Here is a 57,671-nt window from a genome sequence, read left to right on the forward strand (position 1 = left end):
GGGACACATGTATGTCAATCCTGGTCTAACAGAGCCAAAAATAATTTAGGCACAAAAATAGCTGCTACCGTTAACCGATGAATAGTTGCCGTTCGCAACTATTTTCTTGTACCGAACATGCCCCGGCGCAACAATAATCTCGGCAAAAAGCAAAGCCGTGCGACACACGGCAGGTCGAGAGGAGACCGCATGCGGTATCTGGTAATGGTCAGTCACGGAACGCTCGCTCCCGGACTGCACAGTGTCCTCAAGATGCTCGGCAATGACGCCCCGAACATCTTGTCGACGAGTCTCGTGGACGGCATGGGCGCTGACGAGTATGTCGAGAACGTCAAGGCGATGCTCGCTCCTGTTACCGCCGATGACGAGGTTGTCCTGCTTGGTGACATCCTGGGCGGATCGCCGCTCACCAATGCCATGAACACGCTGGCCGAGAAGGGCTTGCTCGCCCACACCATTGCCTTCGGCGGTATGAATCTGCCCATGGCTATGACCGCCATGATGGGGCTTGCCACCATGGACCTGGATTCCCTCAAGCAGATGATGCTGCAGGAGGGCAAGAACGGTATGTCCGAGCTCGTTGTCCCGACCGATGACGCCGACGACGAGGACGACGACATCTAGGCCGCACCAAGGTTTCATCTAGCTGCAAACGTTAGGAAGAAGAGGCCGCGACCGCAGGCCTCATGAAGGAAAGGGGAGAACGTATGATTTCGTTCATCCGTATTGACGACCGTATGATCCATGGACAGACCGTTACCCGTTGGGCCCTCGAGTATCCCTGCGACGGTCTTATCGCCGTCAACGACGCCGCGGCGTCCAACCCCGTGCTCAAGGAGGCCTACAAGAGTGCCTCGGGCAAGAAGACGTTCGTGTGGACCAAGGAGCACTTCAAGGAGGTCTCCGAGAAGGTTCTCAAGTCCAACACCAAGTACTTCCTGATCACCAAGAACCCGCTCGACATGAAGGAACTTCTCGTCGATTTTGGCTTTAAGACCGGCATGGACCGCATCATCGTCGGTCCCTGCAACGATCGTCCCGGCGCCACCAAGCTCGGCAACAACCAGTCGATCACGCAGGAAGAGGCCCAGGCGCTCGAGGATCTCACCAACGCCGGCTACACGGTCGAGTTCGCCCTTATCAAGGAGAAATCCATTGGTGAGTGGCCAAAGTTCCGCGGTCAGTTTGGCTTCTAGTTAGGCGCCAGCCGCATTTTGGTACCTACAGCCCTGGGGGAAAGGGGCTGAGGAATAAAGAAAGGGGAAAGCATGGCAATCAATGCATTCCAAGCCGCGCTGTTCGGCCTGTTCGCCTGCCTGGCATCACTGCCTGGCATGGGTGGCACGACGATCGGCAACTACACTCTGGGTCGTCCTCTGGTCGCCGGCCTCATCGTCGGCATCATCATGGGCGATATGCAGACGGGCATCCTCGTCGGCGCTGCTATCCAGGTTGTCTACATCGCTCTCGTGACCCCCGGCGGAACCGTCTCCGCCGACGTCCGCGCCGTGTCCTATATCGGCATCCCGCTGGCGATCCTCGCCATCAAGAACTCGGGCATCGATCCCGCCTCCGCTGAGGCTGCCGGCATGGCCGCATCCCTCGGTGCCGCCGTCGGCACGCTCGGCACTGTGCTCTTCTATGGCACCGCCACCATTAACCTGGTGTGGCAGGGCATGGGCTGGAAGTGGCTCGAGAAGGGCGACCTCCACAAGCTCTACCTGGTCAACAACGTTCTGCCTTGGATCGGTCACATCGTCTGCTCGTTCCTCCCGACGTTCATCATCACCATGGGCGGCACCGCCATGGTCGACCTCATGAAGACCTACATGCCCATGGACGGCATCGCGATGAAGACGCTGTTCACCGTCGGCTCGCTGCTGCCTACCGTCGGTATCGCCATCCTGCTCAAGCAGGTCATCTCCAAGCCGACGGACTTCCTCACGTTCTTCTTCGGCTTCACCCTGTCCGCTGTCATGGGATGCAACCTGATTGCCGCCGCCGGCATCGGCTGCTTCTTCGCCCTGATCAACTATGAGATCGCTTCGCTCAAGATCGACCTCGCAAACGCTCCCAAGGCAGCTATCGCCTCGGGCTCCGATGATGAGGAAGAGGAGGACATCTAATGGCAGAGAAGAAAAAGCTCTCTAAGAAAACGCTTGCCAAGTCGTTCCGTAACTGGTCCTATGGCAACCTGACCTGCTTCTCGCAGGAGCACATGCAGACCTTCGGTTACCTGTGCGCCATGCTTCCGATTGTCGAGGAGCTCTACGACACGCCCGAGGAGCAGAAGCAGGCCCTCCAGACCTACTCCGCGTTCTTCAACACCGAGCCGCAGATCGGCACCATGATTGTCGGCGTCACCGCCGGCCTCGAGGAGGCTCGCGCAAACGGCGAGGCCATCGACGACGACGCCATCAACGGCATCCGCGCCGGCCTCATGGGCCCGCTCGCCGGCCTTGGCGACTCGCTGATCGTCGGTACCCTGATCCCGATCCTGCTCGGTATTGCCCTCGGTCTCTCGACCGGCGGCTCCCCGCTCGGCGCCATCTTCTATATTGTCGTGTGGAACCTGCTCATGTTCCTTGGCATGCGCTTTGCCTACAAGCAGGGCTATGAGCTCGGCGGCAAGGCGGTCGAGGCCCTCGTCGGCCCCAAGGCCAAGGCTCTGCGTGATTCCATCGTGATGGTCGGTACCATGGTCATCGGTGCAGTCGGTGCTACCTGGGTCTCCATCACCTGCAGCCCCAACCTGGTGCTGCCCGGTGGCGGTAAGTTCCAGGACACGCTCGATGGCATCTATCCGCACCTGCTGCCGATGATCTTCATCATCTTCTGCTGGTACATGATGACCAAGAAGAAGGTCAACCCCATCGTTATGATGCTGATCCTCGTTGTGATCGCATTTGTGGGCGTTCTCATTGGCTTCTTCGACCCGGCACTGAGCTACTAGTCATCATCCCCTGGCCCCCTGTAAGGCCGTGCGGCCTCAACCGCACGGCCTTCTGATTTTGCGCCGCCCTTCAAGGGCAATATGGCCAGCGACCTCCATCGCCTACACGACACCCGCTATATTGCTCTTGAAAGATGACGTATTCGACAAACGATGCACTTGCGCATGATGCACACTTTGCACGAGGAGGACCATATGCACGAGAAACATGGACACGACCTTTCGCGCGACGACTTGATTCGCGAGGCAAAGATGCAGACCGATGCTATTCAGCGGCTCAATGTTTGGCTGCGCCTGGGCTATTCGCTCGTGGCGATTGGCTTTTTGATGGGGATGTGGGGTATGCAGGGCGGCCCCGGCTGGGGTGTCCCCGTGGGCATCGTGTGCCTGGTGGTGGGCACTCCGCTTTCGATCGTGCTTAAGGTCGGCACGACCAACGCCAAAAAGAATGTCGAGCGCATGCTCGAGGCCGCTGGTGTCGACGTTGAGGAGCTTATGCGACGCAAGAAGGACGAGCAATAGACTTCCGCGTTGGGGTATCATAAATAATTGTTGCGAATGTTAACTAATGTACGGCAAATGACGGTTTTATGGCCCTTCTAGAGTTGCAAAGGACAATATCCCCAGTGGATTACGATGACGTCGCTCGAAAACTGATTGTGTACTCACGTTCCCTTGCCAAGGGATCCTTGAGTGCTGCCGGCGGCGCCAGTGTGGGCGAGGCACCGGTTTTACAGTATCTATCGGGTATTGACGGTGATGTCATTCCCTCCGAGATTGCCAAGAAGCTGAAATTCTCCCGTGCGCGCATGTCGCATATCTTGGATTCACTCGAGAGTAAGGGTTACGTTCAGCGCAGGACTGATCCAAACGATCGTCGGCGTGTGCTGGTGAGCATTACCGAGGAAGGCCGTGATTTCGCGGCGAAAAAAAATGCCGAGAGTGTGGCATCGCTCTCGAAACAACTCTCAGCGCTCGGCGAGCACGATGCCCAGGAGCTCGTGCGCATCCTGAATAAAGCTTACAGCCTTACCTATGATGCCGACGACTACCTGGACAATCTATAAGGATAAAGACAGACATTTAGGTGCATCTTGAAATGCACCCGGGACAGTTGTGCCCATCAGCCACCGTCAACATCTCATTCCAAACCAAATCAGCCAACGTACGTCATGGCAATCCCCGGTAGGTTGCAGGATGGCGGCTGAGCCTTTCCCTCGGGAAACTTCGCGAAGCCCAGTTCCCGAGGGAAAGGTATGGTCTGTGTAATACCAGATAAACAGTACATTTTTGCTAGATTGGTATTTGACTGAAGAACCAATTGGTATGGCTTATTAAGCCCACCTTGCCGTTGACGCTTATTTTGCTGCCGCTGGGAGAATTCCGAACTTGGGTGCGCAAGTGCTCCCATATGTTGATATGACCTAGTAGGTGGCTATCTGGTTACTACCAGTTGGCCCCTTGGTAACGGGTGGCCCCCATTGTGCGGAATGTACCGAACATCTCCGTTTGATACGTTTTCCCATGCTGCCGGGGGGGGGGCGTCCTCGGCACCTCAGCATGTCGGAAGAAAGGAGACCAGATGCGCAGGAATTCCATTTTTACGAAACGGTGGGTGAAGGGAAGCGCGGTCCTCGTTGCCACTGCAGCGACGCTCGTGTTTGCCAATCCCCAGCAGGCGATTGCCACGCCACTCAAGGGCGTCGACTCGGCGACCGTGTCCCAGTCTGCCTCGAATGTCGTCGACATCGATTTCGCTGACGGCATCAAGGGCCGTATTACGTTCCTCGAGGACGGTATTTTCCGTTATAACGTCGACCCCAAGGGTGAGTTTTCCGAGTACGCCACGCCGCGCAGTAAGTCCCACACGGCTAAGATCCAGGCTCAGCCCGATACCTCGGACACCTACAGCAAGCCGAGTGCGACGGTTGCCGACAAGGGCGACACTATCGAGATCACCGGCGGAAAGGCGACCGTGATCCTGGACAAGGCGACTGGCAAGATGAGTATCAAGTCAGGCGACCGTGTCGTGGTTTCCGAGTCCGCGTCCCTCGACCTTGATAAGAAGGGTACCGTCCAGACGCTCGCCAAGGAGAAGTCCGAGAACTTCTTTGGCGGCGGCACCCAGAACGGACGCTTCCTGCACACCAACCAGACCATCGCCATCTCCAACACGAACAACTGGACCGATGGCGGCGTTGCCTCGCCCAACCCGTTTTATTGGACGAGTGACGGCTACGGCGTGCTCCGAAACACGTTTGCAGAGGGTTCCTACGACTTCGGTTCCACGGACTCATCGACGGTCACGACTTTGCACAGCGAGAATGAGTTTGATGCCTACTACTTCGTGGCGACCAACGAGGGAGCTTCGAACGTGGCAACTGAGATGCTGCAGGACTACTACAAGGTGACCGGTAACCCGGTACTGCTGCCCGAGTACGGGTTCTACCTTGGTCATCTTAATGCCTATAACCGTGATGGCTGGTCAACGACCTCGGGTCAAAAGAAGTGGGAGACCAAGGGCAGCAAGTCCTCGAGCGAGAAGGGCGACGTTAAGTACGAGTCTGGCATGTCGACGGGCTACAAGCTCGACGGCACACTTGCGGCCGAGACGCTCAACGGTGAGGGCCCTACGGTTGATACCGAGAACATGAAAGCGACCGATTTCGACCGCCAGTTCTCTGCTCGTCAGGTTATCGATGACTACGAGGACAGCGACATGCCGCTCGGCTGGTTCCTGCCGAACGACGGCTACGGCGCCGGCTATGGCCAGAACGGTTACTACAAGACCGGCGGCGTCAACTCCGACGGAGCGAGCTCGGCCGACCGTCTTAACGCTGTGCGTGCCAACGTCGACAACCTTAAGAAGTTCACCGAGTATGCCAACTCAAAGGGTGTGAGCACGGGCTTGTGGACCCAGTCCAACCTTGAGCCCGACAGCAACCCTGAGACCCCGTGGCATCTGCTTCGCGACTTCGACGCCGAGGTCAAGACGGGAGGCATCACTACCCTTAAGACCGACGTTGCCTGGGTTGGATCTGGCTACTCCTTTGGTCTTAATGGCATCAAGACAGCTTATGACACGGTGACGACCGGCGCTAACAAGCGCCCCAACATCATCACGCTCGATGGTTGGGCCGGCACGCAGCGCTTTGGTGGCATTTGGACCGGCGACCAGTATGGCGGTAACTGGGAGTACATTCGCTTCCATATCCCCACGTATATCGGTCAGAGTCTTTCGGGCAACCCCAACATCGGCTCCGACATGGACGGCATCTTTGGCGGCGACCCCATCATCTCTGCGCGTGACTACCAGTGGAAGACGTTCACGCCCTCTATGCTCGACATGGACGGTTGGGGCACCTACCGTAAATCGCCCATGACGCACGGCGATCCCTACACAGGCATCTCGCGCTTCTATCTCAAGCTCAAGGCGCAGCTCATGCCCTATATCTACACGAGCGCGGCCTCGGCGGCCAACATCGACACGGGTAACGGCGATGCCGGCCTGCCCATGATCCGCGCCATGCTGCTTTCTGACAACTCCGAGTACGCCGCAAGCACTTCGACGCAGTACCAGTATATGTTCGGTGAGAACTTCCTAGTGGCACCGGTGTATCAGGATACCCAGGCAGATGAGAACGGCAACGACATTCGCAATGGGATCTACCTCCCCAACTACGGCACCGACGAGAATCCCACCATCTGGATCGATTACTTCTCGGGTAAGCAGTATCGCGGCGGCCAGGTTCTCAACAACTACGAGGCTCCGCTTTGGAAGCTGCCGCTGTTTGTGAAGGCCAACGCTATCGTGCCGATGTACGCCGAGAACAACAACCCCGAGGCCGTGAGCGACACCAACACCAAGGGTACCGACCGCAGCCAGCGTATCGTCGAGTTCTTCGCCACCGAGGGCGACGGCACCTTTACGCAGTACGAGGACGACGGCTCCTCCATCGAGAACAACACGACTGAGGACGATTCCTACGGTACGATCGACAATATCTCCTACGGTGAGCATGTGAGCACCGTCTACAGATCCAAGGCCGCAGGCGGCACCGCGACCTTTACCGCCGAAGCCTCGCAGGGTGGCTACAACGGCTACGACTCCAATCGCACCACGACCTTCGTGGCCAACGTGTCCGCCAAGCCCATGAGCGTCGTCGCCAAGAACGGCGGATCCGCGCTCAACGTGGTTGAGGTCGACTCGCAGGAGACCTTTGACACCGCGACCCCCGAGGCCGGCCAGGCGGTCTACTTCTACAGCGAGACCCCTAACCTCAACCACTACGGCAGCGATGTGGACGGCACCGAGGCCGAGCGGGGCGAGAGCTTTAACAACACCAAGATCACCACGAACCCCAAGGTCTACGTCAAGTTCGCGAAGACCGATGTTGCTGCGGCGGCGCAGACGCTCGAGCTGGGCGGTTTCGTGAACGCCGACGCCACGCTCACAGCCGATCGCCTCAACGAGAGCCTCTCCGCACCCACGAACCTTGCTGCCCCCGAGGACGTCACGACCCCAACGAGCATCAAGCTCACCTGGGGAAAGGTCGATGGTGCTACCTCCTACGACCTTAAGGTCGACGGCACCGTGTTCGCCGTGGGTGATGCGGCCGAGTTCACGCACACCGACCTCGCCTACAATAGCAAGCACACCTACCAGATTCGTTCGCGCAACGCCGAGGGCTACTCCGCCTGGAGCGATGTGCTCGAGGCGAACTCCGCACTCGATCCGTGGCGGAACGTCCCCGACGCCGAGCAAATCACCTGGGAGGGCTCACTTTACGGCAGCCATAAGGCCGAGCTCGCCTTCGACCATGAGTTCCAGTCGGGCGACGGCGGTTTCCACTCCGGTGGCAACGATCTGGGCAAGGCGCTTACCGTTGACTATGGACGCGCTTACAAGCTCGATAAGCTCGAGTACTATCCGCGCGATGACGCCGGCAACGGCACTGTGACCAAGATGCGTGTTGAGACGAGTCTCGATGGCGTCCACTGGACGAGCCAGGAGGTCGATTGGGCACGTTCCGCTGATTGTAAGACGGTAGCGTTTGACGGCACCGTGGCCGCCCGTTACGTGCGCATGACACCGCTCGCCTCGGTCGGCAATTTCTTCTCCGCGTCCGAGATTGCCATCTACAAGACCGACGGCACGGATGGCTTCGCCGTGGGCTCCAACCTCAACAAGGCCACGATCTCCGACGGAGACTACTCCAACATGAAGAACTATCTGGGCCTCGAGAATCGCGAGCCCGATACCCCAACGTTCGGTTCGCAGATCCGCGACCACTTCGCCGACCTCAACGATAACGGCGTTTACGACGTCTACGATTACTCGTTCACCATGGCGGGTCTTGACGGCGGCACTAAACAAAAGGGCAAGGTCGCAGGTTCGCTCGCGGTGATTCCGAGCAAGACCGAGGTCGAGGCCGGTGATGAGATCACCGTTGATGTCTATGCGGCCGACGCCAAGAACGTCAACGCCCTGGGCGCTCTCGTCAACTTCAAGAGCGACCAGTTCGAGTTTGTGTCCGAGAGCATCGCGCAGGACGGCTCGACTGCCGGCATGGAGAACCTGTCTCGCGAGAAGGTCCAGTTCGCGGACAGAACGCAGACTATCAATCTCGCCTTTGCCAACCGCGGCGATGGCAAGCTCTACAACGGTACCGGCGCGGTGGCGAGTTTCAAGCTCAAGGCCAAGACCGCCGGCAAGGTCGAACTGCCCTCGACATCTTGGCTCATCGGTCCGGCATGCGACGCACTTGAGTTTGCGAGCGACGGCACGGTGACGATGCCGGATGTTCCTCAGCCAACGGTCGCCGAGTACGGTCAGGACGCCTTCAACATCACGATGACCAACGATGAGCTCACGACCGACGACGGGACCAACGTCGAGAAACTTATCCAGCAGAAGAGCTATAACGCGCTGTTCGATAATAACGAGGGCGACAACGGCTTTGAGTTCCTATGGAACTGGAGCGGCAACTGGGACAGCGAGGGTAAGCTTCCGAGTTACGTGAAGCTTCCCACCACGATGACATTCGCATTTAAGACGCCGTCGAAACTCGATAGTGTCGAGGTCGTTAACCGCAACGGTGGCAACGGAACCGTGCAGAAGATCAAGGCTGTCGTGACGTTCGAGGATGGCTCGACCCAAGAGTTCGCGGGCGGGGAGTACGATTCCTTCCTGGCTCGCTACGCCTTTGACCTCTCTGCCGAGAACAAGGGCAAGAAGGCGACCAAGGTCGAGGTCACGCCGCTTGAGGCATCGGGTGACCAGATGCTCACACTGCGTGAGGTCAACTTCAACTACACGCAGGGTGTCGAGGCCATCGAGGGTGTCGAGCTAGGCAAGAACCAGACCGAGTTCTTTGAAGGCGACATTACGCCCGTCGACGCCAAGGCTACGCCTGAGAGCGCTGGCTACCCCTATGTGACGGTCGAGAGCTCCGACCCCTCTGTGGTAAGCGTCTCCGCTGTTCAGGCTGGCGATAGCGTGAGCTACTACCTGCGTGCCAACAAGGCCGGCAAGGCAAAGATCACGGTGGCGTCGGTACTCGACCCCTCCAAGACCGCATCCTATGAGGTCGAGGTCAAGGCTGGTGTCGATACCTCTGCGCTCGTAGCAGCGCTTTCCAAGGCCGCGGGCTACAGCGAGTCCGTCTACACCAAGGATTCCTATGCAGCTCTCACCACTGCGGTCGAGGCGGCTCAGAAGCTCCTCGACAGCGGCCAGGGCAGCTATAGCAAGAAGGATGTCGCAGACGCCACAGCCAAGATCGAGAAGGCAATCGACGGCCTCAAGATGCGCCCTGTTGATGAGAAGATTCTCATCAACACGCCCGAGAACCGCAAGAACGTCAAGGTGGCCGGCTTCTCGAGTGAGGCCGACTACGAGGGCAGCAACGCCGTCAACGCTCTCGACGGCGACGAGCGGACGCTTTGGCACAGCGACTGGGCCCATGGGACCGGTATGCCCCAGTATCTGAGTGTCGACCTGGGCCGCGACTACGATCTCACCGACGTTACATTCCTGCCGCGCCAGGACGGCGGCACTAACGGCGATATCTTCGAGGCCGAGATACTGGTCTCCGACACTGCCGACGGTTATGAGAAGGGCACCGCCGCGTCGATGGGTACGTTCGCCTTCGACAACGATGGCCGCGTGCTCACCGACCGTGGCGACTGGAAACAGATGAGCTTTGGCGCCGCGCGCGGTCGCTACGTGACCGTCAAGGTGATTCACGCCGGCGGGGGCGACGTTGATGCCTACTGCAGCATGGCGGAGCTCAAGTTCTACGGTACGGCCGTCCCCGATCCGGTGGCGAAGGATGATCTCACTGCCGCGATCGAAAAGGTTGATGCCGAGCTTGCCGCCGGCGACCTCAAGGCCGGCGACTACACCGAGGCCTCCTGGACGGCGCTCGAGAACGCCCTGGCGAGCGCCCGCGCCATCTTGAGCGACGAGGATGCCACGCAGGACGAGGTCGACCAGGCGCTCAGGGCGCTCGAGAGCGCCCGCGACGCGCTCGAGAAGACCCCGGTGGTCCCGGTCGAGAATCCGACTAAGAAGCAGCTCAAGGCCCTGGTCAAGCAGGCGAAGGAGACTGACACCAGGGGCAAGACGGCCGAGTCTGTCAAGGCCCTGACGGATGCCATTACCTACGCCGAGGACGTCTTGGGTGATGAGAATGCTTCCGACACCCAGATCCAGGCGGCCTATAGCCAGCTCAAGCTGGCCATTGAGAGCCTCAAGGATGCCGATTCCGGCAACCAGGGCGGCTCGGGCAACCAGGGTTCCGGCAATGGCTCGAACGGCGGCAACCAGGCGGGCAAGCCCGCAGGCGACAAGGCCCAGGGCAGCAAGAAGAACGGTTCGGCGATTCCCAATACCGGAGACCAGACGGCGGCGACCGTCGCGACCGTCGGTGGTCTTGGCGCCATCATCGCCGCGATCGGCGCTTTCTTCCATCGTCGCAGCAAGGCTAAGTAGCCCCAGCAACAGCTAAGCAAGCGTGCCCGCCGTCCCGCCCAAGGACGGTGGGCACGCTTTTTGAATGTAGGCAGAAAGCTCCGACCCTTCGGCCTTAATCTCGCAAAGCGTTCCGTCTCCCGCCGAACACATCAGCATCGGCGGCTATACTTGAATTATTTGCAGTTAAGGGTCGCGGATTGGCCGCGTCACCGCTCTCAACAGGAGGTCTTTGTTTATGGCAGATCAAAAGCCGGTTGTCGGGATCATCATGGGCTCCAAGTCCGATCTGGGTGTTATGGAAGGCTGCACCGCCGAGCTCGAGGCGCTCGGTGTGCCCTATGAGCTCGTCATTGCGAGCGCACACCGCACACCGGCGAAGGTCCACGAGTGGGCTTCGACTGCTGCCGATCGCGGTATCAAAGTGATTATCGCCGCCGCCGGCAAGGCCGCTCACCTGGGTGGTGTCGTGGCCGCCTTTACGCCGCTGCCGGTTATCGGCGTACCTATGAAGACGAGTGACCTGGGCGGTATGGATTCGCTGCTGTCGATGGTGCAGATGCCTTCGGGCGTGCCCGTGGCCTGCGTTGCCATCAACGGCGCCAAGAACGCCGCCATTTACGCCACGCAGATTCTGGGCGCATGCGACCCCGAGTACCGCAAGGTTATCGAGAAGATGAAGCAGGAGATGGCCGACGCCTAGGCGTTCCGCCGTTTCACCGCAGTATAAGGAGAGCCATGTCCGATTATCAGGGAAAACGATTCAAGGCTTCTCAGATTCCCGATCCGTCGAAGCCGGGTGCTGCCCATGCGGCACAGCAGGGTCGGACATCCTCTCCTCAGCAGCCGCGCGCGCCGCGCCCCGTGACACCGGCGACGCATCGTCGACAGGACGCGCCGGCCGCATATCGTCCTTCGTCTTATAGCTCCGCTAAGAAGCCGCCCCGGTCTTCATCGCATGCCGCGCCGTCGGATTGCACCGAGCCGCCGCGCAAAAAGCGCCGCTCCATTATTCCCATTCTGCTCATCATCATCGGTATCGGTCTGATTGTCGCCGCCGCCGCTATTTTTATTAATGCCCAGATTGGCTATAAGCAGGCGAGCGATTCGTATCAGAAAATCGAGAAGCAATATGTAAGCGATAAGGACGCCAGCGGCGTGCCGATTATCGACTTTGATGCGCTTGCTCAGACGAACCCCGAGATTGTGGGTTGGATTTACGTGCCGGGAACCAACATCAACTATCCCGTGGTGCAGACCAACAACAACTCCAAATACCTCAACACGCTGTTTGACGGTACATCTAACGCGTCCGGTGCTATTTTCCTGGATAGCGATGACACCGCGCCGGGAATGGTCGACCAGCAGACCACGATCTACGGCCACCATATGAACGATGGGTCGATGTTCAACGTGATTTCGGACACCACTGATCAGGCGACGTTCGATAGCATCGAGTTTGTGTATTACATCACACGGGATGCTACGTATAAGCTGCGACCACTGGCGACCAAAGTTGTCGAGGACACGTATGCCAAGGCGCGCACGCCCAATTTTGAGGGCGATGACGGGCTCAAGAACTACCTGTCCGAGATGTTCGACGGTGCCTCTGCCGTGGCGAGTGATGCCACCGATCGTGCCGCTTCGGCAACCAAGGTTGTAACGCTCGTGACCTGTCGTTCGCTGTCGCTGAGCAACACACGCGCCGTCATGGTGCTCACGCCGGTCGAGGAATAAGTTGTTCGAGAGTAGCTAAAAAGGCCCCGTCCCAAATTGGCTACTCGACGACGGTAAGGGAGAAATGATGCTCGAGAGTGGCAAATTGATGCCTTCGATTGATGCTTGGCTGCGCGAGGCCAAGGCCGATGCTTCGGCGGCAGGCTGTGGGATGTATCTGACGCATAACGGTGTGGTGCGCGCGACGCCCAAGGCCGAGGTGCGCGGAGTCGAGACCGATGGCGTGGCGCCAGGCCACAGGGTGGGCGGCATGGTCTTTGACTACGACGCCGAAAAGGTACGGTCTGCTATCGAGGCCACGCGCGCGATGCCGGGTATCGGCTATGTGCGCGTGTGGCTGGCAAGCGGCGAGCTTACCGTAGGTGACGACATCATGCTCGTGCTTATCGGCGGGGACATTCGCCCACACGTGGTCGATGCACTGCAGGCGCTCGTTGGCACCATCAAGAACGAATGCGTGAGTGAGGTCGAGCGCGAGGCATAGAGGATTGCGTCGATAGAAGGATCGTTTATAAAAATGCCCACCGGTACATGTGATACCGGCGGGCATTTTGCGTTTTGGGCGCGGTGAGCGCTATACGCGCGTCGCATCCTTGGGGCTCATGGTCATGCTCTGGAAGCGGTTTTCCATGTACTCGTTATCGAAGTGCTCTCCGTAGAACTGTGCGACGGGAATGTCCGGCTCCGTGCCGTTAACGCGCTGGTACCAGTAGTCGAGCGACTGCAGCGTCATGACGCCGTCGACCAGCATGATAACGGTAAAGATGACGGTGGCCGAGTAGCGGCTCTTCCAGGGGATCTTGTTGATAAGCTTAAGCAGCCTCGGCAGCAGCAGCTTGATCCAGATGAGGCCGCCCAGGCCCCACAGGCAGGCGAAGCCCGTGCAGGTGCGTCCGCCCGTGAGGACCACGAGCGGATCGGGCAAACCGAACAGCGTTATGTGCGAGTAGCTCCACGAGACCACGCCAAACGCGGTCTGCATAAACCAGCCCACGAACACCTCAAAGCTGGCGCCGAGCAGGGCGCTCACCAGGAAAATGATGATGGGGTTCTTTTTGTAGAAGCGGTTAAGCACCATGGTCATGAGCACGGCGCCAAATCCGTAGATGGGGCTGAAGGGGCCAAACAGCATGCCGGCACGGTTCTGATAGACGCCCGGGTCGTCGACCGTCATGTGCCAGATGTCCTCGGCGATCAGGCCGAGTATGCAGCAGACAAAGAACACCCAGAACAGGTTGAAGTAGTTGAGCTTGATGTAGCCCTCGCCGGTTTCATCGCGGCCGAGCATGCCCTCGGCGGCGGCGTCGCGGTCGAGCATCTCCTGCAGGCGGCGCTGCAGTTCGCGCTCCTGACGCAGCGTGGGGTCGACGGTGGCCGAAAGCGCGATGAGGATGCCGAGCTGAATAGCGGGACGCAGCAAGAAGGGCCCGATACCCTGGAGCATCACGTCGACCAAAAGCTCGACGACGGTAAATGCGATGAGAATATAGGACAGGCGGGCGGCGTTGCGGCGCTGGTTTTTGATAAGGTCCAGGCCAAAGATGATTAGGATGACGGCACTTGCCGCAGAGAGCATGATGCCGGCGACGATAAGGCCGACTGCGACGAGCGTGTTGTCGCCGAGGTTGGCGGCGGCGTTGCCGTTGATGAGCGCGGTGATGACCTGCCACATAAAGGCGCCGACCGAAGGGAGCGTGCCCACGCCGGACAGGATGCACAGGACGGCGTACACCTTAATGATGAGGGGGATCTTCTTGACCTCCGTGGCGCTGGGGACGCTGGGGTCGAGTTCGTTTCGATCCATACATAACCTTTCTCGTTTTGCTGTAGGCACAAGGATACGCCGCCGACCTGCCAAAAGACAGGACGAACGTCCCAATTGCAACAATGCAAGCCCCAACGGCGGGCGAGACGCGTCGTAACGGAAGTATGCGGGATCGTCGGCCCCGAGGCGGTTGCCCAATAAAATGTTTGGCTGCAAAACGGATTATTAGCTCGGTGGGCTTTTAAAAAGCGCTGTTCATGCGCGGGAGTGCTTGTCTTGCCGTGCGTATAATAGGGCAGGTAACGCCAAATAACGAGGCTCTGAGGGGATGCCATGTCTCAAGAAACCATCCACGCGGCCGAGCGTGCCGCGGGACAGGTGAAGACCATGTCGACGTATGATCCGGACTCCGACCAGCTGCATGAGGAATGCGGCATTTTTGGTGTGTGGGCACCCGATCGCGATGTGGCTCGACTGACGTACTTTGGTCTGCGCGCGCTGCAGCATCGCGGCCAGGAATCGGCGGGAATCGCCGTGGGTGATGGCGGCACGGTTATGGTCCGCAAGGATCTGGGCCTGCTCGACCGCGTGTTCTCCAACGCCGACCTGTCGACGCTCTCCGGTCAGCTGGCCGTGGGTCATGTGCGCTACGGCACTGCCGGCGCCAAGAGCTGGGAAGCCTCTCAGCCGCATCTTTCCACCATCAACAGCGTCATTATCGCGCTTGCTCACAACGGCACTCTGGTCAACACCGACGAGCTGCGCCGCCAGCTGATCGAGCTGGGCGTGCCGTTCCTCTCCAATTCGGATTCCGAGGTCGCGACCAAGCTTATCGGCTACTTTACTCAGCGTACAGGCCATCTACGCGAGGGTATCCGCAAGACGATGGAGCTCGTGCGCGGCGGCTACGCCATGACGCTCATCAACGAGCAGGCGCTCTACGCATTCCGCGATCCTCACGGCATTCGCCCGCTGGTGCTTGGCAAGCTCGTGGACGAGGGCCTGGATCAGGCTGACGCCGCTTCTGTTTCGCAGCTGCCCTCGCAAGACGGCGCCGCGACGGTTGACGCCACCACCCATGTCACCCGCGCCGGCGGCTGGGTCGTCGCCTCCGAGACTTGTGCGCTCGATATTGTGGGCGCCGAGTATGTTCGTGACGTCCGTCCCGGCGAGATCTTGCGCATCAGCGCCGAGGGCCTTGTGTCCGAGCAGGGCGTGCCTGCCGCCGAAGAGCCTGCTAACTGCATCTTTGAGCAGGTCTACTTCGCTCGCCCCGACTCCATCATGAACGGCAAGAGCGTCTACGCCTGCCGTTATGACATGGGTCGTCAGCTGGCACACGAGGAGCCCGTCGAGGCCGACCTGGTCATCGGCGTGCCCGACTCCGGCCTGCCGCCCGCGGAGGGTTATTCGCACGAGAGCGGTATTCCCTTTGGCGAGGGCCTTATCAAGAACCGCTACGTGGGCCGTACGTTTATCGAACCCACGCAGGAGCTGCGCGCCATGGGCGTGCGTATGAAACTCAACCCGCTGCGCGACAACATCGAGGGCAAGCGCCTGGTCGTCATCGACGACTCCATCGTGCGCGGCACCACCATGGTGCAGCTCGTCAGGATGCTGCGCAACGCCGGCGCCAAGGAGATTCATATCCGCATCAACTCGCCCGAGGTCATCTGGCCGTGCTTCTACGGCATCGATACCGACGTGCAGTCGCAGCTTATCAGCGCCAACAAGACGGTCGACGAGATTTGCGAGTATATCGGCGCCGATTCGCTGGCCTTCCTTTCGGTCGAGGGCCTGCTTAAGGTCATGCCCAAGGGCGGTTACTGCGATGCGTGCTTTACCGGACGCTACCCCGTGGCGATTCCCGAGAGCTTTGGCCGCGACAAGTTCATGGAGGGCTTTAAGCCCCGCAACCTGGACAAGCCGCTTCACTTTGACGACGACGCCGTGGTCGAGAAATACGACGACCGCAGCTGGGAAGAGGAGCACGGCGAGGCCTAAAACCTGCCATGTAGGGACAGGTTTATTTTGGTAGGTTTTACCTGCTGTTTTGTTGATATGACGGCGCGTGCTGTTATGGCGCGCCGAAATGAATGCAACTATGAGCACCGTTTGGCACCCGCGCGTTGGACGGTAATGGGAGAGGAAGGCTCAGATGAGCGACAGCAAGCATGTGACGTACGAGGACGCCGGCGTCGATACCGCCGAGGGCGGCCGCGCCGTCGACGCTATTAAGCAGATGGTCAAGGACACCAACCGCCCCGAGGTTATCGGCGGCATCGGTGGCTTTGGTGGCCTGTTCTCGGCCGCCGCGCTTAAGGATATGGAAGACCCGATCCTGATTAGCGGTACTGACGGCGTCGGCACCAAGCTCGTGCTCGCCCAGATCATGGACCGTCACGAGACGGTGGGCCAGGACCTGGTCGCCATGTGCGTCAACGACATTTTGGCTTCGGGCGCCGAGCCGCTGTTCTTCCTGGACTACGTTGCCATCGGTCACATTGAGGCCGAGCACATGGCAAAGATCATCAAGGGCGTGGCCGATGGCTGCAAGCTCGCGGGCTGCGCGCTCGTGGGCGGCGAGATGGCCGAGCACCCGGGCGTTATGGCCCCCGCCGATTACGACCTCGGCGGCTTTACCGTGGGCGTCGTCGACCGTCCCAAGATGCTCGACCCCGCGAACGTTCGCCCCGGCGACGTGATTCTGGGCCTGCCTTCCACCGGCGTGCACTCCAACGGCTACTCACTCGTGCGTAAGGTCATCGGTGTCGACGGCATCAAGCCGGGCACGCCCGAGGCCGCCGCTAAGGCCGAGGAGTTGAGCCGTCCGCTCGAGGAGCTCGGCGGTGCTTCGCTGGCCGACGCTCTGCTGGCTCCCACGCGCATCTACGTCAAGCCGGTTCTTGAGCTGCTCCGCGGCGGCGCTCCGGTGCACGCCATCGCCCACATCACTGGCGGCGGTATTACCGAGAACCTCAACCGCGCGCTCGCCGACGACGTCGACGCTGTGGTCACCCGCAACGGCGCCGAGATGGGTTGGGACGTTCCGCCCGTCATCACCTACGTGTCGCGCCAGGCCGAGCTCGCGCCCAACGAGGCATGCAAGACCTTTAACATGGGCGTCGGCCTGTGCCTGATCGTCGCCTCCGAGGACGAGGCCGCCGTGACCGAGGCTCTAGTCGCGCTGGGCGAGAAGCCGTTCCGCGTGGGCGAGTGCGTCGAGGGCTCCGGTAAGGTCGTGTACTCCGATGAGCGCTAACGAGCAGATGGCTGCTAGTGAGGGCCTGGGCTTTGTGCCCTACACCCGTCCGACCGGCACCGATACGGCCGAGCTGCTCAAGATCGGTGTGCTCATCAGCGGTTCGGGTACCAACCTGCAGGCGCTGATCGATCTGATCGCCGCCGGTAAGCTCAACGCCTCGATTGAGCTTGTGGTGTCGAGCCGTCCTTCGGCTAAGGGTTTGCAGCGCGCTGAGCGCGCGGGCATCCAGACGCTCACGCTGTCCAAGGATGTCTATGCCGACCCTATTGCCGCCGACGAGATCATCGCGCACGAGCTGCTCGAGCGCGGCTGCGAGTATGTGGTCATGGCCGGCTACATGCGCATGGTGCACACGCCTCTGTTGGCGGCGTTTCACAACCGCGTGGTCAACTTGCATCCGGCGCTGCTGCCGAGCTTTACCGGTGCGCATGCGATTGACGATGCCTTTGCGCGCGGCGTCAAGGTAACTGGCGTGACCGTGCATTTTGCCAACGAGGTCTACGACAACGGTCCCATCATCGCCCAGCGTGCGCTGGCTGTCGAGGAGGGCTGGGATGTCGACACGCTCGAGGAGCACATCCACGCGATTGAGCACGTGCTGTATCCCGAGGTCGTGCAAATGCTCGCCGACGGTCGCATCCACGTGCTGGAGAACGGCAAGGTGGCAGTTGACCCGGCGCGCTAGTCGCTTGAAAAAGGGTCTCCTTGGTTTCCTTGAGATGTAAAAGCTTCATCAGAACCAAGAAATCTGATAGGGCCTCGTCCGTGTGCGGGCGGGGCCCTTTTGCGTGGCCTTTCATGTTTGCTATACTGCTAGCAGATAGAGAGGAGCCGCTATGGGTACAGCAACGGTGCAGCTCAACACGCGAATCGATCCTATGCTCAAGGCTGGTGGCGACGCGGTCCTAACTCGCAATGGATTGGGGGCGAGCGATGCTATTCGTGCGCTTTGGGTCTATCTTGTCGAGCATCAAACGTTGCCGGGATTTATGGTGGCGGATAAGCGCGAGGCGCCCCGTGCGGAGAGCCTGGCCGAGCAGGGGTGTGGCCTAGCTTTTTCCTCGTTGGGGCTAAGCGCTTCGGATTTTGCGCCAGGTGGATCATCTGCGGAAGACTGGGATGCCGTACGAGATGATATGTATGACGCGATGATTGCCGACATCGAGGCGAATTGCCGATGATCGAGGCAAAGCGGCTCTTGGTGGACACGAATGTTTGGCTTGATTACTACCTGCAAGAGGGCGCATTCGACAACGTGAGAAGATTGGTTGAACTGGCCGAAGCGGGAAAGATCGACCTTCTGTACGCGCCAACGACGGCAAAGGACGTGTTCTACATCTTGCCTCGGCGTCTAGCTCGACGGAATGTGAATGGGATTAACGCTTCGTTCGGTCCGGCTGCATGGGCATGCGTCGAGCATATGATGCAGGTAGCAACGGCTTCCCCGCTTTCGATGGCGGAGTGCGAGATGGCGCGCATGCTTGGCAAGCGCATGCCGGACCTCGAGGACAATCTCATTATCGCCTCGGGCGATACGGCGGATGTTGACTACGTAGTCACGAGCGACCGACGCATGTTGGAGACGATGCCCGAGGTATGCTTGACGCCCGCGCGCGCACTCGAGCTCATCGGGATCCTCGGCTAACCTTGCATACCCCGTTTCGCTATCATATTGAGCATTGTGGCCCTCATGCAACTTTGGAGGACGGTATGGCGGATAACGAAGCACTGTTTACGCCTGAGCTGGTGTTTTTTGATTGGGAGTGTGCGACGCCCGCCGAGGTGTTTGCGCGACTCGAAGGCGAACTTGCCCCACGCGGCTACATCTGCACCGGTTGGCTCGACGCCGTCCGCACGCGCGAGGATGCCTATCCCACGGGCCTTGCCATGCCGGCGGCCAAAATCGCCATCCCACACACCGACCCGGGGTTTGTGGCCAAGCCCTATATCGCGGTGGTAAAGCCCGCCGCGCCCGTGACGTTCAATGCTATGGCCGGCATGGGTGCCCCCGTGCCGGCGCAGATCGTCATCAATTTGGGTATTGCCGAGCCGGGCGGCCAGGTCGAGGCCCTGCAAGCGCTCATGAATATCTTTATGGACGCGGACGTCGCAGCCGATGTGCTCGGCCAGACCACGCCCCAAGGCATGGTCGACGCCATCCGCCGCCACTTTTAAAGCCGGCACTTGGGGACTGTCCCTAACTGCCGGCAGAAAAGGAACGTCCCCAAGTGCCAGGGTTGCCCCTTTGTCGCGGGGGCTGCGTTGTGACACAATGGCGTTTGTTCGATTCGTGATGCGAAAGGCCAACTATGGCAAACAAGAAAAAGAACCCCGAGGCCGCGCCGACGCCCGAGCAACAGGCTCGCGCCGCCTCCAGCTCTCGTAAGAAGCAGCGCAAGACCTATGTGTCCAAGACCGTCAAGATTATCCTAGTGGTCATCGGCGTACTAGCGATGCTGCTTTCCGTCTCGGCCATGGCGTGCTCCGGCCTGATGTCGCAGACCGAAAGCGCCAGCTCGGGCTATAAGCTCACTGGCGGCGTGGCTGCTACCATCAATGGCACCAACCTCACCGAGGACACCGTGACCAAGCAGATCATGAGCATGCGCACGTCCTACGGCTACACCAAGGACAAAGACTGGGCGCAGTACCTGGTCGACAACGACCTCACGCCCAAGAAGTATCGCAAGCAGCTCATCGACTCCTACACGCAGCAGATTCTGCTTCAGCAAGCGCAGAAGGAAAACGGCGTGACCGTCTCGGACGAGGAGGTCGAGAAGGCCTGGAAGGACGCCTGCAAGAGCGCCGGCGGCGCCAAGGCCTTTAAGAAGACGCTTAAGACCTACGGCTACACCGAGGACACCTACAAGGACTCGCTCAAGGAGAGCCTGGCGCAGCAAAAGCTCAAGGATGCGGTAGCGCCCACAAGCAAGCCCAAGGACAGCGAGATTGTCGATTACATCAACGAGAACCTGTCCAACTACAATGACGCCCGCCGTTCGTCGAATATTCTGATCAAGGTCGATTCCGACGCTTCCGATGAGGACAAGGCCGCCGCCAAGGCCAAGGCGCAGGAGTGCCTGGACAAGATCAACTCCGGCGAGCTGAGCTTTGAGGACGCCGTAAAGCAGTACTCCGACGATACCGGCTCCAAGGATAAGAAGGGCGATGTGGGCTGGGACAAGCTCACCACCTTCGTCGACAGCTACCAGGCGGCGCTCGAGGGGCTCAACAAGGGCGATGTGAGCGACGTCGTCGAGTCGACCTATGGTTACCACATCATCAAGTGCACCGACTACTTCCATGTCGATAATCAGGTCGATGACATTAAGCAGGTACCCAAGGACATCAAGAAGTACGTCTCCAACGTGGTGAAGACGCAGACGGCAAGCACCGCGTACAGCGAGTGGCTGGAGCAGTACAAGAAGGACGCCGACATCACCGTTAACCCCATGCCTAAGGACGTGCCCTATAACGTGAGCCTGAAGGGCGTCACCAAGAGTTCGACCGACGATTCGTCGACGACTGAGTAATCATGGGGCGGTGCTCGCGCGAGTGCCGCCCACGCTATTAGAGAGGATTTGCAGATGACCAACGAAGAGCTGCAGAAGGAAATGATCGCGGCCATGAAGGCCAAGGACAAGGTTCGCCTGTCCATCATTCGCCAGGTCAAGGCCGAGGTGAAGAATATCGAGGTTAACGAGCGCCGCGATGTGACCGAGGAAGACGTCAATAGCATGATCAAGCGTCTGATTAAGCAGACGAGCGAGACGCTGGAGATGTCCATCAAGGCCGGCACCGACCAGGAGCGTACCGACAACCTGACCGAGCAGGTCAAGATTCTGGAGAGCCTGCTGCCCGCGCAGGTTTCGGGCGAGGAGCTCGAGGCCCTGATCGAGCAGGTCATCGCCGAGCTGGGCGCCACGTCCAAGAAGCAGATGGGCCAGGTTATGGGCGCACTCGGCAAGGCCACCGGCGGCAACTTCGACAAGCCGGCCGCGGCAAAGATCGTCGGCGCCAAACTCGCGTAATTTGTTACGCGGTTTTACCAAACCGCGTAACGGCTCGACGCTGCAAACCCGTACACACGGCAATCTGACGTTCAATTTCAAGGGCGCGACCATAAGGTCTGCGCCCTTTCATTTCACGTCACCTTGCTCGCGTGTACGGGTTTTCGCTGACTTATGCTCAACAAGGGCGGTTGTATTATTTTCGGTGCTCATTGGGGACAGACTTAAATGAGTACCCACGGGGGGTACTCATTTAAGTCTGTCCCCAATGAGTGGGTGGAAGATTGCGGGTTCTTTACGGGAATGTAGTGTGGGCTGCGGAAACGTGGTTCTTTCCGTACAATAGTTCAACTCGTGTAAACGCAGGGAAGGGACATTCATGGCAGACATGATCGAGATCAAACATCTCAACAAGTACTTTGGCGACCTGCATGTGCTCAAAGATATCAACCTCACCGTCAAGCGCGGCGAGAAGCTCGTAATGATCGGGCCTTCCGGTTCGGGTAAGTCGACGCTCATCCGTTGCGTCGATTATCTGGAGGAGCCCACGTCGGGCGAGGTCATTATCGACGGTACGCCGCTCACCAAAAAGAACCACCTGGAGATGGCTCGCAAGTATAGTTCCATGGTGTTTCAGCAGTTCAACCTGTATCCCAACATGACGGTGCTCGGCAACCTGACGCTCGCGCCCATCAAGCTGCAAAAGAAGAGCAAGGAGGAGGCGACCGAGATCGCCATCGCCGCACTCAAGCGCGTCGGCATGGCGCATAAGGCCGGCGAGTATCCGCAGAATCTCTCGGGTGGTCAGCAGCAGCGCATCGCCATCGCCCGTGCCCTGTGCACCAAGCAGCCCATCATCCTGTTTGACGAGCCGACTTCGGCGCTCGACCCCGAGATGGTCCAGGAAGTCCTGGACGTTATGATTGAGCTCGCGCAGGAGGACATCACCATGATCTGCGTGACGCACGAGATGGGCTTTGCGCGCCAGGTGGCCGACCGCGTCATCTTTATGGAGGACGGCCGCATCCTGGAGGAGGGTACGCCCGAGCACTTCTTCGATAACCCCGAGAACCCGCGCTGCCGCGAGTTCCTGTCCAAGATTCTGCACTAGGCGCGGTGATGGACATGACGGATATGACGAGGGCGGCCGTGTCGCGCCGTCACTTTTTGCAGCTGGCGGGCGCCGGCATGCTTGCGCTGACGGGGACCACGCTTACCGGTTGCGGTAACTCTACCAGCGGCGAGGGCTCCGACAAGGGGTCCAAGCTTGCGGCCATTAAGTCGCGTGGTCATCTGAATGCCGGCGTCAAGAAGGACGTTCCCGGCTATGGCTATTACGACACCGCCAAGGGCCGCTTTGAGGGCATGGAAGTCGATTTGTGCTACCAGATCGCCGCTGCCGTCTTTGGCGTGAGCTACAAGGAGGCCCGCGCCCAGGAGCTTGTCGAGTTTACCGACGTAACGCCCAAGACGCGCGGCCCGCTGATCGATAACGGCCAGCTCGATGTGGTTGCGGCGACCTACACCATCACCGACGAGCGCAAGAAGAGCTGGGATTTCTCGACGCCGTACCGCACCGACTACGTGGGACTCATGGTCAAGAAGCGTTCGGACTTTACCTCGATTGAGGACTTGGACGGCAAGGTCATTGGCGTGAGCCAGGGTGCCACCACGCAGGGCCTGATCGAGCAGATGATCAAGGACAACGGCTTTAGCTGTAAGCCCGAGTTTAGGGCCTTTAGCGGCTATCCCATCATCAAGAGTTCGCTCGACGCCGGCAATATCGACGTCTTTGCCATGGACCGCTCCACGCTGGCCGGCTACATGAACGAGACCGTTGAGCTGCTGCAGCCCGAGGTCAAGTTTGGCGAGCAGGGCTACGGCGTGGCGACCAAGAAGGGCTGCGACCTTTCGGCTGTGGTCGATCAGGTGGTCTGCGATCGCTTGGCCGACGGCTGGCTCGATCAAGAGGTCAAGACCTGGGGTCTTGTGTAGGCGCATCGTCCAAGGAAGGAATCAAATGCTCGAAGGATTGTTTGACGCCGACCGCTGGTCGACGACATTTCAAAACATGGGGCCCTTCTGGGAGGGCTTTGGCGTGACGCTGCAGGTGGTCGTTGCTGGTCTGCTGCTGTCGCTGGTGCTGGGCACGCTGCTGGGCGTGTTCTCGACCACCCGTTCGCGTGTACTGCGCGCCATCAGCCGCGTGTACGTTGAGTTTTACCAGAATACCCCGCTACCCGTGCAGGTGCTCTTTATGTATATGGCTGGCCCGCAGTTTTTGCAGGCCATGACCGGTGCCGACCAGCCGGTGCGCATCGCGCCGTTCGTGTTGGGCTTCTTGGGCGTGGGCCTGTATCACGCGGCCTATATCTCGGAGGTCATCCGCACCGGTATCGAGGCGGTTCCGCGCGGTCAGATGGAGGCGGCCCAGAGCCAGGGCTTCACCCGTGCGCAGGCATACTGGTACATCGTGCTGCCCCAGACGTTCAAGATCATTCTGCCGCCACTGTGTAACCAGGCGCTCAACCTGGTCAAAAATACGTCGGTGCTGGCGCTTGTGGCCGGCGGCGACCTTATGTACTGTTCCGACAACTTTGTGAGTCTGTACGGTTACCTGCAGGGGTACATCGTCTGCTGCCTTATGTACTTCATTATCTGCTTTCCGCTCGCCATGCTGGTGCAGTGGCTCGAGCGCCGCTCCAAGGAGCGTCCGCGCGGTGTGAGCCTGGCCGAGCTGGGGCTCGACAACGTAGAGGAGGCCTAGCGCATGGAAATCTTCAACGCGACCAACCTGCTCTACATTTGGGGCGGCTTTGTTAAGACCATAGAGATCTCGGCGCTGTCGATCTTTTTCTCGCTCATCTTTGGCACGGTGCTGGCGCTCGTTAAAAGCTATGCGCCCCGCCCATTCCGTATTCTGGTGAGCGCCTATATCGAGCTGTTCCGCTGCACGCCGAACCTGCTGTGGATCCTGTTTATCTACTTTACGGTGCAGGGTTTGGACATTGTTATTTCGACCATTGCCTTTACGCTGTTTACCAGCGCCGTTATGGCCGAGATTGTGCGCGGCGGTCTCAACTCGATTCCGCGCGGCCAGTTTGAGGCGGCGCAGAGCCAGGGCTTTGGCTTCTTTGCCACCATGCGCTACATCATTCTGCCGCAGACGTTTAAGACGATCATTCCGGCGCTGTTTAGCCAGTGCACGACCGTCATTAAGGACAGCTCGTATCTTTCGGGCATTAACGTGGCCGAGCTCATGTACACGGCAAACGTCGTGATGGCCCACGCGATCGATCTGTCGCAGGTGCTTATGCTCTACGGCCTGGTGTTTGCGATGTACTTTGTGCTCAACTTTGGTATCTCGTTGCTGGTCCGAGCATATCAACGCCGTATTGTGGCAGCGTAGTCCTGCTTCCCCAAGCACGGCATCTTGCCCCTCAATCGTCGCTTGCGTACATTTAGTACGCGGCGCTCCTCTTTCGGGGCAATCTGCCGCACTTGGGAAACCAGGACGGTCGTAAGTGACAAAATGAGAATCAGGAATCGCCTATTTCTCATTTGTTAGAAAGGAATCGCGATGAGCGATCTGGAGAACAAAAAGAGCCCCGTGGTCATTACCATCGCGCGCGACTTTGGTGCCGAGGGCCACGAGATCGGACGCATCCTCGCCAACGAGTTGGGGATTCCGCTGTACGATAACGAGCTGCTGGTGCGTGCTTCGCTGCGCGCGGGCGAGTCGCTCGACAAGATGGCCGCTTACGACGAGCGCCTGGCCGTGGAGAACATGGCTTTTCTGCCCGACCGTTACGATGCGCGTTCGTACTCGGACAAGTTGTTCCAGAAGATGAGCCAGGTGATTTTGGATCTGGGCGAGACCGAGAGCTGCATTATCGAAGGCCGTCTGTCCGATTACCTGCTGCGCAACAACCCCAATCACATTGCCGTGCTGGTGACCGCACCCTTTGAGGACCGCGTCGAGATCGTGCGCAAAAAGCGCGGCCTCAACAAAAAGAAGGGCGCCAAGCTGGTCAAGCAGCAGCAGAAGGCGCGCGAAGCGTTCTATAAGCGCTATAGCGCCGGAAAGTGGAAGATGACGAGCGGTAAAGACATCGTTGTCAACCGCGCCAAGCTGGGCCGCGAAGGCTGCAAAGATGTTATCGCCGCTGCCTACCGCTACAAAGTCGCCCAGCTCGAAGGCTAGCCGACAAAAACCACCACAAGGGGGACACAGGCACCTTTGTGGTGGTTTTTGTTTTAGGCCGAGGGAAAGGCCTTGGTGAGACCGGCGCGCGTCTGCGTGTCGGTCTTTTGATAAATGGAGCTCAGGTGGCGCTGTACCATGCGCATCGAGATGCCGAGCTCCTCGGCGATCTGCTTGAGCGGGCGTTCATCCTGGGTCACGGCTATGAGCACGTCGACTTCGCGCGGGGTGAGAGCGTGGTTGACGATGAAGACCTGACGCTGCTCCTCGATACTCGGTGCTGCCAGTGCCTCCTCGGCAAGCTGTTGATGTTCGCGCTCCTGCTCGGTTTGGGGCAGGCGGAACAAGCCGGCTGCCACGAATGCTGCGCAGGCGGCGACGAGCAAAACGAGCGCACCGATCATGATGAGAGCAACATTGCCCGAGGTCACAAGCGCAAGCGAGACGCCCGACGTGGTGAACGCGCACACGTTATTGGCCGCACGGCCCATGCCGGCCCAGAAGGCGGGCACGTGCATGCGCGGTGCCAGCTGAGTAAACGTGGCGGTAAAGAACGTGACGAAAAAGCCCGAGCTCAGGTAAAAGACGACAAGGCCCAGGTTGGGATCGGCGCCGGCTTCCACGGCCAGGATGGAAATGGTCGAGAGCACGGCGATGCCGAGCATGACAAGTCCCATGTATCGGCGCTCGGCAAGATCAAAGATAATGCCGGCGGCAAGGCCGCTCGCCGCCAAAAAGAGGCGCGGCCATGTTTGCACGGCAATGGTGCCGTGGGCGTTGGAGAGCGTGACCACGTTGTCGAGGGTCGAGAACAAGCAGGCAAGAATCAGGACGAGCGCGATGCTCCAACACGCCTGCTTGGCAAGGGCGTGCGATGGCTCAACAAAGGGATTGATGGCGGGGCTGGAGCTCTCGGCAGCCTTTTGGGGAACGACGCTGAGGGCAGAGATGGCGATCGTTGCCGCGCCAAGAATGATGAGCTCGACGATGCCACCGCAATTGAGCAGGTTGATGGCGAACTGCATCAGGATGCCCGCGGCATAGGCTGCTCCCGCACCGGTGGCGAGCTTGGGATCGTCTTGGAATGTCGTTGCGAAGGCATGGTGTGCCGCGCCGCCCAGTAGGCCGAGTCCGAGGAATGCGAGGCATCCCAGAATCTCGAGCGCAAGCGGGCTCGTGGGGGACTGAATCTGAGTCAACCCCAAGATGGCGATGGGGACGGCGGCGCTGACAACTGCCTGAGGCCGGCCTTTGCGCTGTGCGAGCCCGAGCAGCGGCGCATATCCGATAAAGCCGATCACGCTGGCGCCCAGGATAAAGCCCTGTGCGAGCACAACGCGTTCGGCACCGGTGAGTAGCCCGACATTGATGTCGAATCGAAACTCGGCGGCAAGAAAGACAAAGGTAAAGAGCGCAAGTGCCAGAAGCGCGTTGATTTTAGGCTTACTCAGGTTCAAGGACGGTCCTTTGGGTGGACGGAACAATCGTGCCCTCGATTGTAGACCATGACGGTAGGGGGCAGGCCTTTCGTGGGGGGCGGGGTGCGCTTGCCAATTGCATGCTCGTTGCCTTTTGCGCTGGCAGGTGCGCCACATGAGAATTTGTGTCCCAGGATCCGGATATCTTCCCGTAACATGGTGTTATAGAAGCACCCCTTACGACAAGGAGGCTCACATGCGAAAGCAAATCCATGACAACCCAATCGACCACGGCTGCTCGTGCGCGCTCTCTCATGGAACGTGGCGTCGCGTGGGCGCCAAGCTTGCCTGCGCGGGGGCTTGCGCGCTCATGGCCGGCCAGCTGCTGCTGCCGAGCGTGGCGCTCGCCGCCGAGTGGGTCAACGTGGGCGGCACGCAGTACGACGCGGGCACTGCCGCCGGCGACGATGCGGGAACCTGGTCCTGGGATGGCGCTAACGACATGAAGCTCAACGGCTACGACGGTACCGGCATCAGCGCTCAGGGCAACCTCACCATCGATGTGGCGGGCACCAACACCATCACGGCCGATGCCGGTCAGAGCGCTATTGCTGCCAAGAACGGCAACCTTGCCATTACCGGCGACGGCACCCTGAATGCGACGGCCCAGACCGATGTGATTGCGGCGGAAGGCGACGGCAATGCGGGTGGCGATGTGACCATCAGCGGCGCCAACGTCAACGTGACGGCTTCGGGCGCAGTGAACAGTGCGACGGGCATTCGCGCGACGGCCGGCAGCGTGACGATCGATAAGGGCGCCGATGTCAAAATCGAGGCAAAATCGGCGGAAGGATCTTGGCGTCCAACGGTGGGCACCTACGGTATCTTTGCCGATAACCTTCCCAGTAGACACGCTGCTCAGGAAGGCGAGCAGGAAGAACCGGATTATGTCTCCGTGCACGGGGGCGACGTCACGATCGATGCCGCCAACCTGTCGATCAAGACAGCCGATGCCTGGCAGGTTTCCGTGTGCATCAATACGGTCGGTATCAAAAAGAATACCCTCATGAAAATCGTCAACAGAGCCGATGTCGCGCTTTCCGCCGGCAGTGCGGCTTCGCTCTCGGCGGGCATCAGCGCGCGTTCGCAAAGCGGTGCGGTGTGGATGCTTGTCGAGGAGTCGAATCTTACGTCTCGAAGCCTGTCTGCTGCAAACGGCATCGATGCCGTCCGCAATCAAAGTTTTGGAATCATGGCAGAGGCAAACACCGGGTCGGAAACGCCTCGTATCAAGATTCGCAAATCGAAGATTGAGGCCTCGGGTGCGACTGCGGGAATCTATGCGATCAACTGCAACGACGCGACTGCGACGCTGTTCCGTGCCGCGATGATCGATTTACGAGGAAACGCGATGATTACGACTCCGACGGACGGTGCCGTGCGCGATGTGAAAAAGGTTGTCGATACGGGGAAATGGCCGAGCTCCCAGAACGGGCAGATCGTCGGTGTTGCCGGTTCGTCTGCCATTACGGATATCGTCGGTTCTGCCGAGGTCGCCCATGATGTAGTGATTGATTTTGGAGACGGACAGGAGCCGGAGCCGACGCCCGATCCAGAGCCGACGCCGGAGCCCGATCCCGACCCCATACCCAATCCCGAGCAGAAGCCTGGCCTCAAGTCCGTAGACAAGGACGTAAAGACCACCACGGCGGTCACCAAGACCGTTACGACCAAGACTGCCGCCGGCGCCAAAAACGCTTCCGGTGTTCTGGCTGCCACAGGCGACAACGCTGCGATGGCGGCGGCAGCCCTCGGCATTGCCGGTGCGTCCGTCATCGGCGCCGGCTTCGTCGCGTCCAAGCGCCGCGACCGCTAGCGCAAGCTTCCGCAACATAAAACAGCGGAGGTACCCCTTACGACAAGGAGGCTCACATGCGAAAGCAAATCCATGACAACTCAATCAACCACGGCCGTGCGTGCTCGTTCTCCCACGGAACATGGCGCCGCGTAGGCACAAAACTCGCCTGCGCGGGGGCCTGCGTGCTCATGGCCGGCCAGCTGCTGCTGCCGAGCGTGGCACTCGCCGCCGAGTGGGTCAACGTGGGCGGCACGCAGTACAACAAGGCCGCCGGCGACGATGCCGGAACCTGGTCCTGGGACGGTGGCGACGACATGAAGCTCAACGGCTACGACGGCGCCGGCATCAGTGCTCAGGGCAACCTCAATATCGGCGTGACGGGCACCAACACCGTAACGGCCGATGCCTTACAGAGCGCTATCGAGGTCAAGGACGGCAACCTTGCCATCACGGGGGAGGGAACCCTCAACGCGACGGCCGAACCGCAGAAGAGCAGGAGCGCTGTTAAGGTCGAGTACGGTAGCCTCGCCATCTCGGGCGACGTGACTCTCAACGCGACGGCCGGGACCGATACGATAGCGGTTTCGGGGGACGGCAAGACCGGCGGCGACGTGGACATCCGCGGTGCCAACGTTAACGTGACGGCAACGAACAAAGTGCCTCATACCATCGGCATTCACACGCGGGCAGGCAACATAACCATTAACGAGGGCGCCGACGTCCACGTCGAGGCGGAGGCGAATGGGGGGCTCAACGCCGTTGCAGTCTATGCCGAAAACATCTCCTCCGAGCATGGAGGGTGCATCGCGGTGGATAACGCAAAATTAGATGCGGCGGCGCGCAATGGATGCAGTGTGTCGGTCGCCTTGTATTCGTTCGGGGGTAAGGATACATATTTGAGTATTACCAACGGAGCGGATGTTACGCTCGTGGCGAGTGATAGGGCCGATGTTTTGGATGGTGTTTGGATGCTCGCGCAGGACGGCGTGTCGCGGGTGCTCGTCGAGAATTCGAGCCTTACAGTTCGATGCGGTGACGGAACTGGCTACAGTCGTAAACATGGCTACGGAATATATTCCCAATCCGGCTCCCAGTCCGCCATCCCTCGAATTGACATCATTAATTCAAATGTTGAGGCGTCGGGTAATACGGCGGCAATCTACGCTGTCAATCTGGGTGATGCAGCCCCTTGTCTCACAATTGATGGCGGATCGGTAGTTACGACTCCCGCCGGCGGCACCGTGCGAGAAACTGCGGGAAACGGACTCGTCATCGGTGCTGCCGGGTCGTCCGCTATCCAGGATGTTAGGACCTCCGACGAGGTTGCCCGCAGCGTGGTAATCAGCTCCGGAGATGCGGTCGAGCCTGAGCCCACGCCGCAGCCTGAGCCCACCCCGGCTCCCACGTCGCAGCCAGGCGGCGGAAGTGAGACTGGCACGCCGTCCGTGACGCTGACTCAGGCGAGTTCCACGGCTGCTGCCTCCAAGCCGGCCGCGAAGGCCACCGCTGCCCAGAAGTCCGTGGGCGCCCTGGCCGCCACGGGCGATAGCGCTGCGATGGCGGCGACAGCCCTCGGCATTGCCGGTGCGTCCGTCATCGGCGCCGGCTTCGTCGCGTCCAAGCGCCGCAACCGCTAGCGCAAGCTTTCATAGCCATTTTCAGCCGCCGCGTGGGCATAAATGCTCTTGCGGCGGCTCTTTGTATTTTCGCAGGTAGAGGCCTAGGTTCGCATCTACGAACCTAGGCATACGGAGTCTTTTGGCGCATCTTGGTTGTACAGGACCACCACAAAGGGGACAGGCACCTTTGTGGTGGTGTCCCTACGACCAAGGAGGGCGTCATGTGCGGAAGTCACTTTGATAAGCAAACCCAACGCGAGCGTACCTGCTCGCTGGTTCACGGTACCTGGCGTTGTGTGGGTGCCAAAATCGCTTGCGCCGGCGCGTGTGCGCTTATGGTCGGTCAGTTGCTGCTGCCGAGCGTGGCACTGGCGACGGAATGCGCCGATCCGGCCGCTGGGACGGATGAGGTTGCCGCGGCTCCGGTGACGCCGACGGTTGTGGAGGATACGGCGGCTCCGGCGATCGCGCCTGCAACCGATGCTGCTCTGACGGCGCAAGCCACCGCTGAGCCTCAGCAGACGGTCCCGACTGGCGCCACCGATGAATCCAACGATGCGGCACCCGCTGAACAAAATACTCCCAGCGACAACGCCGCCACGCCGGCGAATGACGCCATCATGCCCTGTGGTGTGACCGATGTTGTTGGCGGCAGCGGCGTTAGGGTCAATATTACGGTGCGGAACAATTACACCGACATCAAGAAAGAAGAAACGATTGAGTATGTGGAGGGGATTGCCCTTGTAGATGGAGACCAGTCTGCTCTCGATGGTAGCGCTTTGACTTTTATCGGCCTGGGGGACTTGATCGTCCATGCGGCGTATGACAGTGCGAGCAATAAAACAACGCTTACCCTGGATATCAGCAAGATTCAGAGACAGAAGGAGGAGCAGAAGTACTTTACGGAGTACAAAGAGAATAAGTCCAAGATGACGACCACCTATGATGGATCCAAGCTTACGTATACGGGTACAGAGCCCGGGAATATCATCATCGGTGATCCGGACGACGCCTTTAAAGGAGACACCGAGGCGACCGGGAAACCAACTATTAACGAGATCCGGGATGACTACTACACCCGCACCCATGTCTACGAGAGGGCGTGCCTTGTTATCCCGGCAGCGGAATCAGAATCGGAATCCGTCTCCTTTGCCAATGTTCAGAATACGAACTTCAATTGGCAGCTGGATACTGGTCCGCAGGCGACGGCAGGTGTCCCTAACTACGATGCAGATAAATACGAAATCGCTTATGAATGCTGGCAGGAATTTGAAAACAACGAACCCGTTGCTGCCTGGTATTCCGATAACGGCTCACATGGTTCCCTGCCGACTATTACAAAGTTTAAAAGCGGGAAAGAGTACGTGTATTCTCTTATGCTGAAGCCAAAAGACGGATATTCCTTCAGCGATGAAACCGTTGTTACCGTAAACGGGGAAACCGTAAAGTCGAGTCTAAGCGGAGAATTCCTGTATGTCCCTGCTATTAAAACAATTACGATGCCTGCTTCGTCGGAAAACGAAGCTCTTGAGAATCTAAACGTCAACGATGTGAAAATCGACTACGCGCCCGGCGAGGCGCCGCGTGCGACCGCGACGATTCCTGCCGCCGATGCCGATAAGTATGAGATCGCCTATGAGTGCTGGGAAGAGATGGACGGCAGCGACCCTGCGGAGCTCACGCCCGTTGCCTTCTGGTATTCCGACCCCGCAAAGTACACGCCGGGCATGAAGAAGATTGACCACTTCGAGGAGGGCAAGTTCTACATGTACTCCGTTGAGCTGAAGCTCAAGGGCGACAATACCGTGTCTGATGGCTGCGAAATGAACGTCAACGGCCATTGGGCGCACCACATCAAGACCGTCGACGGCGTCTTCGCACCAAACGCCGACAATATGCTGTGCGAGCAGCCGATCGACGAATGGCGGGCCATCGACGTTATCGAGATCAACGGCGCCACGACCACCTTCAAGGCAGGCGATAAGCCGATCTTTACGGCGAATGTTCCGACGGGTTCCAACTCCCTTCCTCAGTGTGAGTTCTGGATGGGCAGCGATGGCAGCGAAGTGAACTCTCAGAAGTTCTGGGATCAGAACATCACGAATCACATCGACGTCTTTAAGCCCGGCGTGACCTATCGCTACGGTATCTACCTCAAGTCCGCGCGCGGCTTCTACTTTACGCCCGACACCAAGCTGGTGATCAACGGCCAGGAGTGCGGCTACCAGGTGGGCGAAGCGAGTGTAGTTGATCCCGAGAGCGGCTGGATCTACACCCTGTGGCTCAACACCGATCTGACTTTTACGCCCGAAGCCACGTCGACTCCCGATCTGCAGCCTACGCCGGAACCCAAGCCGACGCCGCAGCCCGAGGTGAAGCCCGAGACCAAGTCCGCGGCCAAGCCGGCCACGACAACCGCCACGATCAAGACGGTTGAAAAAACCACGCAGGCCAAGAAGGGCGATGCTGTCCTGGCTACCACGGGGGATACCACCGCGATGACGGTCGCCGCCCTAGGCATCGCCGGCGCAACCGTAGCCGCCGTCGGCATCGCCGCGACCAAGCGCCGCAAGCGTTAGGTTTTGGTGGTGGCGCCTATCCTCGGCTTTTACAAAATCTCAATCTGTAACACCAAGCCAGATATTTGGGCTTCAGGTGTTACAGATTGAGATGAACTGTTCGGCTGCCAACCTAACGTCTCGATCTGTAACACGTAGCGAGGAATTTGGCCTCTAACTGTTACAGATTGAGACAAACTGGCCGGCCGAGTCCAGAACCACCGCAAAGGTGCCTGTCCCCTTTGCGGTGGTTTGCGCAGGTAGAACGGTAGGTTCGTATATATGAACCTACCGTTCGCTTTGTTTTTGGACGACGATTACGCTGGATGACTTTTGGTTTGCAAGAAAGGAACGACCATGAGGTGGACTACTGTTCGAGCGCTTTGCCGCCGCCTGACCATTGCCGCGGTGACCCTCACCATGGTGACGGGCTCGTTGCCTGTGGGCGCGTTTGCTGAGGTGCTCACCACCGATAGCACCTTTGTGCAGACGGATGTCGACCAAGTATACGCCGCCGACCCCGCCGACGCCGCGCCCGATGCCGATGCCGCCAGCGCTGCCGACCCCGCGCCCGATGCCGATGCCGCCAACGCTGCCGACCCCACAGCGCTCGAGGCCGGTGACACCCCTACGCCCCCGGCCTCCGAGATTGCATCGGCGGCGGGCCTGACGGGCGCCGGACAGACCGAGAGCACACCTGCGGGTACGCTTGCCACCGATCTTGTCGAGGGCAAGGAGCTCGCCGAGCAGCAAAAGCAAGAGGAGGCTTCCGGCACCGAGGCGACCTGGAACGAAGAACTTGAACTCTGGGCAACCTCGAAGGGCGCCACGGGCGTAAAGGACGAATACGACGATGGCTACGTGGCCGGCGAGCAGACCCCCGCGCAGTACTACTTCTCGATTGATAGCCTCACCAATGAAATTTCTATCGAGTATGGCGACGCGGGCATTACCACGTTGGAGGTGCCCTCGACCATCGACGGCAAGCATGTCGTAAGCCTTAGGGGCATGGGAAAGCCCGCTCTCACATCGGTCACCTTCGCCCCCGATTCGCACGTCCGCACCGTTGGCGGCCTGGGAGGCAGCAGCATCAAGGAAATCGCACTGCCCGATTCGGTTGAGGAGTTGGGCTGGAATGCGTTTACTGGAAGCAAGACACTTCAGACGGTGACCTGGCCCAATAACGCGGCCTTTACCACGATTCCCGAGCAGGCCTTTGAGGGCTGCGAACAGCTTGACGACAATGTGGTGGCAACGCTGCCACCTTCGGTTAAGACTATTGACTATCGTGCCTTCGCCAATTGCGGCGTGCCGCAGTTCTATGTCTCGGATACAACGGTACTCACCTTTACGCAGATCAATGTGCCGGGCACGGTGGAGCGGATCGGGCACTATGCATTTTGTGGGTGCTCCTTTGTGTCGTCGGTGACGATTGGCGATGGTGTCAAATCTATCGGGGCGCTCGCGTTCGCCTCTCTTGATCCTGCGATTGCCGGCAAAGAGATTGTGCTACCCAAAAGCGTGGAAATGATAGAGTGGGGAGCTTTTGAGAACACGAGATACGGAAACGAGACGAACCATAATGCCGTTGCCCTGCGCGTGATGAACCCCGATCTTCAGTTTGGTGAGGCGGGCTATCCGGGCGACTATAATGAGCGCGTGACAATCGATGGCGTAACGTATGCGATTCCCTTTAGTGAAGGCCAGACCATCTATGCCTATGCGACCGATTCGGCTGGCAACCCCTCGATGGTCAAAAAGCTTGCCGATGGCGTGGCCGATCGCAAGGACTCCGTCGATTCCTCGAAGCCTGCCTACACGTTTGAGTGGATGGGCGAGGCGGCCCAGGTGACGGGCAAACTTCCCCAGAGCGCGACGGCTACACTCGTGCAGGCGGGGCAGTCCACGCCGCTGGCGGTTGGCGATGACGGCAGCTTTACAGCGGACGCTCTCTCCAAGACAGCAGCAACGCTGCGCATTTCGCTCGGCGGTTACTATGACATGGTGCTGGCGCGCCCGGGCGACCAGATGACGGGCACATGGAATATCGGAGAGATTAAGGCGGAGGACTTTACCAAGATTCCGGCTTCGCGCGCGATTGAGCTCAACGTGGGCTATCTTGAACCGATTGTGGGCCAGGATAAGACCGAACGCATTGAGCTCGATAGTCTCGATAACATCGATCTGACGATGAAGAGCGGCGGCAAGACGCTTAAGCCTGCCAAGGGTGACAAAGAAAACGACTTCCGTATCCAGGGCACAGCGCTCGTGGTGTCGCAGGCCATTGCCGACGCGGACCAGGATCTGGAGATAACGCTCGAGCCCAAAGACAGCCTCAAGCTGGGTGGGGCGACGGCGACGGTGAAGCCTTCGGCCGGCAAGGTCGATATCGACTTGAAGCCCTGGGGCACGGCGGCGGTCACGACCAAGGGCGACTACCAGGGAGCCAACCGCGTGCTGGTGTTCCGTACGTCCGACGGCAAGCTGGTCGCCGACGGCGTCACCTATTTGATGGGTTACGAAGACGATGGCACCACGCCTATCATGAAGGCCGAGACGCCGCGCCTTAAGGCCGGTTCGTACACCATCGTCGCCTTTAACAAGACGAGCTACGACATCCAAGCGACGAGCTATTCCACGTTTAGCCGCCTAGGGCTGACCGTGGGTAAGCATATCGCGCAAAAGCAGGTGAAGATTGAGGACGGCAAACAGCTCGACGTGACGCTCGACGTCCCCACGTTTGACGTGGAGGCGTATCGTGCCGAGCGTGGGCTGACGGCGGGCTCGGTTATCGCTGATTCGTCCGCGGTCGTTGGCGTGGAGACCGAGCTGCGCATTCATTACGAGCTCAAGGACAGCCAGGCTACCAAGATTGAGATTCCGCTGGCCAAGGATGCCGTCGAGGATGTGTCCGCAGGCTCTCGCGATCCCGGTGATAGCTCCCGTACATGGTGGACTGACGCGACGTGGGAGGGCGACAACCTCGTTCTCGATATGAAGAAGGGCATGGGCGCCGATGTGTTTGTGCGCTTTAAGCCTAAGGCCGCGGGCATCTATGCTATCTCGCCGCTTATTACGCTGGGCGAGGTGACATTGCCGCTGGGAAGCACCACGCTCGAGGTTAGCGGATCGCGCATCGAGGTCGACAGCACCGACGTCCACAGCCTGCTGGGCAATGTGGCCTACGTTTATGCGGCGCCCGGCAAAAGCGTGCAGCTTACCGTGGGCGCGGGCGCCTCGGCCGCAAAGTACACTGGCAAGACCAATAAACTCGGCCGTGCCAAGATTGAATACGACCTGCCGCAGGATACGCTTGCCGCCGAGCGCGTGACGCTCGAGGCGCGCGTGGGCTCGACCGACGTCGCCGCCGCTGCCGCCGAGGTGACGGCTCGCAATTATGTGCGCTATGTTCCGGGCGCTTCGGTCTGGAACTTTGATGTGACGTATCGTGGCGGTACGCAAAACTTGGTCAAGGACGGCAAGGACACCGGCAAGAGCCTGTGGACCTTCCATCATCTGCCACAAAAGAAGAACGCCTACTGGACGTTCGATATCACACTCGAGGTGGGAAACGAAGAGGCCGCCGACACGCTCGACCTGTACGTGGACTGCGTGGATGGCAAGACGGTGACGATTCCTCTGACTCAAAAGTCGCGCGAGGGCACCCATGTGCGCTATGTGGCGGAGTATGTGGACGAGGGTTACCTTAAGCTTCTCGACGAGTTTAACAAGGCGAATGACTCGACCTATGTGAACTGCGGCAACTTTGAGCAGATCTTTATGCCGCAGACCTACCGCATCTCCAATGCTCAGCTTATGACCATGCTGAGTTTTGACGCAAACGCTTCGGCCAAAAAGCATTCCGCCGCGGCCGAGGAGCGCCAGCAGGAGTTCTCGAATGCCGTGCAGCAGTGGCACGAGTATATGATGGATAACTCGTTTAATGATGTCGACCAGGCGTTTAACGACGCGATTGATCAGATGGTCGCCGATGCGTTTGCCGAGGAAGATGAGAACGGTAAAGAGGACGAAGCCCAAGGTGGAGCTGCCCGTAAGGCTCGTCGCGCCCCTGCCGCCAGCGAAGGCGAGGGTGATGATGCTGGCAACGACGAGGCGGCGCAGTTTGCCGCCGAGCTTAAGGCTGCGGTTGGCGGCTCGTCGGCGCTGCTGACCAAGCAGGGCGACAGCTATGGCGTCAACGTGGACAAGATGATCTTTGAGGACGCGTACGGCACCGGTGAGGATTGGTACCAGGAACTCGCGTCGGCTCAGGGTGCAAGCGCGGCGGACGCGGCGGCGCTCAAGGAGCTTGTTGACCATGCATCGCGAGCGGAGTTTATTGCCCAGCAGGCCGAGGATCTGGTGGGCCAGTCGATGGGTATCGGCCAGCTCAACCAATACGGAAGCTGGAATGACGCAACCGCTGCGGCGCTCAACAAGTGTGCGGGCATTAAGGCCAGCGAGTACAACGGCCAGTCGACGAGCGGGTTTAACGATTTGGGCCAGGCGCTCGGCAGCTCGCTGAGCTACAAGGCGGCTGACGACGATACCGTTAAGGGCTTTAAGGTCGCCGCGCCCGATGGCGACGAGACCGCTTACATTGAGTCCGAGTTTATCGAGAACTCCAATAACAACAAAAACCAGGCGCTTCTGTTTAACTCGATCGCCATGCAATGCGACATTCTGGACAACCTGTACGACAACTGGAATGTGGTCCATAGCCTCAATAACTCTACGATTCGCGGTTGGCTTATGGCTTGGAAGCGCAACGGTGACGTCAGCGCCCACATGAAGCTCATCCGCACGATTCGTTCGCTCAAAAGCTACAAGATCGAGTGTGAGATGTTCGGCCAGGTCTTTAAGACCGATGCGTGGAAGGCGGCCGGACAGGCGTTTCCCGCGGCGACCCAGGGCATCGGCATCTTTACCGGCATTTACGGCGTGAACGATGCCAGCAAGAACTGGGAGAACGTGAACGTCCGTATGCAGAAGGTGAAGGGCGAGCGCGAGGGCTATGAGCTTCAGCATACGCGCTTGCTTGCCAAGCCCGAGAAGACCGAGGACGACTGGAAGTGCATTTACGCGCTGCGTGACGCCATGGAGAAGGCGCGTGCGTTTGAGGATCTGCTGTATCGCCAGCTCTGCCACGACAGCACCGATGTGGCGGTGGGCTCCATTATGACAATCGCCGGCGTGCTGACGGCCGGTTCGGCGGGTACCGTGGTGGGCGCTGCCTATGACGCGGCTTCGACCAGCGTAGGTTCGGAGCGCGCGATTAAGCTGACCAATGCCGAGTGCGCCTACGATGTCGCCTGTGAGCAGGTGGAGCGCGCGTGCCAGAATCGTATTACGGTCAACTGGGGTGAGCTGACTGATGCCGAGGTCTACAAGGCCAACAAGGACGGCTTGATCTCGGACGAGAAGATGCAGTCGATCTTCGAGGCGCGTTATCGCAATGTGGCTGCCAAGGCTGCACCCGACCCTGCGGGCGTGGTGTACGAGGGCCTGTTGTCCAATACGGTCGAGGGCGCAACGGTTGAGCTGTGGAGCGCCGACGATGCCGCCGGTACCAATGCAGTGCGTTGGGATGCCGAGGAGTATGAGCAGGACAATCCGCTTGCAACGGGTGCGGACGGTGCATACAACTGGAATACGCCGACCGGATGGTATCAGGTGCGCGTGACCAAGGACGGGTATGAGGAGGCGCGTTCGGCTTGGCTGCGCGTGCCGCCGATTCAGACTGAGGTGAACATTGGTTTGGTGTCGACGGCGGCGCCCGAGGTAGCTTCGGTCCATGCCTATACCGATTGCGTCGAGGTTGAGTTTGCGCAGTATATGGACGCGAGCGACGATACCCCGGTCGCATTGTGCGCGCAGGGCTTGGGCGACGTGACGTATACGTGGCTCGACAAGCAGGACGATCCCAATGGCAAGCCGTTGTCGCGCGTGCTGCGCATTCGCTATGCCGATGCGCGTGAGGCGGGCTCGACGGTGTCGTTTGAGCTCGACGGTGCTCGCAACTACGCCGGCAAGGCCATGGCGCGCTGGGCAAGCGGGGAGCTTGCCGTGGGCGTTCGTGCCGACAAGCTCGGGCTCAACGTGGAGCAGGCCGTGACCATGCTTGAGGGCAGTGACTTTGAGCTGGTGGCGCACGTGACCGATAAGGCGGGCAAGCCGTTTGCGGGCGCCAAGGCTAGTGTTGGGCTGGAGTCTACGGCTATCTGCTCCGTTGATGCTGCTCAGGCTGTGACGGGCGAGGATGGCGCGGCGACGTTTGTGCTGCATGGTGCTCTGCCCGGTTTGACGACGTTGACGGCGGCGGTGGACGGCACGGCGCTGTCCAAGCAGGTCGACGTGCGCGTGTCTGCCGAGGCCGTGCGACCGGCGCGACCGGCGGCGACGATTGGTGCGACGACGTTTGGCTTGTGGTCGCCCAAGGAGAATTACATTACGGTGCCCAAGGGTACGAAGCTGGAGCTTTCGGCCGAGGATGGCACGACCATTTGGTACACCACCAACGACACGTGTCCCTGCCGTGACGAAGGCCGCGTAAAGTACACCGAGCCTATTGCGCTCGATAGCAACATGTATGTGCGCATTGCGGCACAGCGCCCTGGCATGTCGTACAGCGAGTATTCCGAGCGTTTGAACATTACGATTACGGTTACCGATGAGGCGACACCCGAGCCCAAGCCGGAGCCCGGGCCGGAGCCCGGGCCCAAGCCGACGCCTGGCGGCGGCGAGCAGGGTGGCGGTGCGGATGGCTCTGGCGGTACCGGGGCTCCTGCGGGTGGTTCGACTTCGACGACGACCACGGTGACGACGGACAAGTCCAAGGGTAAGGGCAAGAACGGCAAGAAGTCCGGCGGCGCGGAGCTCGCCAGCACGGGTGACTTCGCCGCGATGACGGTCGCCGCCCTGGGCATCGCCGGCGCAACCGTAGCCGTGGCCGGCATTGCTGCAACCAAGCGTCGCAAGCGCTAGGTTTTGGCGACAACGCCCATCCTCGGCTTTCGCAAAATCTCAACCTGTAACACCAGGCCAGTAAAAATGGCTCTAGGTGTTACAGATTTAGATGAACGGTCCGGCCGTCAGCCTAATGTCTCGATTTGTAACACTAAGCGGGATATTTGGCCTCTAACTGTTACAGATCGAGATTCAGCGGGGACGGCCGGCACAATGTCTCGATCTGTAACAACTACAAGGCTCAACAGGGTCTAACTGTTACAGATTGAGACAAACGCCGGAATTGGTTTGCCGACCAGACCCCAGATCACCACAAAGGCACCTGCCCCCTTTGTGGTGGTTGGGGTGGTCGGCATAGAAAAAGTCCCCGCCGGGCGTGTGCTCGACGGGGACTTTGCCGTTTGATGGCTAGCGCTGTGGGTGATTACTCGCCCAGCAGGCTCTTGGTGATGGAAGCGGCGGCCTTCTTGCCGGCGCCCATCGCCAGAATGACCGTAGCGGCACCGGTGACGATGTCGCCGCCGGCCCAGATGCGGGGATCGGTGGTCTGGCCGGTCTCCTCGTCGGCGACGATGTAGCCCCACTTGTTGAGCTCCATCTTGCCGCCGATCTTGGCAGCGAAGGGGTTGGCGTTGGTGCCGATAGCCGAGATCGCGACGTCGCAGGGGATCTCCTCGATGGCGCCCTCGATGGGCACCGGGCGACGGCGGCCGGACTCGTCGGGCTCGCCGAGCTCCATCTTCTGGACCTTGACGGCGCACACGGAGCCGTCCTCGCCAGCGACAAACTCGAGCGGGGAGACGAGCGGCAGAACCTCGACGCCCTCGGCCTTAGCATGGTGCAGCTCGGCGCGACGGCAGGGCATCTCGTCCTCGGTACGACGGTAGGCGATGATGGCGTGCTCGGCGCCCAGGCGCTTGGCGGTACGGACGGCGTCCATGGCCACGTTGCCGCCGCCAAAGACAACGACGTTCTTGCCGTGCTTGGTGGGGGTGTCGTACTCGGGGAACTTGTTGGCCTTCATCAGGTTCACGCGGGTGAGGTACTCGTTAGCGAAGAAGACGTTGGGCAGGTTCTCGCCGGGGACGTTGAGGAACTTGGGCAGGCCAGCGCCGGTCGCCACGTAGATGGCGTCGAAGCCCTGCTCGAACAGCTCCTCGGCCGTGGCCATGTTGCCCACGACGGAGTTGTACTCAAACTTGACGCCCATGTCCTCCAGGCCGTCGATCTCGCGCTTGACGACTGCCTTGGGCAGACGGAACTCGGGGATGCCGTAGACCAGCACGCCGCCGCCGGTGAAGAAAGCCTCGAAGACGGTGACGTCAAAGCCGTTGCGGGCGAGCTCGCCGGCACAGGTGATGCCGGACGGGCCGGAGCCGACGACGGCGACCTTCTTGCCGTTCTTGGGGGCCATCTTGGGCGTGGAGGCGAGTTCGGGGCGATCACCCAGGAAGCGCTCGAGCTGGCCGATAGCCACGGGCTCGGACTTCTTGCCACGGATGCACTTACCCTCGCACTGGTTCTCCTGCGGGCAGACGCGGCCGCAGATGGCGGGAAGCATGGAGTCCTCGCGGATGGTATCGAGAGCGCCGCCGAAGTCCTTCGCGCGGATCTGCTCGATAAAGCGGGGGATGTTGATGTTGACGGGGCAACCCTCAACACAGAACGGCTTCTTGCAGTTGAGGCAGCGCTCGGCCTCGGCCAGCGCCATCTCCTCGGTGAAGCCCTTGTCGACGGGGCGGAAGTCGCAGGCGCGCTCGGCAGCCGGCTCCTCGTTATCGGGGGTGCGGGGCGACTTCATATCGGCAACGAAACGACCGTTAACTAGTGGCATGCGCAGCTCTTTTCCTCATAGGCCTTGAGGGACTCGCCCTCTTCGGAACGGTAAGCGGCCTGGCGGGCACGAAGGTCATCCCAGTCGACCAGGGTGGCATCGAAGTCGGGGCCGTCGACGCAAGCAAACTTGGTCACGCCGCCCACCTCGACGCGGCAGCAGCCGCACATACCGGTGCCGTCAACCATGATGGGGTTGAGCGACGCGGTGATGGGGGTGTCGTACTTCTGGGCGGTGAGGGTCGAGAACTTCATCATCGGAACGGGGCCGACGCAGAAGACCTGGCTCACGGCCTTGTCCTGCAGCAGGCGCTCCAGCGGAGCGGTGACAACGCCCTGCTCGCCGTAGGAGCCGTCATCGGTGGTGATGTGGATGTGGTCCTCGTCGAGGAGCTCGCGGAACTGGTCCTCCATGAGCAGGAGGTCCTTGGTGCGGGCGCCCATGATGGCGTGCACCTCGTGGCCGGTCTCGACCAGGTGCTTGGCGACCGGGAAGGCAATTGCCAGGCCGACGCCGCCGCCAATGACGGCGCAGGGGCCCTCGGCCATCTCGGTGGGAACGCCCAGCGGGCCCACGACGTCGCGCAGCGACTCGCCGGCCTCATAGGTGGAAAGCATCTCGGTGGTCTTGCCGATCACCATGAAGATGAACTCGACCCAGCCCTCGTCACCGTTCCAGCCAGCCAGGGTAAACGGGACGCGCTCGCCCGTCTCGTTGGCGCGAACCATGAGGAACTGTCCAGCGTGCGCATGTTTGGCGATTGCGGGCGCCTCGATGCGGAACTTGAACACCTTCTCCGAGAACTGCGTCTTCTCCAGGATCTTATACATAGAACCCCTCTCTTGTTAGGGCCGCCGAACCGTGCCTCCACGGAAATGGACGGTAGCCCGAGTAAAACCGTACGCGCACAGGCGTTGTGCAGACATACGGTGCAAATTATACCCTCATGGACATGCTGTTTACGTGTGTCTTCGGCGGTTGGGAAAAGGGTTTATCCCGACCTACCAAAAAGGGACAGGTTTATTTTGGTCGGTTTTATCAGGCAAAACGACAAAGGGGGCCGGCCTCGCGCTTCGTTGAGGCCGGCCCCCTTTGGAGCGTTATGCATGTATGGTGGCAGCGTGTTTATTGCGATGCGGCCACCGCGGCGTTTCCGCAGATAAACCTGCCAAAATTAACATCCCTAAATGGTAGGTTTTAGTGTTTGCCGTTGGCGGAAGCGGCGCCGTTTACGTGATCGCGGGCGTAGATTACGCCGTGGACGATGGCCAAACCGGCGGCATCTGCGGCGCGGGCGCAGGTGTCCTGGAAGTCCTCGGCCTCGCGGGCGCGCAGCTGCTTGAGCACATAGTCTGCCACGGCCATCTTGCCGGGAGGGTTGCCGATGCCGGTGCGGATACGGCTAAAGTCGCGGCTGCCCATCTTGTCGATGATGGAGCGCAGGCCGTTGTGGCCGGCGTGGCCACCGCCCACCTTGACGCGCACGTCACCGGCGGGAATGTCAAGCTCGTCGTGGATGACGAGCAGCTCCTCGGCCTTGATCTTGTACTCGCGGCAGAGCTTGGAGATGGGTCCGCCCGAGGTATTCATATACGACTGCGGCTTGACCAGCACGATCTGGCGCTTGCCACCCTCTTCCTCGGGATCGTTGATGTTGATGAGTGCGACCTCGGCGCCGGCCTGGTTTTTCCAGTACGTGACACCGGCCTGACGGGCCAACTCGTCGATTGCTTTGAAGCCAGCGTTGTGGCGGGTCTCGGCATACTCATCGCCAGGGTTGCCAAGTCCGGCAACCATGCGAATCTTAAGCGGCTGTGCAGCTGCCATGTTCATCCTTTCGTTGATTTGTCGCCTGCTATGGTGAGCGACCCTGTTGCCGCTGTCAAATGGAGGGTAATTGAGGGCGTTTGGGGGCGTTTGGACGGACGTCGAAATCCGAGGTGGACAGTTAGTTCAGATACGTATAAGTTCTGAGGACTCGAATTACTCAATTCAATGCCGATACGTTGTTTTGGAGCTTTAGTTAGTCCATATGGCGTTGTTTTGAAGTCTACCCTGCCTTCAAATAGGGCGAATGGTATAGAGATAGCTGCAAAACAGTCTAATTCAATGCGTCCATTTATACGTATTTGAACTAACTGCCCAGCCCTGCTCGACGGCGCACGGGTGATTCGCCGTTTAGACCGGCGCGAGGCCGGTTCCGGCCCGCAGAGCGTTGAGCCAAGCGGCCTGACGCTTGCGATAGCCCTTGATACGGTACCGGAATCGGACTCCTGTGAGTCGATGCATCGTTTGGGCGAAGGCTTCGAGTGCAACAAGGTCTTTCATTTGGTCGCGATTGATAACCAGGACGTGGATGCCCATGGCCTTGAGGCCATTATTTCGATTGCCATCGTGGATGCGAGCGTTTTGAAGCTCATGCCCAATTCCGTTGTATTCGTTGTCGACTCCGGCTGCCGGGCAATATAGGTCGCAGATGGCATAGAGGATGCCCGAGGACATGTTGACCGCAAGAGTATCGAAGTCGATTCGATGGTTGAGTAGCAGGCCTCCCATGGGCAGGCTGCAACATCCGAATCCGCCAAAGCGCATGGGCGCTCCGAGAACGGCAAACATTAGGGATTCGGCTGGGGATGCGGATCCAGCCCGGGCGAGTTTGACTGCCGTGCGAAACGAGGCGTATGAGCTACTTTTGGCGAACCGTGCGACCGCCTCGAGCTCTTCGATGGTCGTGGCGGGATCGCATTTGTAGTGCGCCTGTTCATAGCGGGTTTCGTTCTGTTGTTCGGCCGCTGACTGGTTGCCCAGGCAATCAAGATCGCCCGTCGCTTCGTAGCCATCGCCCTTGGGCCAGATGTCGTCATGGGCAATGGGGTATGTTGCCCCGGGAGGAAGGGAGTAAGTTCCGACCAGTTCCATGAGAAGCATCAAGGTTTTGGCGACTGATTCATTTTTAGAACAAAGCATGGCTGTCATGGCAGGAGACGTTGCGTAGATGTCGGCCTCGACGTGCATAATTGCACCTTCAGGAAGCGGAGCGGAGAGAATATGCTGAAGAAGTCGCTTGTCGGGGCGTCGGTTGCCTTCGTTTGAAACGAGAAGATCGAGCAGCTCGGAATCATCTTCATTCCAGGCGTCGAGTATCGAAAGTGCGCCAAAGTCTATCGCGTCATTATTGGGAATGCAGCTAGCCAAGGCCTGTGCTTGCTGTTCACTATCAATGGAGCTCCAGGGTAGGGCAGAGTACGCCCGTCGTGCGCGACGAATTGCGCGGAGGGCGGAGAAATGTGAAATCACGGTCGTCATAGCTATAACGTACTAAGTTGGCGGCAGAATGCGACCGCCATACCGTTCTTTTCGCTCAGCGGGGTGCTGGGCGCCATGAACGGCCGGGTGTTAGGAAATCGGTGGAATCGGTTGAGGGGATTGCAGGAAATTGAGCTCTGCCGAGAAGGTTGACGATGGCTACTGGACAGTTAGTTCAGATACGTATAAGGCGGCGGGCGTTCGAGGTGTTTCTAAGGGCCTTCGAGGGCGATTTGAAGATAATATATGCGGCGGTTGTACTCGAAAACGATGAGCTTCGGGCGGCATGGCATCCGCCGGGGAGCTCAGAAGGCTCCGAACGGACCTTTGGAGCTTTAAAAAATACGTATCTGAACTAACTGTCCAGGGCGGATTGGCGAGGAATAGAAAAAGGGTCGGAAGCGAGCTTCCGACCCTTTAAAAACATCAAAGATGATGCGATACGCGTTGGACTACAGCGCGAAGTCGCCGCCGACGAGCGTGGAGACGGGCTCCTCGTGGTAAACGGCGGAGATGGCCTGAGCGAACTCCTCGGCGACCGAGATGGTCTTGATCTTGCCGCCAACCTCGACGGGGATGGCGTCGGTGACGACGCACTCGACGATGGGGGCATCGTTCAGGCGCTCGATGGCCGGACCGGAGAAGATGCCGTGGGTGGCGCAGACGTAGATGTCGCCGGCGCCCATAGCCTTGAGCTCCTTGACGTTGGCGCACAGGGTGCCAGCGGTGTCGATCATGTCGTCGTTGATGATGCAGGTCTTGCCCTTGATGTCACCGATGATGCCCATGACCTCGGCGGCGTTGTGGCGCGGACGGCCCTTGTGGGCGATGGCCAGGTCGCAGCCGAGCATGTCGGACAGCTTCTTGGCGGCCTTGGCGCGACCCACGTCGGGGGAGACGACAACCAGGTTGTCGGTGTCGAAGTGCATGTCGTTGTAGTACTGGCCAAACAGCGGCAGTGCGGACAGGTGGTTAACCGGGATATCGAAGAAGCCCTGGATCTGGCCCTGGTGCAGGTCGAGGGTGATGATGCGGTTGACGCCGGCACGCTCGAGCAGGTTGGCGACGAGGCGGGCGGTGATGGGCTCGCGCGGGCCGGCCTTGCGGTCCTGGCGGGCATAGCCGTAGTGGGTGATAACGGCGGTGATGGAGCGGGCGGATGCGCGCTTGGCAGCGTCGGTGGCGATGAGCAGCTCCATGAGCATGTCGTTGACGTTGCCGCCGGCCACGGACTGAATCAGGAAGACGTCGGCGCCGCGGACGGTCTCGTCGTAGCGGGCGTAAATCTCACCATTGGCGAACTGCTTTAGCGTAAGGCCCGAAAGCTCGACCCCAAGGTACTCAGCAATCTTCTGAGCGAGGGGACGGTTGGAGGAACCGGAATACACGCGGATGGACTTGCGCATATTCTCCGACTTCTCGGGATCATTAATCGGCATTACCCTTCTCCTTTATACATCGAATGCCATATAGATGCCTTGTTGCATTGTAACCGCGCGGCGGGGTTTATCGGGTCCTGATAACGTCTTTACCGCCAACGGACACGAACCGACCACTCATCCGGTTGCGCAGGTCACGATAGAAAAAGGAGCCGCCCCCATGGAGCAGCTCCTTTTGTGCTTGGTAAAACGTTATACCTCGTCGTCCTCGTGCAGACGGCGGCGATAATCGGCGGCCCAGCCCTCAATATTTACCTGACGGGCGCGGCCCAGGCCGAGTGCGTCAGCCGGGACCGGATCGGTGATGACGGAGCCGGCGGCCACGAGCGCGCCGTCGCCGATCTGGGCGGGCGCGACCATCATGGTGTCGGAGCCAATGAAGGCGTCCTTGCCGATGACGGTCTTGTGCTTGTGGACGCCGTCGTAGTTGCAGGTGATGGAGCCCGCGCCCACGTTGACGCCGGGGCCCATGGTGGTGTCGCCGATGTAGGACAGGTGCGGCACCTTGGAACCCTCGCCGATCGTGGACTTCTTGATCTCCACGTGCGTGCCGGCCTTGGATCCGTCGAGCATGTGGGTGCCCGGGCGCAGGTAGGCGCGCGGGCCGCAGTCGACGCCATTCTCGATGACGGCCTCGATGGCGATGGTCTCATCGATGGTGCAGCCGCTGCCGACGGTGGTGTCGGTGAGGCGGCTGTTGGGGCCGAGCTGGCACTCCTCGCCCACGGTGACGTGGCCGATCAGGTGCGTCTGCGGCCACACGACGGTGTCGCGGCCGATAACGGCATCGGGGCCGATCCAGGCCTGCGTGGGGTCGATGAAGGTAACGCCCTCGGCCATCCAGTGCTCGTTGATGCGGTCGCGCGCGATGGCGGTGAGCTGTGCGAGCTGGATGCGGCTGTTGACGCCCAGGCCGTCGCGGTAGTCGTCGCAGTGGAAGATGGAGACAGCCTGGCCGTGGCCTTTGAGGATCTCGAGCATGTCGGGCAGGTAGTACTCGGATTGCGCGTTGTCGTTGCCGATCTCGTTGATGTGGGCGGCGAGCTGCGTGCCGTCAAATGCGTAGCAGCCGGCGTTGCACTCCAGCAGCGTGGCGGCCTGCTCGGGCGTGCAGTCCTTCTGCTCGATGATGCGCTCGATCTGACCATCGGCGCCCAGCTTGATGCGGCCGTAGCCGAAAGGATCGGGCGGGGTCATGGTCATGACGGTGCAGGCGAGCTCGCCGGTGGCGACGGTCTGTGCGAACTTGGCGACGGTGTCGGCGGTGATGAGCGGCAGGTCGCCGTTGAGCACGACGACGGGGCCTTGCGTGATGCCGCAGGCCTCGAGCGCGACCTTTACGGCGTGGCCGGTGCCCAGGCGCTCGGTCTGCTCGATGCACTCGACCTTGGTGGCGCTGTTGGCGTAGGCGCCGTCGATGAGGGCGCGCATCTCGTCGGCGTGGCTGCCGATGACGACCACGACGCGGCTGCAGCCGGCCTTGATGGTAGCGTCGACGATCCACTGGACCATGGGCTTACCCAGGATCTTGTGCGAAACCTTGCAGTGGTTCGACTTCATGCGGGTGCCCTCGCCGGCAGCGAGGATAATTGCGGTTGCGTCCATGTGATCTCCTGTTACGTTATAGAGACGTGTGTTTGGAAACGATACACGGCGCAATATGATACCGCAGGCATATGACGAGCGCGTAACGATTGGTTTGCGGCGGTTGAGGCTTGCGCCGCCGGCGTGGCGTTTGCACTGCTTGCGTGCGGCGTTGGCGGTGCTGCGGAGCTGTTGTTTGAGCGAGGGGACGGGGGTGCCCGTGGACAACATACGAGAGGAGTTTGGCGGCGAGCCCGTCGCGGCATTCTCGATGTCGCATCCGGCTGTGCCGGCACTCTATATAGTGCTGACGCTGGGGCTCACTATGTTCTCGATGCAGCCGGTACTGATTGCGCTGTCACTTGCGGGCGGGCTGGCGTATGGATTTGCGGCGCGTGGGGCTGCCCGCACGCTGGGCGCGCTCCGCTGGCAGCTGCCGGTGATTTTGATCGTCGCGGTGCTCAATCCGCTGTTTAGCGCCTCGGGCTCGACGGAGCTGTTCCGTATTGGCATGCGCGCGGTGTATCTGGAGAGCATGGTATACGGCCTGTGCATGGGCGGGCTGTTTGTGGCGAGCGTGCTGTGGTTTGAGGCCGCGGCGTCGATGCTCGAATACGACAAGGTGCTCGCGCTGCTGGGCAATGCCGCACCGGTGATTGCGCTCATGATCTCGATGTGCATGCGGCTTATCCCGCAGTTTTTGCGCCGCGGCCGCACGGTACTGGCGGTGCAAGATGCGATTGACGTGCCGGGCCGCGCGCCGGCCGACCCCGTGCGCTCGCGCCTGCGGGCGTCGAGCGTGTTGATGGGCTGGGGCATGGAAGATTCGCTGGAGCGTGCGGACGCGATGCGCTCGCGCGGGTGGGGTGCCGCGACGCGTCGTACGACGTATGCGCGGTATCGACTGGGGCGCAGCGACGTTGCCGCGCTGGCCGGGCTCGCACTGTTTGGTGCTGCCGCGGTGGCAGTGGCGTGGACCGCGACGACGCAGTATTCGTTTTATCCGCAGCTCTCGGTGCCGGCGCCGTGGCCGGGCTATGTCGTGTACGCTGCCTGGATGGTGCTGCCTTGCGCGTTTCATGCGATTGATGAGAAGAGGTTTGGCTGATGGCTCGGTTTGATAGGAGCTCGGCGGCGGGTGTGGCATATGGCTCGGCCGCGCCGGCGATTGAGGTGCGAGGCCTTAGTTTTGCCTATCCCGGGGCCGAGGCACCGGTGCTCGAGGGACTTGATTGGCGTGTTTCCCAAGGTGCGTTTGCGCTGCTTGTTGGCGGTACCGGGTCGGGCAAATCGACGCTGCTGTCGCTGCTCAAGCCCGAGATCGCTCCGGCGGGTACGCGCTCCGGCGAGCTGCGCGTGCTGGGCGAGCCCGTCGCCGACATGGACGTGCGGGCATCGGCGGAGCGCGTGGGTTATGTGTTCCAGGATCCCGAGAACCAGATCGTGTGCGAAACCGTGTGGCACGAGATGGCGTTTGGCCTAGAGAATCTGGGTGTGTCGCGCGACGAGATGCGCCGTCGCGTAGCTGAGACCAGCTATTTCTTTGGACTGGAAGATTGGCTTCACCGCGATACCGATGCGCTTTCGGGCGGACGCAAGCAGCTGCTGTCGTTGGCGGCCGTGCTGGCCTTGCGCCCGCGCGTGCTGCTGCTCGACGAGCCCACGTCCCAGCTCGATCCTGTTGCCGAGAAAAATTTTCTGCACGCGCTGTTTCGCGTGAACCGCGAGTTGGGTTGCACGGTTGTTGTGGCAACGCACCAGCCGCGCCCGATGCTCGAATACGCGACGTGTGCGTACCGGATTGAGGACGGTCGCGTGCGCGAGGTGGCGGATATGGCTTCTTTGGGACGCCGAGAATCGCTGTTTTCCGACGACATGTTGGGGTGGGGTGCCGTCCGATGTGCAAAAAACGGAGTATTCAGCAGGCGTGAGGACAATTTGGGCTCTCTGGAGCCGCCCGGGGACGTATCGAGCGCGAAAAAAAGTTCGAAATTGGACAAATCGTCCGAATTTGTGGCGCAAACGTCGCTCGAGAACGGCTCGGAAGCCTTCCCGCGCACGGATGGGAGCAGAATACTCCAAAAAATGTACGGCGGGTCGGCTACCACCCTGGCAGGGAGCTGGTTTCGCTACGATCGCGCGGGCGGTTGGGTGCTGCGCGGGCTCGACGTGGCGTTTTCGGCCGGTGCGGTGCATGCGATCGTGGGCGGCAACGGATGCGGTAAGTCGACGATGCTTTCGGTGCTGGCCAAGACTGCCAAGCTGCAACGTGGTCGTATGGTGCGCGGGGCGGCCTCGGCTGCGCTGCTGCCGCAGAACCCCAAGGCCCTGCTGGTTGCCGAGACGGTGCGCGACGAGCTGATGGAATGGGCTTCGGCCTGCGGGTACGACGAGGCTATGGCGCGGGAGCGCGCGGCGAGTCTGGGGCTCGCGGACTTGGGGGAGCGCCACCCCTATGACCTTTCGGGCGGACAGCGTCAGCTGCTTGCGTTGGCAAAGCTGCTGTTGATCGGCCCCGAACTGCTATTGCTCGATGAGCCCACCAAGGGTTTGGACCTGGCCAGCCGCCGCATCATCGCCCGCGCCCTGCGCGACCATGCGCAGGCTGGCGGCACCGTCGTCATGGCGACGCACGACCTAGACTTTGCCGAGCAGGTTGCCGATGACATTTCCATGATGTTTGATGGCGAGATCGCCTGCATGGAGCCGCCGACCGACTTCTTTGCCGACAACGTGTTTTATAGGGCGTGATGGGATGACGGATTATCGCGTCGCGCGCCTGCTCGCAAAACTGGAGATCCCGCTGCTGCTGGCGGTGCCAGCCGTGATGGCTGCGGCGTTGCTGGCGGGCGTTGAGCAGGCGGCACTCGCCATGCTTGTCGTGGTGGCGCTGGTGCTTGCGCTGTTCTTTGCAGGCTACGAGGCGTCGCGACCGGGCCTGCGCCAGATTATGCCAACGCTGGTTCTGGCGGCGTTGGCCGCGGCGGGGCGCATCTTGTTTGGCCCCATTCCCGACTTTAAACCCGTGAGTGCCATCGCCATTATCGCGGGGGCGACGCTTGGCCGCCGCAATGGTTTTATGGTTGGCGCGCTGGCGGCGCTGAGCAGCAATTTCTTTTTTGGACAGGGCATGTGGACGCCGTGGCAGATGTATGCCTGGGGGCTCGTGGGATACGTTGGCGGTGCGCTGGCGCATGCCGGCGCTTTTGATCGCGCCGATGGCACCGTGCGTATGCCGGCGCTGCTGACCTACGGCTTTGCTTCGGGTTTGCTGTACGGCGTTGTGATCAACGCCTACGACATTATCGGTTTTGTTCAACCGCTCACGTGGGCGGGTGCCATGGCGCGTCTTGCCACGGCGGTGCCGTTCGATATCACGCACGGCCTTGCGACCTGCGTGTTTTTGGTCGCCCTGTACAAGCCTTGGTGTCGCCGCATCAACCGAGTCGTCGTGAAGTGCGGACTGTAGGGCTGGTTGCGCCGGGGCGGGAATCAATACTGCCGAAGTGCCATTTTAAAACTATGCCGGTTTACGGGGCCAGATTGGCACAAGCAGACCATGCCGGCTATTTTTGAAATAGAGCAAGCCGTTTACCTGCGGTTTTATTATTTCGGAATTGCGTATGGTTGGGGGTTCGCGATTCAGCCCCGTAAACCGGCATAGTTTTGAAATAGCCGGCTGATACGACGGGCATCGTGGCCCTCAGAGAGCCAAATTGATCCGTTTTCTTTCGCCTCCAGACGTTCCCAGGGAATCAGCTGAACCCGCCCGCCACGGAATCGGCCTATCTACTATGTTTGGCCCGACACCCCCAAACACAACCGCGTTTTATGAAAAACCGCAGGCTTTCTACCTGCGGTTTTCTTTTTGCGTTGTTCGCTGTGGTTGAGGGTGGTGGCTTAAACGTAGTAGATGGGCGTGTTTCGTGGCGGATGGGTCACGCGGACACCCTCACGAGGCCCAAAATGATCCGTTTTCCTTCGTCTCCGGGGGCAGCTGGAGTTAGAGCTCCAACGTAAGGGTGACGGGGCAGTGGTCGCTGCCAAAGATGTCGCCGCGGATGCCGGTGTCGCGTACGTTGTCGGCGATTGCGTCGCTTACCAGGAAGTAGTCGATGCGCCAGCCGGCGTTGTTCTTGCGGGCATTAAAGCGGTAGCTCCACCAGCTGTAGACGCCCTCGACGTCGGGGTTTGCCGCGCGCCAGGTATCGGTAAACCCGGCGTTGAGCAGCTCGGTAAACTTGCCGCGCTCCTCGTCCGAAAAGCCTGCGTTGCCGCGGTTGGACTTGGGGTTCTTAAGATCGATCTCCTCGTGTGCCACGTTAAAGTCGCCGCAGGTCACCACGGGCTTGCCGGTCTCGCGCTCGAGCGCGTTCAAAAAGCCGCGGTAAGCATCGTCCCAGGCCATGCGCACGTCGATGCGGGCGAGTTCGTTTTGCGCGTTGGGAGTGTAGACATCCACAAACCAGAACTTGTCGAACTCCAGCGCGCAGACGCGGCCCTCGGTTGCGGCTTGGGCGACGAGTACGGCCGCCTCGTTCTCGCCGGCGTAGGGTAGCAGTGCGTCGGCGTGCAGCACGCGCAGCGGTTCCTGGCGGCTAAAGACCGCAGTGCCCGAATAGCCTTTACGCTCGGCGTAGCTCCAGGTTTGGTGATAGCCGGCCAGGTCAATATCGACCTGGCCTTCTTGCAACTTGGTCTCTTGCAGCGCCAGGATATCGACGTCGAGTTCTTGCGCGATCTGGATAAAGCTCGGGTCCTTTTTGAGCACGGCGCGCAGGCCGTTGACGTTCCACGAGGCGAAAGTGTAAGTCTGAGGCATGGTGTCCTTTCGACGGGGTTGGCAGGCTTAAGATTAGCGCAACAGGGGCGGGGTGGGCTCCGCGCATGCTGACTTAAAGGTCGCATGCTGGGACATCGCCCGACGCCGCCCGATCAACAAGGACGGAGGGCTCATATGACGCAGGCAATATCGGACCCCAGGCAGGCGTCCGCCGCGCTGGCGGATCTGTTTGACACCCACAAGCGCGTGGTGTTCTTTGGCGGCGCCGGTGTTTCCACGGCGAGTGACATCCCCGATTTCCGCAGCGTGGACGGCCTGTATCACCAGCAGTTTGCCTATCCGCCCGAGACCATGCTCTCGCACAGCTTTTACGAGACACATCCGGCGGGGTTCTTCGACTTTTACCGCACCAAGATGATCGCGCTTAACGCTAAGCCCAGCCGCTGCCACACCAAGCTGGCCGAGCTGGAGCGAGCTGGCAAGCTCGATGCCGTGGTGACGCAAAACATCGACGGCTTGCATCAGATGGCGGGCTCGCAGCGCGTATTCGAGCTGCACGGATCGGTCCATCGCAACATTTGCCAGTCGTGCGGCGCGGTCTATAGCGCCGAGTGGATTTGCTCGCGCGAGCATGAGGACGCCGCGGGCGTGCCCGTGTGCCCTGCGTGCGGTGGTCGCATCAAGCCCGATGTGGTGCTCTACGAAGAGCCGCTCGACGAGCGTGTGTTGACCGGTGCCGTTGCCGCCATCGCCGCGGCCGATGCCCTCATTGTGGGCGGGACCTCGCTCGTGGTGTATCCGGCGGCAGGCCTTACGCGTTACTTTACTGGCGATACGCTGGCCATTTGCAATTTGGCGCCTACCGATCAGGATGCAAATGCCGACCTGCTGATTTCTTGCGACATCGCGGCCGCGTTTGCGTTCTAGCCCGTGTGCGCGGATACAATAGAAAGACTGAGTGCAAAGCGACCCCGCCGCCAGCTCCCCAAGCTCGGCGGCGTGGGCATTTTAGGAGGATGTTCATGGCGAACGACAGCAAGACATGGCGGTGCGGAAAGTATGAGCTCAGCTTTGACCGTCCGCGCATCATGGGCGTCCTCAACGTGACGCCCGATTCGTTTAGCGATGGCGGGGAGCACTTCGACCCGGATGCCGCCATCGAGTACGGCCTGGCGATGCTCGACGCCGGCGCCGACATCATCGACGTAGGCGGCGAGTCCACGCGCCCCGGCTTTACCCCGGTTAATCCCGACGAGGAGGCTCGCCGCGTGCTGCCCGTGGTGCGCGCGCTGGCCAAAGAGGGCGCCATCGTCTCGATCGACACGCGCCACGTGGCGGTTGCCAAGGCGGCCGTGCGCTGCGGCGCCTCGATCGTCAACGACGTGACGGGCTTCACCGACCCCAAGATGGTCGAGTTTGTTAAGACGAGCACCTGCGGCGTCATCGTGATGCATGCCGGCGAGGTCGCCGCGCCTACACGCACGCACGCAACGGTGCAGCTCGATACCTCGGCTGCGGCGTTTGTTGCCGAGAAGGCGCGCGAGGCGGCTGCCGAGGCCGCGCGTGAGGCTGAGAAGCCGGCTCGCCGCCGTCGCGGCAAGTTACTGGGCGAGCCTAAGCCGGAGGCCAAGCTTCCGGGCGGCGTGGTGCAGCCCTCGTTGCCGTTTGGCGATCCGGAGCCCGCGACCGAGCCTGCAAGCGAGCAGGAGACGCCGGCCGCCGAGCAGGCTGCTGCCGCCGAGACCGTCGCGCCCGCGCCCGAGGCCACCGAGGCCGCATCGGAGTCCAATGACCGCCTGGCCGCCATGATGCGCCGCAGCGCCCGCCGCGAGGAGGCCTACGTGCCCACCTCGCAGCTCCGCCGCTTCACCCTGCCCGATTCGGCGCCCATCATGCGCCGCGTCATGGGCTTTCTGTCCGACCAGGCCCGCGCGCTCATCCACGCCGGCGTGTCGCGCGACCGCATCTGCATCGATCCTGGCCCGGGCTTTGGTAAGTCGGCTAACGAGGACATCGTCATCCAGCGCGAGACTGCCAAGATGGCGTCACTGGGCTATCCGCTCATGTGCGCTGTATCGCGCAAGCGCTTTGTGGGCGCCGTCTCGGGCGTGACCGAGGCCGCCGAGCGCGATGCCGCTACGTTTGGCGTGTGCCTGGGCGCCATCCAGGCCGGCGCCAACGTCGTGCGCGTGCACGACGCCGCGGGCTTTGCGCAGTTCCTGAACGGCTACTGGGCGGTTGCCAAGCCGCAGCCGCGCCGCGCGTTTGTGGCCGTGGGATCCAACTTGGGGCATCGCTGCGACAACATCCGCGCCGCACGCGACATGATCGCCGAGATTCCACTTACCTGCGTGTCCAACTCCTCCAAGATCTACGAGAGCGAGCCGGCCTACGAGACGCGCCAGGACGCGTTTGCCAACGCCGTCATCGAGATCAAGACCGAGTTGGCGCCGCTGGTGCTGCTCGACGAGCTCATGAAGATCGAGGCCGAGCTGGGCCGCGACCGCTCCAAAAAGGCCAAGGCCAACGGTCCGCGCACCATCGACCTGGACCTGCTGTGGATGGACGGCGAGACCCACGGCGGCAAAAAGCTGCGCCTGCCGCATCCGCTGATCGGCGAGCGCGACTTTGTGCTGGTGCCGCTCGAGGATCTGATGCACGACCCGGCGCGGTTCTTCCGCTACAACGGCGTCGAGGTCAAGGAGCCCGAGGATCGCGTGGGCCATATCGTGGGTGAATTGGGGCGTATGTAGATGATCGAGATGAACGCTGTAGTCGCTGCCACTGAGCTCGACGCGGCGCGTGACGCGGGTCGCGAGGGCGTGTCCGCGGGCTGGTGCGCGTGGAGCGTGGGCGATGCTTCGCTGACGTTTTCGCTGGTCGTGCGTCCGGATGTGAACATGCATGCCTTCCACGGCCTGCCGTTTGTGGCCGCGATGGGCATGATGGACGCGCTCGTGGGCACGGCTTCGACGCCGGGGTTGGGCCTTGCCGGCAAGGTGGGCATTGAGTGGCCGAGCAATATCGTGTGCGGTGCGCCTGCGTTTGAGACGTCGCTCGCGCGTGTTGCCGTGAACGGCGGTGCCGGTGCTGCGGGCATGTTTGCCGCGGTGACGGTTGATATTGAACGTGCGGCGCTGGGCGAGCTTGGCGTGGATATGGCCGACGAGGTGCTGGTCGAGGCATTGGCCACCGCCGTGCTGACCCGCGTGGACACCTGGGCGGTTGCCGCCAACACACCACAGGGCGCTGCCGGCCCGCTGGCTCCGGTGCTGGGTGAGTACTTCGATATGGTGCCGCTGCTGGGTCGTCAGGTTGCGGCGGTGTCGCCCAACGGTTTGCCGCTTGCGGTCGGTGTGTTTGCGGGCCTGGACATCTGGGGCCGCGCGACCATCAAGACCGATGCCGGCGAGCAGGAGTTTCCGCCCGAGGCCGTACGGATTCGCGGGCTGTAACGCGGGGCGTTCGCGCCCAAAGATAGACATGACAACAAGACCCTCCTCGGCCTGTGCCGGGGAGGGTTTCGCCTATCTGGGGAATGGGTTGCCAGCGCCCTATTCCTCAAAACTGAAAAATTTTCGTTTTTGAGGAATAGGATTAAGGCGGCTCGGTCTTTCGCGAGGTATATTCGCTATAGAGCCTATTCCTCAAAACTGAAAATTTTTCAGTTTTGAGGAATAGCGATAAAAGACCGCGAGGAGGCCCCGATGAAACTCATCAATAGAACGTCATATATGGACACGTTGACGAGTCTTATTGGCGTGCCGGACATCAAGGTCATCACGGGCATCCGTCGTAGCGGTAAATCAAAATTGCTCGAGGCCCTCCGCGATTACGTGGAGGCACATCTGTCCAATTCGAATGTCATCCATATCAACTACAACCTCGATGAGTTCGAGAACCTGCTCGAGTATCACGCGCTGCTCGCCTATGTAAAAGAGCATCGAGTGTCCGGCAAACAAAACTTTCTGCTTATCGATGAAGTTCAGATGTGCGACGGTTTTGAGCGTGCGATCAATAGCCTTCACGCATCCGAGCAGCACGACATATTCATTACCGGATCGAATGCCTTTTTGCTGTCGAGCGATCTGTCGACGCTCTTTACGGGGCGTACGTTCGAGATCGAGGTTTTCCCATTCTCGTTTGAGGAGTATCGTCTCTATGGCGACGAGGGCGAGGTCGACCGCGACTTCGATGAGTACGCGAGAACCGGCGGTATGTCCGGCTCTTACCCTTATCCACTGCAGGAGCAGCGCTATCAATATCTCTCCAACGTCTTCAAGACGCTCATTGTGAGAGATATCGTGCAGCGGCATAACGTGAGAAACGAATCGGCGCTGCTGCGCATTGCCGATTACATGATGGACAACGTTTCCAACATTACGTCGGCACGCAAC

Annotated in this window: 44 protein-coding genes (1 of these 44 running past the window's edge); 35 read left to right on the plus strand and 9 right to left on the minus strand. The window is 60.3% G+C overall.

The genetic code is table 11. From position 1 onward, the window contains the following. Window positions 1-189: 189 nt before the first annotated feature. From DW661_RS03385 to DW661_RS03430, 10 genes are all read left to right on the plus strand, one after another. Window positions 190-624, plus strand: a complete 435-nt coding sequence (locus DW661_RS03385) for a PTS sugar transporter subunit IIA (RefSeq protein ID WP_089572603.1) — start codon at window positions 190-192, stop codon at window positions 622-624. 83 nt (window positions 625-707) lie between these two features. Further along, the gene (locus DW661_RS03390) at window positions 708-1,196 is read left to right on the plus strand and encodes a PTS sugar transporter subunit IIB (protein ID WP_118934641.1); all 489 of its coding nucleotides are present in this window, start codon (window positions 708-710) and stop codon (window positions 1,194-1,196) included. Window positions 1,197-1,268: 72 nt separating this feature from the next. Continuing rightward, window positions 1,269-2,126, plus strand: a complete 858-nt coding sequence (locus tag DW661_RS03395; RefSeq protein WP_089572605.1) for a PTS sugar transporter subunit IIC — start codon at window positions 1,269-1,271, stop codon at window positions 2,124-2,126. After that, a complete protein-coding gene (locus DW661_RS03400) occupies window positions 2,126-2,953 on the plus strand; it encodes a PTS system mannose/fructose/sorbose family transporter subunit IID (protein ID WP_118934643.1) in 828 nt (275 codons plus the stop codon). Before DW661_RS03395 ends, DW661_RS03400 begins: the two co-directional genes overlap by 1 nt. Window positions 2,954-3,148: 195 nt before the next feature. After that, the gene (locus DW661_RS03405) at window positions 3,149-3,475 is read left to right on the plus strand and encodes a hypothetical protein (protein WP_117646153.1); all 327 of its coding nucleotides are present in this window, start codon (window positions 3,149-3,151) and stop codon (window positions 3,473-3,475) included. A 104-nt stretch (window positions 3,476-3,579) separates the two neighbouring features. Next, window positions 3,580-4,020 carry a MarR family winged helix-turn-helix transcriptional regulator gene (locus tag DW661_RS03410; protein WP_158550938.1) on the plus strand — a complete coding sequence of 147 codons (441 nt, stop codon included), beginning with the start codon at window positions 3,580-3,582 and terminating at the stop codon, window positions 4,018-4,020. Between the two features lie 515 nt (window positions 4,021-4,535). Next, the gene (locus DW661_RS03415) at window positions 4,536-10,949 is read left to right on the plus strand and encodes a discoidin domain-containing protein (protein WP_117817453.1); all 6,414 of its coding nucleotides are present in this window, start codon (window positions 4,536-4,538) and stop codon (window positions 10,947-10,949) included. 217 nt (window positions 10,950-11,166) lie between these two features. After that, complete coding sequence (gene purE, locus DW661_RS03420) at window positions 11,167-11,631, plus strand: 5-(carboxyamino)imidazole ribonucleotide mutase (protein ID WP_006235810.1); 465 nt, start codon at window positions 11,167-11,169, stop codon at window positions 11,629-11,631. A 35-nt stretch (window positions 11,632-11,666) separates the two neighbouring features. Beyond that, a complete protein-coding gene (locus tag DW661_RS03425) occupies window positions 11,667-12,665 on the plus strand; it encodes a class B sortase (protein WP_118934645.1) in 999 nt (332 codons plus the stop codon). Between the two features lie 64 nt (window positions 12,666-12,729). After that, on the plus strand, window positions 12,730-13,149 hold the full coding sequence (locus tag DW661_RS03430; RefSeq protein ID WP_233545880.1) for a molybdenum cofactor biosynthesis protein MoaE: 420 nt from the start codon (window positions 12,730-12,732) through the stop codon (window positions 13,147-13,149). Window positions 13,150-13,239: 90 nt separating this feature from the next. Here the strand turns inward: DW661_RS03430 and DW661_RS03435 are convergent, their stop codons facing one another. Then, window positions 13,240-14,469: a putative ABC transporter permease gene (locus DW661_RS03435; protein ID WP_118388050.1), complete on the minus strand. Its 1,230-nt coding sequence runs from the start codon at window positions 14,467-14,469 to the stop codon at window positions 13,240-13,242. Window positions 14,470-14,763: 294 nt separating this feature from the next. Between DW661_RS03435 and DW661_RS03440 the strand changes: the two genes are divergently transcribed. The 13 genes from DW661_RS03440 to DW661_RS03500 all read left to right on the plus strand — a co-directional run bounded on the left by DW661_RS03440 (window position 14,764) and on the right by DW661_RS03500 (window position 25,909). Continuing rightward, window positions 14,764-16,434: an amidophosphoribosyltransferase gene (locus tag DW661_RS03440; RefSeq protein WP_118934647.1), complete on the plus strand. Its 1,671-nt coding sequence runs from the start codon at window positions 14,764-14,766 to the stop codon at window positions 16,432-16,434. 154 nt (window positions 16,435-16,588) lie between these two features. After that, the gene (gene purM / locus DW661_RS03445) at window positions 16,589-17,692 is read left to right on the plus strand and encodes a phosphoribosylformylglycinamidine cyclo-ligase (protein WP_118934649.1); all 1,104 of its coding nucleotides are present in this window, start codon (window positions 16,589-16,591) and stop codon (window positions 17,690-17,692) included. Beyond that, window positions 17,682-18,380, plus strand: coding sequence for a phosphoribosylglycinamide formyltransferase (gene purN, locus DW661_RS03450; RefSeq protein ID WP_118934651.1), 699 nt, complete (start codon window positions 17,682-17,684; stop codon window positions 18,378-18,380). Before purM ends, purN begins: the two co-directional genes overlap by 11 nt. A 151-nt stretch (window positions 18,381-18,531) precedes the next feature. After that, window positions 18,532-18,876, plus strand: a complete 345-nt coding sequence (locus DW661_RS03455) for a type II toxin-antitoxin system RelB/DinJ family antitoxin (protein WP_117629795.1) — start codon at window positions 18,532-18,534, stop codon at window positions 18,874-18,876. Beyond that, on the plus strand, window positions 18,873-19,340 hold the full coding sequence (locus DW661_RS03460; RefSeq protein ID WP_199408615.1) for a PIN domain-containing protein: 468 nt from the start codon (window positions 18,873-18,875) through the stop codon (window positions 19,338-19,340). Before DW661_RS03455 ends, DW661_RS03460 begins: the two co-directional genes overlap by 4 nt. A gap of 65 nt (window positions 19,341-19,405) precedes the next feature. Further along, window positions 19,406-19,870 (plus strand): PTS sugar transporter subunit IIA, encoded by a 465-nt coding sequence (locus DW661_RS03465; protein ID WP_118934653.1) that lies wholly within the window; start codon window positions 19,406-19,408, stop codon window positions 19,868-19,870. A gap of 134 nt (window positions 19,871-20,004) precedes the next feature. Next, a complete protein-coding gene (locus tag DW661_RS03470) occupies window positions 20,005-21,228 on the plus strand; it encodes a peptidylprolyl isomerase (protein ID WP_118237278.1) in 1,224 nt (407 codons plus the stop codon). A 54-nt stretch (window positions 21,229-21,282) separates the two neighbouring features. After that, window positions 21,283-21,726, plus strand: coding sequence for a GatB/YqeY domain-containing protein (locus tag DW661_RS03475; protein WP_006235801.1), 444 nt, complete (start codon window positions 21,283-21,285; stop codon window positions 21,724-21,726). Window positions 21,727-22,084: 358 nt separating this feature from the next. Beyond that, a complete protein-coding gene (locus tag DW661_RS03480; protein ID WP_055251548.1) occupies window positions 22,085-22,816 on the plus strand; it encodes an amino acid ABC transporter ATP-binding protein in 732 nt (243 codons plus the stop codon). A gap of 8 nt (window positions 22,817-22,824) precedes the next feature. After that, window positions 22,825-23,700 (plus strand): transporter substrate-binding domain-containing protein, encoded by an 876-nt coding sequence (locus tag DW661_RS03485; RefSeq protein WP_118934655.1) that lies wholly within the window; start codon window positions 22,825-22,827, stop codon window positions 23,698-23,700. A gap of 25 nt (window positions 23,701-23,725) precedes the next feature. Then, window positions 23,726-24,472: an amino acid ABC transporter permease gene (locus DW661_RS03490; RefSeq protein ID WP_118934657.1), complete on the plus strand. Its 747-nt coding sequence runs from the start codon at window positions 23,726-23,728 to the stop codon at window positions 24,470-24,472. 3 nt (window positions 24,473-24,475) lie between these two features. Further along, window positions 24,476-25,114: an amino acid ABC transporter permease gene (locus DW661_RS03495; protein WP_055285379.1), complete on the plus strand. Its 639-nt coding sequence runs from the start codon at window positions 24,476-24,478 to the stop codon at window positions 25,112-25,114. Window positions 25,115-25,285: 171 nt separating this feature from the next. Beyond that, window positions 25,286-25,909: an AAA family ATPase gene (locus tag DW661_RS03500; RefSeq protein WP_022094991.1), complete on the plus strand. Its 624-nt coding sequence runs from the start codon at window positions 25,286-25,288 to the stop codon at window positions 25,907-25,909. Window positions 25,910-25,962: 53 nt separating this feature from the next. On the opposite strand, the gene DW661_RS10220 is transcribed toward DW661_RS03500, so the two are convergent. Beyond that, on the minus strand, window positions 25,963-27,366 hold the full coding sequence (locus tag DW661_RS10220) for a helix-turn-helix transcriptional regulator (protein ID WP_199584843.1): 1,404 nt from the start codon (window positions 27,364-27,366) through the stop codon (window positions 25,963-25,965). A gap of 217 nt (window positions 27,367-27,583) precedes the next feature. Between DW661_RS10220 and DW661_RS03510 the strand changes: the two genes are divergently transcribed. From DW661_RS03510 to DW661_RS03525, 4 genes are all read left to right on the plus strand, one after another. Beyond that, the gene (locus DW661_RS03510) at window positions 27,584-29,203 is read left to right on the plus strand and encodes an LPXTG cell wall anchor domain-containing protein (RefSeq protein WP_118934659.1); all 1,620 of its coding nucleotides are present in this window, start codon (window positions 27,584-27,586) and stop codon (window positions 29,201-29,203) included. A gap of 56 nt (window positions 29,204-29,259) precedes the next feature. Next, window positions 29,260-30,822 (plus strand): LPXTG cell wall anchor domain-containing protein, encoded by a 1,563-nt coding sequence (locus tag DW661_RS03515; protein WP_118934661.1) that lies wholly within the window; start codon window positions 29,260-29,262, stop codon window positions 30,820-30,822. A gap of 203 nt (window positions 30,823-31,025) precedes the next feature. Further along, window positions 31,026-33,383 (plus strand): hypothetical protein, encoded by a 2,358-nt coding sequence (locus DW661_RS03520; RefSeq protein WP_118934663.1) that lies wholly within the window; start codon window positions 31,026-31,028, stop codon window positions 33,381-33,383. 336 nt (window positions 33,384-33,719) lie between these two features. Beyond that, window positions 33,720-40,346, plus strand: coding sequence for a leucine-rich repeat protein (locus DW661_RS03525; protein WP_118934665.1), 6,627 nt, complete (start codon window positions 33,720-33,722; stop codon window positions 40,344-40,346). A 406-nt stretch (window positions 40,347-40,752) separates the two neighbouring features. Here the strand turns inward: DW661_RS03525 and gltA are convergent, their stop codons facing one another. From gltA to DW661_RS03545, 4 genes are all read right to left on the minus strand, one after another. Next, entirely contained in the window at window positions 40,753-42,162 is a 1,410-nt protein-coding gene (gene gltA, locus DW661_RS03530) for an NADPH-dependent glutamate synthase (protein ID WP_089572633.1), read from the minus strand. Then, window positions 42,153-42,992, minus strand: coding sequence for a sulfide/dihydroorotate dehydrogenase-like FAD/NAD-binding protein (locus tag DW661_RS03535; RefSeq protein ID WP_006235793.1), 840 nt, complete (start codon window positions 42,990-42,992; stop codon window positions 42,153-42,155). The genes gltA and DW661_RS03535 overlap by 10 nt, the downstream gene beginning before the upstream one ends. Window positions 42,993-43,359: 367 nt before the next feature. After that, a complete protein-coding gene (gene pth / locus DW661_RS03540; protein WP_171025267.1) occupies window positions 43,360-43,989 on the minus strand; it encodes an aminoacyl-tRNA hydrolase in 630 nt (209 codons plus the stop codon). Window positions 43,990-44,340: 351 nt separating this feature from the next. Then, complete coding sequence (locus DW661_RS03545; protein WP_233547446.1) at window positions 44,341-45,357, minus strand: endonuclease domain-containing protein; 1,017 nt, start codon at window positions 45,355-45,357, stop codon at window positions 44,341-44,343. Window positions 45,358-45,623: 266 nt separating this feature from the next. Between DW661_RS03545 and DW661_RS03550 the strand changes: the two genes are divergently transcribed. Next, a complete protein-coding gene (locus DW661_RS03550; RefSeq protein ID WP_117655732.1) occupies window positions 45,624-45,827 on the plus strand; it encodes a hypothetical protein in 204 nt (67 codons plus the stop codon). A 93-nt stretch (window positions 45,828-45,920) separates the two neighbouring features. On the opposite strand, the gene DW661_RS03555 is transcribed toward DW661_RS03550, so the two are convergent. Both DW661_RS03555 and glmU read right to left on the minus strand, forming a co-directional pair. Continuing rightward, complete coding sequence (locus DW661_RS03555) at window positions 45,921-46,907, minus strand: ribose-phosphate pyrophosphokinase (protein WP_089573682.1); 987 nt, start codon at window positions 46,905-46,907, stop codon at window positions 45,921-45,923. 192 nt (window positions 46,908-47,099) lie between these two features. Then, entirely contained in the window at window positions 47,100-48,512 is a 1,413-nt protein-coding gene (gene glmU, locus DW661_RS03560) for a bifunctional UDP-N-acetylglucosamine diphosphorylase/glucosamine-1-phosphate N-acetyltransferase GlmU (protein ID WP_118934669.1), read from the minus strand. 199 nt (window positions 48,513-48,711) lie between these two features. Here glmU and DW661_RS03565 point away from each other — a divergent pair, with 199 nt between their 5' ends. Genes DW661_RS03565 through DW661_RS03575 form a run of 3 tightly spaced genes read left to right on the plus strand, consistent with a single transcriptional unit; the run spans window position 48,712 to window position 51,960 of the window. Beyond that, window positions 48,712-49,599: an energy-coupling factor transporter transmembrane component T gene (locus DW661_RS03565; protein ID WP_233503128.1), complete on the plus strand. Its 888-nt coding sequence runs from the start codon at window positions 48,712-48,714 to the stop codon at window positions 49,597-49,599. Next, window positions 49,599-51,242 (plus strand): ABC transporter ATP-binding protein, encoded by a 1,644-nt coding sequence (locus tag DW661_RS03570; RefSeq protein ID WP_118065912.1) that lies wholly within the window; start codon window positions 49,599-49,601, stop codon window positions 51,240-51,242. The genes DW661_RS03565 and DW661_RS03570 overlap by 1 nt, the downstream gene beginning before the upstream one ends. Before the next feature lie 4 nt (window positions 51,243-51,246). Beyond that, window positions 51,247-51,960, plus strand: a complete 714-nt coding sequence (locus DW661_RS03575; protein ID WP_118065914.1) for a DUF6580 family putative transport protein — start codon at window positions 51,247-51,249, stop codon at window positions 51,958-51,960. A 534-nt stretch (window positions 51,961-52,494) separates the two neighbouring features. On the opposite strand, the gene DW661_RS03580 is transcribed toward DW661_RS03575, so the two are convergent. Continuing rightward, window positions 52,495-53,313, minus strand: a complete 819-nt coding sequence (locus DW661_RS03580; RefSeq protein WP_118289459.1) for an exodeoxyribonuclease III — start codon at window positions 53,311-53,313, stop codon at window positions 52,495-52,497. 135 nt (window positions 53,314-53,448) lie between these two features. Between DW661_RS03580 and DW661_RS03585 the strand changes: the two genes are divergently transcribed. From DW661_RS03585 to DW661_RS03600, 4 genes are all read left to right on the plus strand, one after another. Next, a complete protein-coding gene (locus tag DW661_RS03585; protein ID WP_118934671.1) occupies window positions 53,449-54,201 on the plus strand; it encodes an NAD-dependent protein deacylase in 753 nt (250 codons plus the stop codon). Between the two features lie 95 nt (window positions 54,202-54,296). Beyond that, window positions 54,297-56,027, plus strand: a complete 1,731-nt coding sequence (gene folP / locus DW661_RS03590; protein ID WP_118372857.1) for a dihydropteroate synthase — start codon at window positions 54,297-54,299, stop codon at window positions 56,025-56,027. Further along, complete coding sequence (locus DW661_RS03595) at window positions 56,028-56,729, plus strand: hypothetical protein (protein WP_117806707.1); 702 nt, start codon at window positions 56,028-56,030, stop codon at window positions 56,727-56,729. Between the two features lie 252 nt (window positions 56,730-56,981). Next, a protein-coding gene (locus DW661_RS03600; protein WP_118934673.1) for an ATP-binding protein crosses the window boundary here: on the plus strand, window positions 56,982-57,671 show its 5' portion. Its footprint extends 507 nt past the window's final position; 690 of the gene's 1,197 nt are visible here — the first part of the coding sequence; its start codon is at window positions 56,982-56,984; the stop codon falls past the right edge of the window.

Source organism: Collinsella sp. AM24-1 (assembly GCF_003470325.1).
Classification (GTDB): Bacteria; Actinomycetota; Coriobacteriia; order Coriobacteriales; family Coriobacteriaceae; genus Collinsella.

What these genes read in the sequence shown, in the direction of transcription:
- DW661_RS03385 (WP_089572603.1), top strand. Translation starts at nt 190, where the DNA reads ATGCGGTATCTGGTAATGGTCAGTCACGGAACGCTCGCTCCCGGACTG.
- DW661_RS03390 (WP_118934641.1), top strand. Translation starts at nt 708, where the DNA reads ATGATTTCGTTCATCCGTATTGACGACCGTATGATCCATGGACAGACC.
- DW661_RS03395 (WP_089572605.1), top strand. Translation starts at nt 1,269, where the DNA reads ATGGCAATCAATGCATTCCAAGCCGCGCTGTTCGGCCTGTTCGCCTGC.
- DW661_RS03400 (WP_118934643.1), top strand. Translation starts at nt 2,126, where the DNA reads ATGGCAGAGAAGAAAAAGCTCTCTAAGAAAACGCTTGCCAAGTCGTTC.
- DW661_RS03405 (WP_117646153.1), top strand. Translation starts at nt 3,149, where the DNA reads ATGCACGAGAAACATGGACACGACCTTTCGCGCGACGACTTGATTCGC.
- DW661_RS03415 (WP_117817453.1), top strand. Translation starts at nt 4,536, where the DNA reads ATGCGCAGGAATTCCATTTTTACGAAACGGTGGGTGAAGGGAAGCGCG.
- purE (WP_006235810.1), top strand. Translation starts at nt 11,167, where the DNA reads ATGGCAGATCAAAAGCCGGTTGTCGGGATCATCATGGGCTCCAAGTCC.
- DW661_RS03425 (WP_118934645.1), top strand. Translation starts at nt 11,667, where the DNA reads ATGTCCGATTATCAGGGAAAACGATTCAAGGCTTCTCAGATTCCCGAT.
- DW661_RS03430 (WP_233545880.1), top strand. Translation starts at nt 12,730, where the DNA reads ATGATGCTCGAGAGTGGCAAATTGATGCCTTCGATTGATGCTTGGCTG.
- DW661_RS03435 (WP_118388050.1), bottom strand. Translation starts at nt 14,469, where the DNA reads ATGGATCGAAACGAACTCGACCCCAGCGTCCCCAGCGCCACGGAGGTC.
- DW661_RS03440 (WP_118934647.1), top strand. Translation starts at nt 14,764, where the DNA reads ATGTCTCAAGAAACCATCCACGCGGCCGAGCGTGCCGCGGGACAGGTG.
- purM (WP_118934649.1), top strand. Translation starts at nt 16,589, where the DNA reads ATGAGCGACAGCAAGCATGTGACGTACGAGGACGCCGGCGTCGATACC.
- purN (WP_118934651.1), top strand. Translation starts at nt 17,682, where the DNA reads ATGAGCGCTAACGAGCAGATGGCTGCTAGTGAGGGCCTGGGCTTTGTG.
- DW661_RS03455 (WP_117629795.1), top strand. Translation starts at nt 18,532, where the DNA reads ATGGGTACAGCAACGGTGCAGCTCAACACGCGAATCGATCCTATGCTC.
- DW661_RS03460 (WP_199408615.1), top strand. Translation starts at nt 18,873, where the DNA reads ATGATCGAGGCAAAGCGGCTCTTGGTGGACACGAATGTTTGGCTTGAT.
- DW661_RS03465 (WP_118934653.1), top strand. Translation starts at nt 19,406, where the DNA reads ATGGCGGATAACGAAGCACTGTTTACGCCTGAGCTGGTGTTTTTTGAT.
- DW661_RS03470 (WP_118237278.1), top strand. Translation starts at nt 20,005, where the DNA reads ATGGCAAACAAGAAAAAGAACCCCGAGGCCGCGCCGACGCCCGAGCAA.
- DW661_RS03475 (WP_006235801.1), top strand. Translation starts at nt 21,283, where the DNA reads ATGACCAACGAAGAGCTGCAGAAGGAAATGATCGCGGCCATGAAGGCC.
- DW661_RS03480 (WP_055251548.1), top strand. Translation starts at nt 22,085, where the DNA reads ATGGCAGACATGATCGAGATCAAACATCTCAACAAGTACTTTGGCGAC.
- DW661_RS03485 (WP_118934655.1), top strand. Translation starts at nt 22,825, where the DNA reads ATGGACATGACGGATATGACGAGGGCGGCCGTGTCGCGCCGTCACTTT.
- DW661_RS03490 (WP_118934657.1), top strand. Translation starts at nt 23,726, where the DNA reads ATGCTCGAAGGATTGTTTGACGCCGACCGCTGGTCGACGACATTTCAA.
- DW661_RS03495 (WP_055285379.1), top strand. Translation starts at nt 24,476, where the DNA reads ATGGAAATCTTCAACGCGACCAACCTGCTCTACATTTGGGGCGGCTTT.
- DW661_RS03500 (WP_022094991.1), top strand. Translation starts at nt 25,286, where the DNA reads ATGAGCGATCTGGAGAACAAAAAGAGCCCCGTGGTCATTACCATCGCG.
- DW661_RS03510 (WP_118934659.1), top strand. Translation starts at nt 27,584, where the DNA reads ATGCGAAAGCAAATCCATGACAACCCAATCGACCACGGCTGCTCGTGC.
- DW661_RS03515 (WP_118934661.1), top strand. Translation starts at nt 29,260, where the DNA reads ATGCGAAAGCAAATCCATGACAACTCAATCAACCACGGCCGTGCGTGC.
- DW661_RS03520 (WP_118934663.1), top strand. Translation starts at nt 31,026, where the DNA reads ATGTGCGGAAGTCACTTTGATAAGCAAACCCAACGCGAGCGTACCTGC.
- DW661_RS03525 (WP_118934665.1), top strand. Translation starts at nt 33,720, where the DNA reads ATGAGGTGGACTACTGTTCGAGCGCTTTGCCGCCGCCTGACCATTGCC.
- gltA (WP_089572633.1), bottom strand. Translation starts at nt 42,162, where the DNA reads ATGCCACTAGTTAACGGTCGTTTCGTTGCCGATATGAAGTCGCCCCGC.
- DW661_RS03535 (WP_006235793.1), bottom strand. Translation starts at nt 42,992, where the DNA reads ATGTATAAGATCCTGGAGAAGACGCAGTTCTCGGAGAAGGTGTTCAAG.
- pth (WP_171025267.1), bottom strand. Translation starts at nt 43,989, where the DNA reads ATGGCAGCTGCACAGCCGCTTAAGATTCGCATGGTTGCCGGACTTGGC.
- DW661_RS03550 (WP_117655732.1), top strand. Translation starts at nt 45,624, where the DNA reads ATGGCTACTGGACAGTTAGTTCAGATACGTATAAGGCGGCGGGCGTTC.
- DW661_RS03555 (WP_089573682.1), bottom strand. Translation starts at nt 46,907, where the DNA reads ATGCCGATTAATGATCCCGAGAAGTCGGAGAATATGCGCAAGTCCATC.
- glmU (WP_118934669.1), bottom strand. Translation starts at nt 48,512, where the DNA reads ATGGACGCAACCGCAATTATCCTCGCTGCCGGCGAGGGCACCCGCATG.
- DW661_RS03570 (WP_118065912.1), top strand. Translation starts at nt 49,599, where the DNA reads ATGGCTCGGTTTGATAGGAGCTCGGCGGCGGGTGTGGCATATGGCTCG.
- DW661_RS03575 (WP_118065914.1), top strand. Translation starts at nt 51,247, where the DNA reads ATGACGGATTATCGCGTCGCGCGCCTGCTCGCAAAACTGGAGATCCCG.
- DW661_RS03580 (WP_118289459.1), bottom strand. Translation starts at nt 53,313, where the DNA reads ATGCCTCAGACTTACACTTTCGCCTCGTGGAACGTCAACGGCCTGCGC.
- DW661_RS03585 (WP_118934671.1), top strand. Translation starts at nt 53,449, where the DNA reads ATGACGCAGGCAATATCGGACCCCAGGCAGGCGTCCGCCGCGCTGGCG.
- folP (WP_118372857.1), top strand. Translation starts at nt 54,297, where the DNA reads ATGGCGAACGACAGCAAGACATGGCGGTGCGGAAAGTATGAGCTCAGC.
- DW661_RS03595 (WP_117806707.1), top strand. Translation starts at nt 56,028, where the DNA reads ATGATCGAGATGAACGCTGTAGTCGCTGCCACTGAGCTCGACGCGGCG.